This is a genomic window from Prevotella sp. P3-92 (assembly GCF_002251205.1).
Taxonomy (GTDB): Bacteria; Bacteroidota; Bacteroidia; order Bacteroidales; family Bacteroidaceae; genus Prevotella.
In genome coordinates, this window is record NZ_NPJE01000039.1 from 1 (window position 1) to 57,671 (window position 57,671).

48 protein-coding genes and 2 pseudogenes (1 of these 50 running past the window's edge) are annotated in these 57,671 nt (G+C 44.4%); 22 read left to right on the forward strand and 28 right to left on the reverse strand.

Annotation, left to right across the window (positions count from 1 at the left end; genetic code table 11):
* Positions 1–306: 306 nt before the first annotated feature.
* Positions 307–792: pseudogene (locus CIK93_RS05680) on the forward strand (restriction endonuclease subunit R); the annotation flags it as partial.
* Positions 793–870: 78 nt separating this feature from the next.
* Here CIK93_RS05680 and CIK93_RS05685 read toward each other — a convergent pair.
* The 9 genes from CIK93_RS05685 to CIK93_RS05725 form a co-directional block, all read right to left on the reverse strand.
* Positions 871–2,172 carry a UvrD-helicase domain-containing protein gene (locus CIK93_RS05685; protein ID WP_094446821.1) on the reverse strand — a complete coding sequence of 434 codons (1,302 nt, stop codon included), beginning with the start codon at positions 2,170–2,172 and terminating at the stop codon, positions 871–873.
* Between the two features lie 104 nt (positions 2,173–2,276).
* Entirely contained in the window at positions 2,277–3,338 is a 1,062-nt protein-coding gene (locus tag CIK93_RS05690; protein ID WP_094446822.1) for a YhcG family protein, read from the reverse strand.
* A gap of 4 nt (positions 3,339–3,342) precedes the next feature.
* Entirely contained in the window at positions 3,343–3,543 is a 201-nt protein-coding gene (locus CIK93_RS05695) for a helix-turn-helix transcriptional regulator (protein WP_094446823.1), read from the reverse strand.
* A gap of 420 nt (positions 3,544–3,963) precedes the next feature.
* On the reverse strand, positions 3,964–4,947 hold the full coding sequence (locus CIK93_RS05700) for a WYL domain-containing protein (RefSeq protein WP_094446824.1): 984 nt from the start codon (positions 4,945–4,947) through the stop codon (positions 3,964–3,966).
* 17 nt (positions 4,948–4,964) lie between these two features.
* A complete protein-coding gene (locus CIK93_RS05705; RefSeq protein ID WP_094446825.1) occupies positions 4,965–5,591 on the reverse strand; it encodes a hypothetical protein in 627 nt (208 codons plus the stop codon).
* A gap of 259 nt (positions 5,592–5,850) precedes the next feature.
* Entirely contained in the window at positions 5,851–6,441 is a 591-nt protein-coding gene (locus CIK93_RS05710; RefSeq protein WP_094390616.1) for a DUF4112 domain-containing protein, read from the reverse strand.
* Positions 6,442–6,446: 5 nt separating this feature from the next.
* Positions 6,447–8,621, reverse strand: coding sequence for a hypothetical protein (locus tag CIK93_RS05715; protein ID WP_094446826.1), 2,175 nt, complete (start codon positions 8,619–8,621; stop codon positions 6,447–6,449).
* Positions 8,622–9,113: 492 nt separating this feature from the next.
* The gene (locus CIK93_RS05720) at positions 9,114–9,335 is read right to left on the reverse strand and encodes a DUF6140 family protein (RefSeq protein WP_094446865.1); all 222 of its coding nucleotides are present in this window, start codon (positions 9,333–9,335) and stop codon (positions 9,114–9,116) included.
* 858 nt (positions 9,336–10,193) lie between these two features.
* Positions 10,194–11,345, reverse strand: coding sequence for an SGNH/GDSL hydrolase family protein (locus CIK93_RS05725; RefSeq protein WP_094446827.1), 1,152 nt, complete (start codon positions 11,343–11,345; stop codon positions 10,194–10,196).
* A gap of 1,248 nt (positions 11,346–12,593) precedes the next feature.
* Here CIK93_RS05725 and CIK93_RS05730 point away from each other — a divergent pair.
* From CIK93_RS05730 to CIK93_RS05780, 13 genes and pseudogenes are all read left to right on the forward strand, one after another.
* On the forward strand, positions 12,594–12,986 hold the full coding sequence (locus tag CIK93_RS05730) for a CidA/LrgA family protein (protein ID WP_094390613.1): 393 nt from the start codon (positions 12,594–12,596) through the stop codon (positions 12,984–12,986).
* Positions 12,979–13,674 (forward strand): LrgB family protein, encoded by a 696-nt coding sequence (locus CIK93_RS05735; protein WP_094446828.1) that lies wholly within the window; start codon positions 12,979–12,981, stop codon positions 13,672–13,674. The genes CIK93_RS05730 and CIK93_RS05735 overlap by 8 nt, the downstream gene beginning before the upstream one ends.
* 172 nt (positions 13,675–13,846) lie before the next feature.
* Positions 13,847–14,818, forward strand: a complete 972-nt coding sequence (locus CIK93_RS05740; RefSeq protein WP_094390611.1) for a Gfo/Idh/MocA family protein — start codon at positions 13,847–13,849, stop codon at positions 14,816–14,818.
* A 589-nt stretch (positions 14,819–15,407) separates the two neighbouring features.
* Entirely contained in the window at positions 15,408–15,542 is a 135-nt protein-coding gene (locus CIK93_RS14005) for a hypothetical protein (protein WP_256387576.1), read from the forward strand.
* A gap of 8 nt (positions 15,543–15,550) precedes the next feature.
* Positions 15,551–16,468: a hypothetical protein gene (locus tag CIK93_RS05745; protein WP_158215477.1), complete on the forward strand. Its 918-nt coding sequence runs from the start codon at positions 15,551–15,553 to the stop codon at positions 16,466–16,468.
* Between the two features lie 206 nt (positions 16,469–16,674).
* Positions 16,675–17,037, forward strand: a complete 363-nt coding sequence (locus CIK93_RS13880) for a hypothetical protein (RefSeq protein ID WP_254046746.1) — start codon at positions 16,675–16,677, stop codon at positions 17,035–17,037.
* 357 nt (positions 17,038–17,394) lie between these two features.
* Positions 17,395–18,300 carry an Abi family protein gene (locus CIK93_RS05755; RefSeq protein WP_094446831.1) on the forward strand — a complete coding sequence of 302 codons (906 nt, stop codon included), beginning with the start codon at positions 17,395–17,397 and terminating at the stop codon, positions 18,298–18,300.
* A 628-nt stretch (positions 18,301–18,928) separates the two neighbouring features.
* Entirely contained in the window at positions 18,929–19,063 is a 135-nt protein-coding gene (locus CIK93_RS14010) for a hypothetical protein (protein ID WP_256387577.1), read from the forward strand.
* Positions 19,064–19,071: 8 nt separating this feature from the next.
* Positions 19,072–20,646 carry a hypothetical protein gene (locus CIK93_RS05760; RefSeq protein ID WP_158215478.1) on the forward strand — a complete coding sequence of 525 codons (1,575 nt, stop codon included), beginning with the start codon at positions 19,072–19,074 and terminating at the stop codon, positions 20,644–20,646.
* A 495-nt stretch (positions 20,647–21,141) separates the two neighbouring features.
* The gene (locus tag CIK93_RS14015) at positions 21,142–21,273 is read left to right on the forward strand and encodes a hypothetical protein (protein WP_256387359.1); all 132 of its coding nucleotides are present in this window, start codon (positions 21,142–21,144) and stop codon (positions 21,271–21,273) included.
* Positions 21,274–21,278: 5 nt separating this feature from the next.
* Positions 21,279–22,898, forward strand: a complete 1,620-nt coding sequence (locus CIK93_RS05765) for a fimbrillin family protein (RefSeq protein ID WP_158215479.1) — start codon at positions 21,279–21,281, stop codon at positions 22,896–22,898.
* Positions 22,899–22,914: 16 nt separating this feature from the next.
* Positions 22,915–24,477: a hypothetical protein gene (locus CIK93_RS05770; protein ID WP_158215480.1), complete on the forward strand. Its 1,563-nt coding sequence runs from the start codon at positions 22,915–22,917 to the stop codon at positions 24,475–24,477.
* Between the two features lie 450 nt (positions 24,478–24,927).
* Positions 24,928–25,149 (forward strand): annotated as a pseudogene (locus tag CIK93_RS05780) (cell filamentation protein Fic); the annotation flags it as partial.
* A gap of 252 nt (positions 25,150–25,401) precedes the next feature.
* Here the strand turns inward: CIK93_RS05780 and CIK93_RS05785 are convergent.
* The 10 genes from CIK93_RS05785 to CIK93_RS05830 all read right to left on the reverse strand — a co-directional run bounded on the left by CIK93_RS05785 (position 25,402) and on the right by CIK93_RS05830 (position 37,307).
* Complete coding sequence (locus CIK93_RS05785; protein ID WP_094446836.1) at positions 25,402–26,286, reverse strand: Rpn family recombination-promoting nuclease/putative transposase; 885 nt, start codon at positions 26,284–26,286, stop codon at positions 25,402–25,404.
* 163 nt (positions 26,287–26,449) lie between these two features.
* Positions 26,450–28,075, reverse strand: a complete 1,626-nt coding sequence (locus CIK93_RS05790) for an ABC transporter ATP-binding protein (RefSeq protein WP_094446837.1) — start codon at positions 28,073–28,075, stop codon at positions 26,450–26,452.
* On the reverse strand, positions 28,072–28,338 hold the full coding sequence (locus CIK93_RS05795; protein ID WP_094446838.1) for a PqqD family protein: 267 nt from the start codon (positions 28,336–28,338) through the stop codon (positions 28,072–28,074). Before CIK93_RS05795 ends, CIK93_RS05790 begins: the two co-directional genes overlap by 4 nt.
* A gap of 5 nt (positions 28,339–28,343) precedes the next feature.
* Positions 28,344–28,820 (reverse strand): S24/S26 family peptidase, encoded by a 477-nt coding sequence (locus tag CIK93_RS05800; RefSeq protein ID WP_254046748.1) that lies wholly within the window; start codon positions 28,818–28,820, stop codon positions 28,344–28,346.
* Positions 28,760–29,605, reverse strand: coding sequence for a hypothetical protein (locus tag CIK93_RS05805; protein ID WP_094446840.1), 846 nt, complete (start codon positions 29,603–29,605; stop codon positions 28,760–28,762). The genes CIK93_RS05800 and CIK93_RS05805 overlap by 61 nt, the downstream gene beginning before the upstream one ends.
* Complete coding sequence (locus CIK93_RS05810; RefSeq protein ID WP_094446841.1) at positions 29,602–30,711, reverse strand: nucleotidyltransferase family protein; 1,110 nt, start codon at positions 30,709–30,711, stop codon at positions 29,602–29,604. Before CIK93_RS05810 ends, CIK93_RS05805 begins: the two co-directional genes overlap by 4 nt.
* Positions 30,712–30,960: 249 nt before the next feature.
* Positions 30,961–33,090 carry a pectinesterase family protein gene (locus CIK93_RS05815; protein ID WP_094446842.1) on the reverse strand — a complete coding sequence of 710 codons (2,130 nt, stop codon included), beginning with the start codon at positions 33,088–33,090 and terminating at the stop codon, positions 30,961–30,963.
* A gap of 355 nt (positions 33,091–33,445) precedes the next feature.
* Positions 33,446–34,420, reverse strand: coding sequence for a PCMD domain-containing protein (locus CIK93_RS05820; protein WP_094446843.1), 975 nt, complete (start codon positions 34,418–34,420; stop codon positions 33,446–33,448).
* On the reverse strand, positions 34,417–36,102 hold the full coding sequence (locus tag CIK93_RS05825) for a phosphoethanolamine transferase (RefSeq protein ID WP_094390598.1): 1,686 nt from the start codon (positions 36,100–36,102) through the stop codon (positions 34,417–34,419). Before CIK93_RS05825 ends, CIK93_RS05820 begins: the two co-directional genes overlap by 4 nt.
* Positions 36,102–37,307 (reverse strand): BamA/TamA family outer membrane protein, encoded by a 1,206-nt coding sequence (locus CIK93_RS05830; RefSeq protein WP_094446844.1) that lies wholly within the window; start codon positions 37,305–37,307, stop codon positions 36,102–36,104. The genes CIK93_RS05825 and CIK93_RS05830 overlap by 1 nt, the downstream gene beginning before the upstream one ends.
* A gap of 769 nt (positions 37,308–38,076) precedes the next feature.
* On the opposite strand from CIK93_RS05830, the gene dcm reads away from it, so the two are divergent.
* Together dcm and CIK93_RS05840 are read left to right on the forward strand one after the other, a co-directional pair.
* The gene (gene dcm, locus CIK93_RS05835; RefSeq protein ID WP_254046749.1) at positions 38,077–39,855 is read left to right on the forward strand and encodes a DNA (cytosine-5-)-methyltransferase; all 1,779 of its coding nucleotides are present in this window, start codon (positions 38,077–38,079) and stop codon (positions 39,853–39,855) included.
* 4 nt (positions 39,856–39,859) lie between these two features.
* The gene (locus tag CIK93_RS05840; protein WP_094446845.1) at positions 39,860–40,564 is read left to right on the forward strand and encodes an NgoBV family restriction endonuclease; all 705 of its coding nucleotides are present in this window, start codon (positions 39,860–39,862) and stop codon (positions 40,562–40,564) included.
* Between the two features lie 121 nt (positions 40,565–40,685).
* On the opposite strand, the gene CIK93_RS05845 is transcribed toward CIK93_RS05840, so the two are convergent.
* The 4 genes from CIK93_RS05845 to CIK93_RS05860 all read right to left on the reverse strand — a co-directional run bounded on the left by CIK93_RS05845 (position 40,686) and on the right by CIK93_RS05860 (position 45,842).
* Positions 40,686–40,946 (reverse strand): hypothetical protein, encoded by a 261-nt coding sequence (locus tag CIK93_RS05845; RefSeq protein WP_094449204.1) that lies wholly within the window; start codon positions 40,944–40,946, stop codon positions 40,686–40,688.
* 240 nt (positions 40,947–41,186) lie between these two features.
* Positions 41,187–41,906: a copper homeostasis protein CutC gene (locus tag CIK93_RS05850; protein ID WP_158214984.1), complete on the reverse strand. Its 720-nt coding sequence runs from the start codon at positions 41,904–41,906 to the stop codon at positions 41,187–41,189.
* 45 nt (positions 41,907–41,951) lie between these two features.
* Positions 41,952–43,943, reverse strand: coding sequence for a transglutaminase family protein (locus CIK93_RS05855; protein WP_094446847.1), 1,992 nt, complete (start codon positions 43,941–43,943; stop codon positions 41,952–41,954).
* 21 nt (positions 43,944–43,964) lie between these two features.
* On the reverse strand, positions 43,965–45,842 hold the full coding sequence (locus tag CIK93_RS05860; RefSeq protein WP_254046750.1) for a glycoside hydrolase family 2 protein: 1,878 nt from the start codon (positions 45,840–45,842) through the stop codon (positions 43,965–43,967).
* Between the two features lie 400 nt (positions 45,843–46,242).
* On the opposite strand from CIK93_RS05860, the gene CIK93_RS05865 reads away from it, so the two are divergent.
* Positions 46,243–47,232, forward strand: a complete 990-nt coding sequence (locus tag CIK93_RS05865) for an alpha/beta hydrolase (protein WP_094446849.1) — start codon at positions 46,243–46,245, stop codon at positions 47,230–47,232.
* Here the strand turns inward: CIK93_RS05865 and CIK93_RS05870 are convergent.
* Positions 47,175–48,524 carry an ATP-binding protein gene (locus tag CIK93_RS05870; protein ID WP_094446850.1) on the reverse strand — a complete coding sequence of 450 codons (1,350 nt, stop codon included), beginning with the start codon at positions 48,522–48,524 and terminating at the stop codon, positions 47,175–47,177. The two genes, CIK93_RS05865 and CIK93_RS05870, sit on opposite strands and share 58 nt — an antisense overlap.
* Positions 48,525–49,051: 527 nt before the next feature.
* Between CIK93_RS05870 and CIK93_RS14020 the strand changes: the two genes are divergently transcribed.
* The 3 genes from CIK93_RS14020 (at position 49,052) to CIK93_RS05880 (ending at position 51,833) form a co-directional block, all read left to right on the forward strand.
* Positions 49,052–49,174, forward strand: coding sequence for a hypothetical protein (locus tag CIK93_RS14020; protein WP_256387578.1), 123 nt, complete (start codon positions 49,052–49,054; stop codon positions 49,172–49,174).
* A 63-nt stretch (positions 49,175–49,237) separates the two neighbouring features.
* Positions 49,238–49,699: a DUF6078 family protein gene (locus tag CIK93_RS05875; protein WP_094446851.1), complete on the forward strand. Its 462-nt coding sequence runs from the start codon at positions 49,238–49,240 to the stop codon at positions 49,697–49,699.
* 319 nt (positions 49,700–50,018) lie between these two features.
* A complete protein-coding gene (locus tag CIK93_RS05880; RefSeq protein WP_094446852.1) occupies positions 50,019–51,833 on the forward strand; it encodes a VapE domain-containing protein in 1,815 nt (604 codons plus the stop codon).
* Between the two features lie 195 nt (positions 51,834–52,028).
* Here the strand turns inward: CIK93_RS05880 and CIK93_RS05885 are convergent, their stop codons facing one another.
* The 4 genes from CIK93_RS05885 to CIK93_RS05900 all read right to left on the reverse strand — a co-directional run bounded on the left by CIK93_RS05885 (position 52,029) and on the right by CIK93_RS05900 (position 55,050).
* Entirely contained in the window at positions 52,029–52,856 is an 828-nt protein-coding gene (locus tag CIK93_RS05885) for a Fic family protein (RefSeq protein ID WP_094435593.1), read from the reverse strand.
* 137 nt (positions 52,857–52,993) lie between these two features.
* Positions 52,994–53,683 carry a polysaccharide deacetylase family protein gene (locus CIK93_RS05890; protein WP_216820466.1) on the reverse strand — a complete coding sequence of 230 codons (690 nt, stop codon included), beginning with the start codon at positions 53,681–53,683 and terminating at the stop codon, positions 52,994–52,996.
* 105 nt (positions 53,684–53,788) lie between these two features.
* Positions 53,789–54,667 (reverse strand): helix-hairpin-helix domain-containing protein, encoded by an 879-nt coding sequence (locus CIK93_RS05895; RefSeq protein ID WP_094446853.1) that lies wholly within the window; start codon positions 54,665–54,667, stop codon positions 53,789–53,791.
* Between the two features lie 8 nt (positions 54,668–54,675).
* The gene (locus tag CIK93_RS05900; protein ID WP_094390588.1) at positions 54,676–55,050 is read right to left on the reverse strand and encodes a RidA family protein; all 375 of its coding nucleotides are present in this window, start codon (positions 55,048–55,050) and stop codon (positions 54,676–54,678) included.
* Between the two features lie 417 nt (positions 55,051–55,467).
* On the opposite strand from CIK93_RS05900, the gene CIK93_RS05905 reads away from it, so the two are divergent.
* Both CIK93_RS05905 and CIK93_RS05910 read left to right on the forward strand, forming a co-directional pair.
* Positions 55,468–56,919, forward strand: a complete 1,452-nt coding sequence (locus tag CIK93_RS05905) for a cellulase family glycosylhydrolase (protein WP_094446854.1) — start codon at positions 55,468–55,470, stop codon at positions 56,917–56,919.
* Positions 56,920–57,056: 137 nt separating this feature from the next.
* Positions 57,057–57,671: the beginning of a TonB-dependent receptor gene (locus CIK93_RS05910; RefSeq protein WP_254046751.1), read on the forward strand. It continues 2,496 nt past the right edge of the window; only the first 615 of its 3,111 coding nucleotides appear in the window; the start codon lies at positions 57,057–57,059; the stop codon falls past the right edge of the window.

Sequence of the window (57,671 nt, forward strand, 5' to 3'; positions counted from 1 at the left end):
CAACTTCATTGTCAATACTCTTGGAGCTTTGGCAGCATATTGCTTCTTTCCTAAGAAACCTACAATTGCCGTTCAAAGGACTATTGATAGACAATTGACCTTATTCTAATTCGTCGAACTCACGTTATAATAGGGATTGTCGCTACATTTTATTGCATGAATAATATTGGGGGCAAGAATTATTCCAGCCTTTTTTGAGATAAAAGCGACCTGCGGACCGCTTGGCAAATGATCACAAACCTCTGTCATATCCATTTCAGGTGGAATCTTCTTCAACCATTCTTGCAATTGTTGTATGTTCTCTAAGAATGCAAGGCGCTTGCCGTTATCCAGTGCATCAAGTATGAGAAGCTGAACGATAAGTTCTCTACCGACATCTTCACCGAGAACATGCTGCGTGGCAAGTTGGGCATCAACGCCATCGAATCGACCAAGTCGCTCTATGACCTCGTGGTGCTCGACAGCATGGGTACGGAGAAGAACTTTGCAGAATCGCTGGAGCACGAAGATGACGTAGTGGTCTATACTAAGTTGCCTCGTGGCTTCTATATCAACACGCCAATGGGGAAGTACAATCCCGACTGGGCAGTAGCCTTCAAGGAAGGCAGTGTCAAGCACGTCTATTTCGTGGCAGAGTCCAAAGGCAATGACCTCCAGGGCTCTCAGCTCCGTGGCTCGGAGGAAAGCAAGATAGAATGTGCCCGTCGCCACTTCAAGGCCATCAGCGACAATGGCTACATCTACGACGTTGCCAAGGACTATAGGTCGCTATATGATATTGTGACAAAGTAGTTTGCTTATTTTCGGACAAATAATCTCGGGCGGAAACATGCAAAATAATGCAGTTCCCGCCCGAGATGTTTATACACGTTAATCAGTAAACATTAATTCTCCTTGTAGGTTAATACAACGTATATCTATATCCACCCCAGTCAAAGTTCTCCTAATAACTTCATCGGATGTAGACTTAGGTATTGCCAATGCTAAGAATTGCGTAGCTCTAGAACAAGCCACATAAATCATTCTCTGCCCCTCACTCATTACCCTAATTGGATCCTGCGGAAAATCATTCAATGAAATGTTCTGCCCCCTACTGTCTGATGACAGGAACAGCAGTACTGCATCCAAAGTTGCACCCTTCACAGCATGTATTGTGTCTATACTCTTATGGTAATCGCTGCCTTTATCCTTTGACTGATGGAATCGTTCAACTGGCACATCTGCCATTTCCCTCATCCGATAGCCCGTCTTTCGCTGATAAGGGACAAAAGACGGATTATTATCCAGAGCCCAATACTCTTTTAGCAATGCGCATATCTGCTCAGTCCATTCTTTAAAGCTCAATGAGAACGAAGGTATCTGTTTCAAAAAGCCAAATATCCTTGCATTCCATTCTATATCATGTTCAATCTCATAGATAAACTTTCGCCTTTCTTCCGGATTGTCTCCAACTATTAGTCCTGAAAGCACCATACGTACTTTACGGAAAGCACAATCCATATCTTCTGCCTCAAAAGCGAATACCGCGTCTATTAGCATATAAGGCTCTTCAGACTTCCAGTATCTAAAGTCAACATCCTTCACCCCTGCCAATTTCTTGCATTTATTCACTCCTCGGGCCAGAATAATCCTGTTGGATAACCCATTTGCCTCACAAACTTGATAGAAATCCTGAATTATATCCCTCACATTGCCATCATCGTACTTGTAAACGATTATTGGAATACCTTTATCCTCAACACCATGTGAAGTAATTGCGGGGACATCACTAGATTTCAGCTTGCTATACAGGTCGATAATCCTTTGGTTCGACCTCCTGCATTCCGACATGGGCAGTACATTCCAGCCTTCTTCTGCCATCAAAGCCTGTAGTAACTCCGGCTTGGCACTATTGAAGCCATAGATTGACTGGCAAATATCACCCACGAACTCCAGGTTTCTCAGACCTGCCGCTTTCAGTAGTTTGAAGAACTCAAAATGCAATTCTGAATTGTCTTGCGCCTCATCAACAATAATGTATGGAAATCTTGTAACAAGTGCTTTTGCGATATTCTGATGATGTTCCAAAATATTGCAAGCCATCCACAAAGCATCACTACTGGTGATAAACCCTTTTCCCAACCTATACGTAAAGACAGCTTCACAGTAGGCAGCCTCTCTGTCATTTGTCACTTCGTTGTGATTCCAAAAGAATCCGTTCTTACTACGAGAAACTTTTGCAGGCGTCTTTCTGTTTTTCTATGTTTGTATTATACTGTTTTCTTGTTGTGTCATCATCATCTTAGGCAGGAATCCTCCTCAGTTTCAGCACGAAGAGGAAACTCTTTACCAAATGCCTCCACCTCTTCAGCTACGACTTTCTTCAATTCTTCCTGTGGAACAATCAACTGATAGTCTGCCACACCTATGGGTTTGCCCATCTCTTCCAATGCCAATTCGACTTCTACACGATCTTTTTCAGCACATAATATGATGCCAATAGAACGATTCTCGTCTGTCCTACGTTCCAAACGGTCAAGTAATGACAAGTAATAATTCATTTTACCAGCATATTCTGGCCTGAATTCCCCAATCTTCAAATCAATGGCAACAAGGCAATGCAGTCCACGATGGAAGAAAAGCATGTCAACTTTGCTTCGCTTTCCGTTGTATTCAAGTACGTGTTGGTTACCAATATAAGTGAATCCTTTCCCAAGTTCCAAAAGGAATTGCTTTACCTTCTCAACCAGTCTGGTTTCAAGTTCTGTTTCTAAAATGGGGTCTTTTACACCAAGGAACCCCAAATTGTAACCGCTTCTGAATACCTCATTGGCAAACATCGCCTGTGTAGCAGGTAATGTCTGTTCGAAGTTGTTATCAGATGATTCTTTCTTTTTCTTGTGCATCTGCAAAGAGATGGCACTGAATAGAAGTTCGCGATTCCAACCTTTAGACGTAATCTCCTGTGCGTAATACAATATGGTATTATCGTCGTCTCCGAACTTGCGCATCAAAGTTAAAGTATGTCCCCATGGTAAAACTGCGACAGCCTGTCGCAGTTTTGGCTCACTATCACAGAATCGTTCATAAAATTTCTTCATGTCCCACAGGTTTCTTGGAGAAACACCCATCTGTGGATAGCGTTGCTTCAAATCAAAAGACAAGCGATTTACCACGCCACTACCATGTTTACTTTCAAGCTTCTTATCGTGAAGCAATTTTCCTATTTCCCAATGAGCAGTACCTATGGCAGAACACACCGTTGTTGCCACCATTGATCTAGTCTTGTCAATAACTGCGACAGCCTGTCGCAGAATTGCATCATACTCTGATTCTTGAATTTGTACAATATCTGTCATAGCTTTAATCTTTACCTGTTATGAGCTCTCGCTTGTCAATATCAAGCAGTGTTGCTATCTTGTCTAATGTGTATAGGTCAGGTTGTGATACGTTGGTGCACCATTTGCTGACTGTAGCGGGATTTTTACCAAGTTTCTCTGCAAGCCATTTCGCCGTCCGTTTCTTTTCGACGAGTACAACTTTGATGCGATTCAAATCTTTCATTTACAAATATCTTTAATTTGAACGCAAAGATACACAAAATAATCGACAGCAAAAGAACTTTTACACAAAAATGACATTTATGAATGTGTTATTTGAGATTATTATGAGTTTTTGTGCCTAGTAGGCAATAAAAGAGCGGATATAGCCAGAGTTATTCCTTGCATGAATAACTTCTGCATAAAATATGCACACCATCTCTATTTTTTGTTCTTAAAATAGTTAAATTGTGTAACAAAAGTCATTCATACACAGTTTTTTCTTTTGTGCTTTTAAGTAGCCCCCCTTTTTTAGGGAAAGATTGATTCATAAAATAATAAATCCCGGCAAGAGATAGCATGCAGCTATTCTCTTGCCGGGATTTTTAGTAATATAGCTTAGCCCCTTGAATTTTCCATTTTCCAAGAGAGACATATTAAGCCCTTATTCCTCCCCATTCAGGCATTCGCCCGTCTCATAACTCTTCGTCATATCTTTTAAAATACCAATCATCTCCTGCCTCAGACTCTCGGGTTCCTGTACGATGATATTTCTGCCATGCCACAACAGTTCCTGAAGGAAATCACGGCTGGGACGAAGGGTGAGGGTATATTCCCGATACATTCCATCTTTCGACTCCTTTACTTTCTGCTGACTCTCGTGCAGCGGAACCTCCTCGATGTAGTTGTATTCCGGATAGAAGGCACGGATACGGATTTTCTCCACGGGCACATTTTCCATCCGATAGATGCCAAAGCAATCTTCATAATAATTCTCTGGAGTCAGGAACTTCTTCATCTTTGCCGGCAACGGATGCTTCTCGCAAATAAGCTTCAGAAAACTGATGCGGTCGAAAGGAAGACAGCGAACGAGTTTTCTCACATCTACCTCTGCACTTGAATTGGCTTTCCCTTCGGACGCCGAACGTTGTTTCTTAACCCCCACAACGTACCACCGTCGTTTGAAGTATCTCACGAAAGCCGGTTGTAGCACGATATCACTCTCTGCTCCGAAACCCGAAACATATTTAAACTTCAGCAGATATTGCTTATCTATCGCAGAAAGAATATCATCCAGATATTCCGTGTTGTATGGCGGCGTATCGAGCATCACCTTATTGTGATACTTCAGCATATCACCTAACGAAGCCAGCCGTAGGGAACTCAGCATCCATTCCGTTACATCATCGTCATCCACGGGATCACGCTTCAGATAATACCGATAGCCGTCGCTCTTGTTACATTCCACAGTAATGCCAAACTGCGACTGGATATTTTCACGATAACGATGAAAGGTACGCTTGTCCAGCACATTGTTATCCTGATTAGCATGGGCTTCCTTCCATTCATCAGCAATCTCCTCAAAGGTAAGATGCGCACTATCCAAGAGGCCTATCAGCCAACTATAGAATTTCACACGATTGTCCATAGCACGTTCTTTGCTTATTACTCCAAAAATCTTTGTATTACCTTGTACCAATAGTCCCAGGAATAGCCTACGGAAGGATGATTCACCGCCATCACTTTCACCTGCTTGCCATTACTCAGAAGATAAGCACCTGTAGCAACAGGATAACCATCCACTACGATGTCGTCACCATCGTGCCAGCGCACATTAGGAAGATTGTTCCAAAGCCTCTTGCCCCATACGATGATGTACTCAGGCTGATACTTTTCGATGACCTCAAAGAATTCCTTGCCTGCCTGTTGATATTGTTCGGCAGTACCAGCCTCGCGAGGACCACCCATCGCCACTTGCAGATAGTTGAAGAATACCACCGAGTTCCAAATTTTCAGCCTCATCGCTTGATTGGTCTCCTCTCCCACTAACGAACGCTCAAACTTCAAGAAAGTCCGCATCCAGTTCTGTCGTTCCTTATTCTCATTGAGATAATCATCAAGCACGTGCTGCGTAAAGTCCATACACTCCCGATGCAGACGGCAGTCGCCACAATCCACACATTCCTCTTCACAATAATGACTCTCGCCCAATATCATGATTCGCTTGCCAAAGATGCCTCCGTTGGCATAATCCTTGCCAACGAAAGGCTGAAAGAAAATGTTACTATTCATAAGCTATTTGTCAGTTTTATTCCTCTCATCGATGCTTTTCCATATCTTTCGATAAAAAGTCTTTTTCAAGCCAAACAATCCGCCAAGTGGAAAAGCTATATTATAACTTGATGGATAAGTGTGCATACTGTCACACTTTGGGCATTTTACAGGAGCGGTATATACTGTACACCGCCACTCACAGTCCCATCCCATGAATTTGTTTCCACAATTATCACAGGTAAACTTTGTCATTCCTCTAAACATAAGCAATCCTTTTTTAGAACAATGAAACAATCCAATCATAAACCCAAGTGCTCAAACTGATGGCCCATGAGATAATCAGATAAATCAACCAGCAAAGCACAGCGATAACCACAGCCGTCCAGAATGCCTTCTCGTTCACCTTATTGATAATCTCCTTGTCATCCTCGATATAGCCAGTAATCAGCTTCAAGTTTTCAACATACGAGCGCTTGAACACATCCAATATATCGCCAATATAGAAAGGTATGGCTCCTATCAGCACATCCTTCAGGATATTATAGATGACAGCCAATGTCAGCGGAATCGACTTAACCACGCAAAGACTGTAATAGATAAATGGGAACGCAAACACGCTCGACAATACATCACCGATACCGGCAGGAAGGAAGAAACCAAGGATAGGATCCAAAAACCACTTGTCCATATACTTCGCCGTACCTACCATCAGACGATATGATGGCATATTCATCATCTTCTCACGCTTTGCTGCTTTTTTATCAGCCCTCGCCTGTTCTTTGGCAAGAGCCGCCTTTCGCTTTTGGTCTTCCTTAGCGAAATCCATGCCCAAATCAGCCTGAGCTTGCTGTCTTCTTGAACTTTCCATACGCCTTATAATTCTATTTGTTTCTTACCATTTATAAATTCCGTGAACTCCTGTTCCGAAAGAGAAAAACCGCTCAAGTCGCTCATCAACTCCATAGCTTGCTGACGTTTCTCCTCACTACCAGCCAGATTGATACGCTTGAACACCTCACGAAGATAAGCACTCTTGTTGTCTATCTTAGCCATTTCACGCTTAAAATCATCTGCTTGTTTCTTCAACTCCTTATCATAAGCTACAGAAGCCAGCTTTCCGTTGAGTTGCTGCGCTTTGAGCTTAGCGAAACTATCAAACAGAGCGATACCTTTCTGTAAGGATTGTTCCATAGCACCAGTTAACTGCGCCAAGTCTTCCTCGCTATACTCTGCAGGTTTGTTCTGTTGTGCGGTCTTACCCTCTATCTTCTTAGGGTCTTTCGTGTATGCTTCAACTCCGTCAAGCAGATTCTTAGCCATATCCTTGTCGGCATGGAGATTGTCTGCCAACATTCCTGTAAACAGAGAAAGGTTCTGTTCCACATCAGCAGGAAGCTTGGCGGCCTCCCTATAATCGGGTATTTCGACCGTGTGCACCAACTTCTCATCTATCTTGCTCTCCATGATTTCACGTCCGAGTTTCAACATGGCAACCATATCACGAAGATGTTTCAGCATCTTCAACTTCAATTCATCAGAGCAAACTATCTTGCTTCTGATCTCCTTAGAAACCTTATCCAGTTCACTGGAGAGTTTGGCATACTCATTTTTGATGCGGGTTTGTTCCTCACGATGCGATTCCAATTCCTCCTTATCCAACTTCAAATCTACCTGATAGCTCTCGTATTCTCTCACAAGAGGGAAGCATACCGCATTCCATTCGGCGAAGTCACGATAGTAGTTCTTGTTGGCCATACCTAAGGTAATCCAGTTGACGAGGAAGAAAGGCTTGGAAGGCTCCTTCGCCTTCGCTTCCATATAGCTTGCCTGCTTCGACTCCAAGGTAGCGGTGATGTCATTAATCAGCGAGGTATAGACATCGATGTTCTGGAGATGATCGTTCATTTCTATGTCCAGCGCCTTCATCTGCTGAAGCAGACTTCTTCGTTGCTCCTCCAATGGACGAATAGTCTCATCCGCATACAAAGCATCAAGAGTCGCCTTCAAGTCAGAAGCCAACAGTTTTTCTCCATAGCGCAAGAACACATTCGCCTTCGGGATTACCACATCATTGAGCGTTTTGCAGATCACCAACAATCGTCCCATATCAGCCTTGATGCGAGTGGCATCATGCTTCACGCTCATCTGGAAAACTGACAAATCTGATTTCAATCGATTAGCGCGTTCACTTGCTCCCATATAGTGTCCGAGCATGGTCAATCCTGCCATCGCCAAGCCCAATGACTTGTTGCCGTTCGACAAAGACTTATAAGCCTGCAAAGAACCCTGCAAAGAAGTGCGGAAACTATCAGAAATCTCACCAATCAGAGCTGCACATTTTTCCGTGAGCTTATTATATTCCAGCTCCACATACTTAAGCATCTCGTCCACATCCAGCCACTCTATTCGCTTGAAGTCGAACAAGTCTGGTGAAACCATCTTGATGGAGTCGCCATAGATATCAATAAGTTTTAGGGCATAATCACGATAAACCGTCCCGATATCACTACGCAAGGAAGTAAAATCTTCGATGTTTCCACGAACGCTATCCTCAGCATAGTGATAAGCCTCCACCATCTTGGTATATTTATCAAACATGGTAGACGCCTTACTTCTTACATCTTTCACGCCATTCGTGCCCATGACAATATCAGCCATCTTCGACGTTCCCTTAGCAAGAACCAAGTTAAGGTTCAATTCAACTTGCTCTTTCAACTGCTCCAAAGCTGATGAAGACAACGCCAGTTCCGTCTCAGCTATCTTCAAAGCCTCCTCCTTGTTGCCCTGTTCCAGACTGTCATTCAACTTGTATTCAGCCACAAGGGTTGTACGTGAATTATTGGAAACAAAAGCAATGGCGATATTGCCATAATCATGGAAATATCTGTAGGCATCAAATACCAGCTTACTCACTTCCGAGGAATCGGAAGCTATACCATACTTCTTCAGTTCAGAAGCTAAATCTGCACGAAGATACGTCTCATTCTCCTTGCAGAGCTCATCAGCAATCGTCTTGATTGCCTGATATACTTTTTGATTATCAGCCATACTATTCATCGTATTTATATTAATTTATTCTTTATCACAACCTACGATTATTCTTTTTCATTGTTACATTACCTTATATAGTTATACATTCGATTTCGGCTGCAAAATAACTATATAGGTGTGTCAAATGGTGACAGAGGTTCCAATATTATTGTTTCTATTTAAAACTTTCTGTGGTACTGACTATTTGCTATTATACTTGTTATTAACAAAAGACAGAATTAATATTGCCTTAGAATATCTTTAACTCATAAAAGCATAGAGATCCATATATTTATGCACCTCTATGCTTACCAGAAAAAGAATAGTAATTCTTAGCTTAAAAAACTAGCCTACTTCTTCTTGCTGTCAGCCAAAGTTTTTAAAATTACCCCTCCAATAGTGGCAACAAAACCTGCAACATTAACAACACTTTTTGCAATTTTCTCGGCTTTTTCTGCTTTCTTACCCATAATAGTTATATTTATTGTTATACAATGTTTGTTCTTTCATTTAGTCCAACTTTATAAATTCGAAATCATTCGGATTGCAGCATGCTTTCTTGTAGTCGAAAGCATAGATGCGCATGTAGGCTTCTTGCACCTCCTTGGCTCCATTATAAAAAGGGGTGGCGGTGTGCTGCATGGTTGTTACTGTCACTACCATATCGGGAGTGAGGACGGTACCGTTAGAGCGTTTGAGGCGCTTAGGCTTTACTTGAAATACCTTGCTCATAAGCATTCAGTTTTAGGTTCATTATATATAACTGTTCCTGCTTTTGCCGAAACAGCGAATCATTTACTTTTAGGGGCAAAGATAAGGAAAATCTGCGAACCAAACAAGTCCATAATGGTCCATAAGTAAAAAAAAGAAAGGTGCGAACCCCTACTTTCTTCACTTCCTTGTAAGTTAGGCTCTGGTAAAACCTGTAGAAAAGAAAATGTGAAAGAGGAATCCACACCTATGACGGCGTAAACTCGCTCAAACAGATTCGCGTTCTTTCTACGTTTCAATTTACCAGATTTCAACTTACAGAACTGAATAGTTTGCTCGTGTCCACAAGATTATCTTGTTTCTCTGCATCGTAGCGACTTCAAGCGAGGACTTTCACCTGCCCTGTCACTAACCAATGGCAAATGTATTAAAAATCTGATGAGCCACCAAATTTTTAACAAGAAATCTTATGGATTCCTCTTATATTTCACATCTCAGGGACTCCACTCCCTCCTTCTTCCTGCATCCATACCTTATTATAGATAGAATGATTGTCAATTCTGTGGCAAAAGTACAATCAGGATGCGTCAAAAACTGACATAGGAGGAGAAAAAATGAAGAGGGAAGATTAAATTGAAGATGAAATACAATATGCATACTGCCCAGAAAGGAATATGACCTAGACATTGATTTTTACATCTGCACTCCGTAAGAGTGACATACACTATTTACAAAGTTATAGTCACTCTTTTGTTGTTATTATCAGTTTTGTTGATAAGAGGGCTATGTCCAGATAGAATACTAAATTCAGTTCACAATAAAAATAAAAAATCATCTGCGAGATTCGTGTGACTGCATCAGTACACGTTTTTTGCCATTTTACAATAGCTCCTCAGGCACACAGTCTGCCATAGCAGCGTAAGCAGTTTCGCTTGGATGCAGATGGTCTCCAGAATCGAAGCCAGGAGCGAAAGATGCAGGATTACTGCGGTCGCGGACAGCTAAATCGAAATCTACACAACCGTCAAAGAGGTCGGAAGTGCGAAGCCAATCATTAAATCGAGTCCTCATCTCATCACGCTTCTCATTGTAAGTGCGCCATCCGAAGATAGGAAGTAGCGTTCCACTCCATACTTTCAGTCCCAGTTTGCGAGCATATTTCACATAGATGTCCTCCATGCCACATTCCAATTCTTCGCAAGTAGGCATATCGCTCCAAGGTCGGAATGGATTAACCTCCACACCGACAGGGTGTATGATGTCATTGATACCGTGCTGAATGATTACTGCACTGGCACCTGCTACATTCATCTCAATAGGAAAACGCGTCTCACCTTTCAGTCCGTAAGCCTGATATGTGATGCAGTCATACTGTCGGAGGATTCTTGTTCCGCTTACAGCACGACGTATGATAGCCACATTATGGAAACCATTTTCCCATGCACGGATAGCAAGCCAGTCGGGCCAGCTCTGTGCCGTGATGGAATCACCGAAGCAAACGAGAGCATGATTTTTCTCTTCCGTCAGCACATCTATCGTATTGAGGAAATAAAACCAGTTGGTATTACGCGTCAAGTCGATAGGAAGTTCCTTCTCTGAGGCGAAATCTCCATAGGAATACTTCCCCTTGGAGAGCGGTCCGGTAATTAGAGTGCCTGCATTCATCTGTGTGAAGCCTGCGAAATACATGCTCACATCGACCGTCTCTCCAGCCTCGATGTCGAAAGCTATTTCATCGCTCTCCACCTCTTTTCCTGGTTTTATTACCACCGAAGCATTTCCTTCGAATGTTATAGGTACAGCACCGTAGTTCTCATTTTGCTTTGCTACGTATGCTTTAGTCATTGCAACGTCTTCCGTACCCGTAAGATTTGAGAAACGGAAGCGCATCTTAGATCCTGAGAAAACAACTCTTACGGGGTATCTCAGGGTGATATCTTTGGCGTAAACACACTCTTTTCTGTCTGTGATGGACGTGGCATTACCCCAGCATGCCACCCATTTGGTATATTTATCTTTTTGTTGAGTCATAAATGTTTATGTAAAATCAGGATGCAAAACTACTCATTTTTTCTAAGACAGCAAAGTTTATATTACGCAAAATGCCTGTTAAAGGTCTGTAATCATGTCTAAACAAACAAGAAATTGATTTAGGGCAACTTTCAACTAAGTGATCAAGCTCCAGTTCTATACAAGCCGTGAAGACGCAGGAGGGTAAAATCACCAACAATCAAGTGAAATGCACAGAGATTGTGTGGAGCAAATACTCAGATGCAAACTTCACCCCCGACTTCAACATGCAGTAGGTGCATTGTTGAGCCATCTGGCGTCAGGCCAGTTTGGGGATTCCTCGTCGCCAAACTAATCGTTTGTCGTCGAGTTTTCGATAGTTTCTCGTTGCTTTCTCGTCCCAGTCTCGTTGCTCTTTCGTTCGTTTTTTGCTTGTTCCTCGTTCGGTCCTCGTTCGGTCTTCGATAGACTAACGAATAAGCAACGAGAGACGAACGAGAGACGAACGAGGAACTAACGAGAAGTGATCGAGAACCGAACGAGAAACTATCGAGAACATGTCGGGTGTCAATCAAAAAGCCGTGGTTCTTCTGTTGCGACCAGTTTGGATTGTTGAGTGTAATGTCTGTAAACATAATTGTGTTATTTTTAGTTGTGCGATATTTGGTTTGGTGCTAAGGTGCCTTCTTGTTTTGAAAATCATCCTCAGGTAGGGCTGCAAAGATACAACATCACAAAACCTAGATGTCCATCTTTGTCACTCTTTGTCACTCTTTTAGTTAATTTTTAATTTAGTTTAACTAAAATATAGATATATTCACATAAATTACACACCTTAAGAATAACTCCATGATTTTAAGAAGAGATAAAAAGTCTTATAAATGAAGTCGAGTATTCCAAGGATAATAGGATGTGATATGATAGAAAATTAAATGTATTATGTAAATAAAACGTCCGATGTAAAATAGGAGTATAACCCCATACTTGTAGAGAGTGACGTTATCTCGGCCGGCGATTGGCGTTCTCTCGGCCGGCGATTGGCGTTCTCTCGGCCGGCGATTGACGTTCTCTACAAAGGAGATCGACATTATTGTCTTTGCTTTCATTTGATGCCAATAATCTGTCCTTGTCATTTTACACCAGCAGATGGTCAGGAGATGGTTTGAAAATTAGTGGGGATGGATGTGTGTCATATCAGAAATTTTTTATACCTTTGCACTCGATTACAGTTTTAGAATGTTTTAGGATAACTTTTCGCTAAGTAAATTTATGGTTAGACAATGCTTCATCCTCTTTGGATGTATGGCTTTGGGTGAGTTGATAACTACGCTCACTGGAGTGAAACTACCTTCCAGCATCATCGGTATGCTGTTGCTCACGCTGCTGTTGAAGGTAAAAGTGATTAAACTGGAATGGGTAAGAGGGCTTACCGACTTTCTCATTGCCAATCTGGGATTCTTCTTTGTGCCACCTGGCGTCGCGCTGATGTTACACTTCGATCTGATTAGGGCTGAGCTTGTGCCCATCATCGGAGCAACACTGGTAAGCACAGCTTTGGTACTACTCGTTACGGGACACACACATCAGATGGTGGCCAAGGGCGAGAAGAAGATAACTAACGTGATCAAGGACAAAATGGAGGAAAGGAGCAAACATGATTGAACAGATAGTAACCAACCAGTATTTTCTTCTGGCGCTGACTTTCGGCATCTACCAAGGTGCAAAAATGCTGCAACACTGCACGCAATCCATCCTGCTCAACCCGATACTCATAACGATCGGTTTAGTAATTGTGTTTCTCAAAGTCTGCGACATTCCTTATGACACCTATCACGAAAGCGCCAAGATGATAGACTTCTGGCTCAAACCCGCAGTGGTGGCACTTGGTGTGCCGCTGTATCTGCAACTCTCGCAGATCAAAAAGCAGATTGTGCCAATACTGGCCTCGCAGATGATGGGATGTGTAGTCGGTATTATCAGTGTAGTAGTGACCGCACGAATGCTTGGTGCCTCACGTGAAGTAGTGGCATCGCTCGCCAGTAAGTCGGTGACCACGCCGATAGCGATGGAGGTGACTCAGGCGTTGGGCGGAATACCATCGCTCACGGCAGCCATCGTCGTGATAACCGGTCTGATAGGCGGTGTGGTGGGATTTAAACTCATGGCGGTAGGACATATATACAATCCTATGGCTAAGGGACTGTCTATGGGTGCGGCATCGCATGCTGTGGGCACCTCGGTAGCTATGGAACGCGACGAGTTTGTGGGGGCTTATGCCAGCCTTGGCCTCACGCTCAATGGCATACTGACCGCCATACTGACACCCACCATCGTTGAATTGATGAGCTGATACTGTCTTGCGAGATTCATGGCTTGGTTTGTGCATGACACCAATCTGTCATTAGGGGGAATTATGCTTTTTTAGAAAGAAAAAAGATAGTATTACGAAAAGATTGAGTATATTTGCATGAGAAATGAGGTGGGGGAAACTCCCCATTTGGATTAAAACTTTAAAAGTTACTATGCGATTAGGAATCATTGGAGCAGGGTGGATAGCTCAAAAGATGGCAGAGGCACTTGCCAACAAACCACATGGATGTGAGTGTTATGCTGTGGCTTCACGCTCACTGGAAAAGGCTGAAGCTTTTGCCAAACAGTTCTATATAAATAAGGTGTATGGATCTTACGAAGAACTGGTCAGCGATCCTGCGGTGGATATCGTTTATATCGCCACCCCTCACTCTCATCATTATCCTCATGCCCGTTTGGCTCTTGAACACGGAAAACCCTGTTTGGTGGAGAAAGCCTTTACTGCCAATGCCCGCGAGGCAGAACAGCTGTTGGCTTTGGCTCATGAGAAGGGACTCTTCATTACTGAGGCGATATGGACCCGTTATATGCCATTGTCGCATCGGGTGAAGGAGATTATGGATTCTGGCGTGATAGGTGAACCGCGTGTTCTGACAGCCACCTTATGTTATATGATGGAACAGAAAGAGCGTATCGTGCGCCCTGAACTGTGTGGCGGTGCGTTGCTCGACCTCGGAGTCTATTGCTTGAATTTTGCACGTATGTATTTCGGTACAGATATTTGTCGCATGGTAAGCAATGTGCATAAGAGTGACACAGGAGTTGACATGCACGAGAGTATCTCGCTCTCATACCGTGATGGTCGTATGGCCAATCTCCAGTCGGGAGCTCTGTGTCTGAACGACCGCCAAGGCATTATCAGTGGCACGGAGGGTTACATTCGTGTGGATAATATCAACTGTCCTGAACTGATAGAGGTTTATCGCAACTATCAACTGGTCGCCTCTTACCATAAACCAGCAGACATGGTTAATGGCTATGAGTATCAAGTCATCGAATGTCAACGCTGTTTGGAGGCAGGACTCCTTGAATCGCCTATGATGCCTCACGCAGAAACACTTGCCATTATGCGACAGATGGACGCGCTGAGGAAAGAGTGGGGCGTGCATTACCCGATGGACTGATGGATGATGTGTATGGCAGATAGACAATGCCTGACGCTGCGATAGAACTGACCGAATGATAAATGGGGTATAACCCCTATGAAAAAGTATATAAAGTTGTTAAACGATAAAAAGTTGCCGAAAAGTTTGGCAGTTTCATTTTTATTTATCAATTTTGCACCGACATTTGCAAGTTGCCCAACTCGCTTGGGCTTCTGAGCCAATAGAGTTTGGCTCCGCATTTGTCTCTATATTTATGGGAAAGCGTCTTCATGCGCTTTGTTTCTGATAGCTTGAAATCTGGACAATTTCAATCACAGTCGGAACTTAGCAACGGTAGATGCTCATGTAGTGTTTATACATGATTCTATGCGCGAAAAGCGGACTATGCCAATGGTCTGCCATTATGTGTTATAGAAGATTATATAAACTCCACTGCGTGGGTTCTGCGTTGCCTGTTCAACTGTGATGGGTAGTCCAGAACCTCAAGCTATGGAACAGGCAAGTGTCAGGTTCCACGCTCTTTCATTTATAGGTTCACCTTATCCATATTATAACAACCAGCCGACTCCGAGAACCTATAGGCAACAGCGAATCAAGAAACAAAAAAATGGAAAAGAAAGAAAAGAAATTCTATCAATCTCCTACTATGACAGTTTATGAAATCAGCAGGACGCAGATTTTGGCGGGAAGTACTAATGGAGAAACAGAAAAACTTGGTGAAGAAGATTATACATGGGATTAACAAAAATAATGAAAATGAAGAAATATATTCAATCTATGATGGCTTTTGCAGCCATCGTGTCCTTTGCGTCATGTTCGTCGGAGGACAACAACACTACAATTGAAAATGAGAGTGCGGTAAAGGTAATGACCTTTACTGCAACGCAAGAAGGTAATGAGGCAAGCACTAGGGCTATACTAAGCGGTACCAATATTCACTGGGAATCAAAAGACAAAATAAGTCTTCTTTATAGTAGCGAAAATAAACAGTTTACGCTAACTGATGGTGCTGGAAGTACATCGGGCAAGTTTTCAGGTGAGGCACTTGAGTCGGGTCCTTATACAGCCGTTTATCCATATCAGTCAACTGCATCTCTTTCGGGCAATGATGTTACAAACGTAACCCTTCCTGCCACTCAAACCGCTACCGCCAACAGTTTCGACAAGGTAGCTGCATTAATGATGGCAAAGAGCGACAACACAACTTTGGAATTCAAAAATGCCGTTGGTTATGTGAAGGTGATTCCAAAGTTTGCTTGCAGCAAGATTGTGTTGAAGGCAGCTGGAGCATCTGAATATCTTGCAGGAAAGTGTACACTTTTATACGATACTAATAGCAATAAACCGTCGATAGCATTTACCTCAGAACAATCAACATCCATTACACTATCGGGAACCATTACTGCGAACACGGCTTATTACATAGCTGTTCCTGCCGTAACACTCTCCGCAGGTTGGAGCATTTCGTTCACTGACACCACCGGTGATGTTTACACTCGTACTGGCAGTAAAGAAATTGAGTTTAAGAGAAATACTATCATTAATCTCGGTGAGTTTTCAAGAACTGACAATAACTTGAAATTGACGTTAACACAGAATGGTAACGTGTCAGCGGACAAACAGGTTGATATGGGAGTGTTTACGATTGATAAAAAAAATATAGATTAATATTCGCCAAATCCAACCTAACAACCACAGGTCTTGCCGCAAATGAATCTGACTACGGCGATTACTTTGCTTGGGGAGCTAAGGAGCCTTGGTATTTATCAATTTCAGGAGACACTTTTACTTGGAAACCTGACCATAGTAGCGGATATGCAAGTGGAACAGCCCCAGCCTTCTCCCCCGAATATACGTCTGAAAAAGATTTTGAAATGTCAGATGACCCTGCTCGCAAGATTCTCGGTAGTGACTGGCAGATACCGACCAAAGCGATATGGGAGGCTTTGAATACATCAAGTTATAAGTGGACTTGGACAACCAAAAAGAATAAAAATGGTATGGAGGTAAAAAACAACTCCACAATTAACTCAATCTTCTTGCCTGCAGCTGGCTACGTCCGTGCGAAAAATTTCAGTGAACGCGGCTCTGGCGCCCGCTACTGGTCAGGAACAGCCTACTCGAGCTTAAACGCATATCGCCTGTCCTTCTCTGACAGTAAACTCAATGTGAAACACGACCTCGCTCGCCAATACGGTTGTTCGGTGCGCCCGGTGCGCTTGGTTGCAGTGGATTGAAACTTCAGCAATTAAGGGTCATGGAAGGGTCATGGGGACAGGTACATTGGTTCACTCTTAAGGGTCGATGAACCTGTCCCCGATGATTCCCGAAATTACATCCAATCCTCCGAACCGCCCAATATGGTTTGTAGATGACCCACTTTGGTTTGTAAACGCCTCATTTTGCACGTCCCAACACCCAACAACTGTTAAAAATCACCTCCAATTCCGTACATTTCTTCCAAAAGCCTTGCACAATCCAAATAAACGCCTTACCTTTGCAGCAACAGTTCCTGCCACGCCTCTTCCTTGAATGCGTACCACGGCAGGACTTCGTGTTTTTATAGAGTATATGTAACATCAAACAATGGCAGTATGCAGTACACCAAACAGGCTATTGACTTTTCAGACCAACTTAGTCTGTTAAAACAACGAGGGCTGATAATTGATGATGAAGACAAGGCTTTACGCTGTCTTCGCTCTATAAGTTATTTTAGATTGACAAATTATCTTGTTCCAATGGAGTCAGACTCTGACACACACGCCTTCAGACCAAACAGTCATCTGCATACGGCAATCGCTTTATACAACTTTGACCGAAAGTTGCGCTCGTTGGTTTTTACTTCAATTCAAGATATAGAGGTGGCTCTTCGTACTCGGATTATTCATTATTTCTCATTAGTTCATGGACCTTTCTGGTTTATGAGAAATGATCTCTTCATTAACGATAGTATTCATCAGACGTGCATCAACAACATTGCCTCCGAGGTGAACCGTTCCAAGGAAGAGTTTATTTCGGAGTATCGACGTAACTATACATCACCTGAGTTCCCTCCTGCTTGGAAGACCTTGGAGGTCGTATCGTTCGGAACATTATCGAAGCTCTTCTGCAACTTCAAGAATGTAAAGGTGAAGAAGCAAGTGGCAAGAGATTTCAATTTGCCCCAATACACGTATTTGGAGAGCTGGATAAAATGCGCTGTTGTGCTACGAAATGCATGCGCACATCATGCAAGAATATGGAACAAACGTTTTCCGACTATGCCTACTATGCCACAGAGATTGCCTGAGTCATGGGTGTCAACAAATAGTTTTCGTCCAAACAAGCTGTATCATCAGTTGTGTTATCTCGCATATATGGAGCAAAGCATCGTGCCCAATTCCGATTTTACAGAAGCATTGGTTAAACTGGTAAAAGATAACCCCGAGATACAAACTCGTTCGATGGGCTTCCCATTAGGCAACTGGCAGGACGAACCACTGTGGAGCACTCGATGCTAAAGACGGATGAACAAATAAAATTTCAATCAATTAGGGTCAGGGGACAGGTTTGAAGTGAACCCACAAAGTTGGACGGGTTAATCACTGTGAACCTGTCCCGATGATTCTGTGAACACCCTTCAAACCAAGCAAAAAAGTTGTTAAACGATAAAAAGTTGCCGAAAAGTTTGGCAGTTTCATTTTTATTTATCAATTTTGCACCGACATTTGCAAGTTGCCCAACTCGCTTGGGCTTCTGAGCCAATAGAGTTTGGCTCCGCATTTGTTTCTATTTATGGGAAAGCGTCTTCATGCGCTTTGTTTCTGACTTCTCGAAATCTGGAAAATTTCAATCACAGTCGGAACTTAGCAACGGTAGATGCTCATGTAGTGTTTATACATGATTCTATGCGCGAAAAGCGGACTATTTAAATGGTCTGCCATTATGTGTTATAGAAGATTATATAAACTCCACTGCGTGGGTTCTGCGTTGCCTGTTCAACTGTGATGGGTATTCCAGAACCTCGAGAAGTGGAACAGGCAAGTGTCAGGTTCCACGCTCTTTCATTTATAGGTTAACCTTATCCATATTATAACAACCAGCCGACTCCGAGAACCTATAGGCAACCGAGAATCAAAAAACAAAAAAATGGAAAAAAAAGAAAAGAAAATCTATCAATCTCCTACTATGACGGTTTATGAAATCAGCAGGACACAGATTTTGGCGGGAAGTGCTGATGGAGGAACAGAAACACTTGGTGAAGAAGATTATACATGGGATTAACAAAAATAATGAAAATGAAGAAATATATTCAATCTATGATGGCTTTTGCAGCCATCGTGTCCTTTGCGTCATGTTCGTCGGAGGACAACAACACTACAATTGAAAATGAGAGTGCGACAAAGGTAATGACCTTTACTGCAACGCAAGAAGGTAATGAGGCAAGCACTAGGGCTATACTAAGCGGTACCAATATTCACTGGGAATCAGAAGACAAAATAAGCATCTTCGATGGGACGAATAATAATCAGTTTACGCTAACTGGCGGTGATGGAAGTACATCGGGCAAGTTTTCAGGTGAGGCAGAACAATCAAATTCTTATACAGCCGTTTATCCGTATCAAGAAAATGCCTCTCTTTCGGGCGATGATGTTACAAACGTAACCCTTCCTGCCACTCAAAACGCTACCGCCAACAGTTTCGACAAGGAAGCAGCCTTGATGATTACAGAGAGCGGCGATGGAAAAACGTTGAATTTTAAGAATGTCGTAGGCTATGTGAAGGTGAAACCAAATTTTGATTGCAAAAGAATAGATTTAAAAGCTTTTGACAACTCTGCGGTATTGGCAGGAACTGGCACAGTCTCTTATAACGGCGGAGAACCAAAACTCGATCTTTCCAATGCGAAAACAAAGGATTATGCCATCACACTTCAAGGAGAAATCAAGGCAGGCAATTACTACTATATTGCAGTACCCCCAGTTACACTTAAGGCTGGTTGGTCTATAAAATTCACAGCGTCTGATGGTACAGTATATTCCCGCAAGGGAACAAAAGATATCACTTTCACTCGCAACAAGGTGACCAACCTTGGTGAGTTTGATATCAATGAAACAAATTGGTATGAGCCAAGAGGAAAAATAGATGAAAATAGGGAGGTTGATTTGGGATTTACAATAAAGATTGGCACAAAGAATTATAAAGTTATTTTTGCCAATGCCAACCTCTCAACAGGCACAGGTACAGGTCTTGCCTATTATGAATACGACTACGGCGATTATTTTGCTTGGGGAGCAACTAAGCCTTGGTATGTTTCTTATCACATTAATGCTCCTGGTGGAACACCGATAGTAGGAGAAGGCCCTAATTGGGACAAATCAGGTGGATACATTAAAGCCAATGCCCCATATTACAATGGCTCTTATACCAAATACACGGCTGGAAAAACCCTTGAAGCAGCTGACGATGCCGCAAACAAGATTCTCGGTGGTGACTGGCAGATACCAACTACAGAGATTTGGCAGGCATTGTACGATGCCAATACAAAAATGGTGAATTGGGAGTTTTATGGAAATAAGGTTTCGGAAACAATAGTCCAAGGAATGAAGATAAGCAAGAAAGACGATTCTAATACTTATATCTTCTTGCCTGCGGGTGGCCAAGCTGGCCAAGGCGAGAATATGGGGACTTCGTTTTACAATGTCGGCTCGAAAGGCAACTACTGGTCAGGCACAGCAGCCGACCCGAACACTGGCGCGTATTGCCTGAACTTAAATTTTATTTTTAAAAGTGTCGATTCGAAGGGCAACTTCGGTCGCTACTACGGTTACTTGGTGCGTCCAGTGCGCTTGGTTGCAGTGGATTGAAACTTCAGCAATAGCGCATGGCGATGGGATTTATATATCCCTCCGCCTCCTAAACCCCGAAGGGGTGACATAGCCCAGCACAGGGCGTGAGCCCTGTGTATATGAATCACCCCATTCCCCCTCCCTCCTCGCGCCGTCGTCGCGCGAGGAGGGTAGGATGGGAAACCAAGCAAAAAAGTTGTTAAACAATAAAAAGTTGCCGAAAAGTTTGGCAGTTTCATCACTAATTTTGCACCGACATTTGCAAGTTGCCCAACTCGCTTGGGCTTCTGAGCCAATAGAGTTTGGCTCCGCATTTGTTTCTATTTATGGGAAAGCGTCTTCATGCGCTTTGTTTCTGACTTCTCGAAATCAGGTAAACCAGAACCTCGAGAAGTGGAACAGGCAAGTGTCAGGTTCCACGCTTTTTCATTAATAGGTTCACCTTATATTAATTAATCATTAACCAGCCGAATCCGAGAACCTATAGGCTACAGCGAATCAAGAAACACAAAAATGGAAAAAAAAGAAAAGAAAATCTATCAATCTCCTATTATGACGGTTTATGAAATCAGCAGGACACAGATTTTGGCGGGAAGTACTAATGGAGAAACAGAATCACTTGGTGAAGAAGAGTATACATGGTAAAAAGAATGAAAATGAAGAAATATATTCAATCTATGATGGCTTTTGCAGCCATCGTGTCCTTTGCATCATGTTCGTCGGAGGACAACAACACTACAATTGAAAATGAGAGTGCGGTAAAGGTAATGACCTTTACTGCAACGCAAGAAGGTAATGAGGCAAGCACTAGGGCTATACTAAGCGGTACCAATATTCACTGGGAATCAGAAGACGAAATAAGCATCTTCGATGGGACGAATAATAATCAGTTTACGCTAACTGACGGTGCTGGAAGGACATTTGGTAAGTTTTCAGGTAAGGCAGGACAATCAAATTCTTATACAGCCGTTTATCCATATCAGCCAAATGCTTCTCTTTCGGGCAATGATGTTACAAACGTTACTCTTCCTGCCATTCAATATGCCAGAGACAACAGTTTCGACAAGGAAGCAGCCTTGATGATTGCAGAGGGCGGCGATGGAAACACGTTGAATTTTAAGAATGTCGTAGGTTATGTGAAGGTGAAACCAAGGTTTGCTTGCAGCAAGATTGTGTTGCAGGCAGCTCGAGCATCTGAATATCTTGCAGGAATGTGTACTCTTTTATACGATACTAATAGCAATAAACCGTCGATAGCATTTACCCCAGAACAATCAACTTCCATTGTTACACTATCGGGAAACATTACTGCGAACACGGCTTATTACATAGCTGTTCCTGCCGTAACACTCTCCGCAGGTTGGAGCATTTCGTTCACTGACAACACCGGTGATGTTTACACTCGTACTGGCAGTAAAGAAATTGAGTTTAAGAGAAATACTATCATTAATCTCGGTGAGTTTTCAAGAACAGATAATAAGTTGAAATTGACGTTATCAAAAAATGGTGAAGTGCCAGCGGACAAACAGGTTGATATGGGAGTGTTTACAATTGGTGATAAGAATTATCGATTAATATTCGCCACATCCAACCTAACAAAAGGTGGTCTTGCCGAAAATGAATATGATTTTGGTGATTATTTTGCTTGGGGAGCTACTGAGCCTTGGTGTACGCAATATTCTCGTACTGGCACAGGATATAACGTTCAAGTTTCACTAACGACTTGGGGGAACACCAAAAATGCCACAGTTTACGATTGGACAACTGTTCCATTTAGAGATGATAATAACTGGTCTTGCAACCAATACATTAATAATGGCGAAAAACTTGCTATGGAGCACGATGCCGCTCGTCAGATACTTGAAGGTGACTGGCAGATACCAACAAAAGAGATTTGGGATAAATTGTTTGAGTCTTCAAAGTACGAATGGACTAAGACTAAAAAAGCAGAATACAATGGCTACCAAGTGAAAAGCAAAAAAAGTGAAACAGGAACTATCTTCTTGCCTGTAGCTGGCGAAGTCAATAATTCTTGGCTCAGCGGTGCCGGTACTTCCGGCTTCTACTGGTCAGGCACAGCCAACTCGAACAAGGCCGCATATTCCCTGTACTTATATTTATATTACAAGGAGGGCAATAAGGATATCTCCCCAAAATATCGCTACTACGGTTATTCGGTGCGCCCGGTGCGCTTGGTTGTGGAATCTTTGGCGGATCCTGTTGCTACTACAGAGAGATATGATTATGAAAACGATTTTAGTTGGGAATAATTATTATATTAGAACAATGAAGAAATATATTCTACCTTTTATGTCCATTGCCATGCTGATGGCAATGGCAAGTTGCTCATCGTCAGACGATGAAGTGGCAGAAATCAAAGAAGAAAGCAAGTTAGTTCCAATGACTTTCACTGCCACACAGGAATCAAATGTTGGTACTCGTACGGCTCTTGATGCTGGCACTGGTGTCGATTGGGAGACAGGTGATAAGATTAGTGTATTTGATGGTCAAGGTAACCGGACGTTTACATTAACAGAAGATGTTGAAGACGGAAAATTTTCAGGTACAGCTTCGTCACAAGCAACATCTTTCACTGCTGTTTATCCATACACAGAAGGAGCTAAACTTGAAAAAGATGGTAGTGTAAGTGGTATAACTCTTCCTGCAGAACAAACTCCAACTATTTGGAGTTTCGACCCAAAGGCAGCATTGATGATGGCTGTATCGACGAAAGACAAAAAGTATAATTTGGATTTCAAGAATGCCGTAAGTCTTATAAAGTTACAGATAGAGTTTCCTTGCAAGAAGATAGTGCTGACTGCAAACGAGGATATTGCAGGTACAGGAACTCTAACTTATAATAATGGTGAACCTTCAATCTCTTTTACGTCAAACCAATCGAAGACCATTACTTTGAAACCTGCTACAGGAGAATATTTTAAAAAAGGTGATCAGTATTTTATTGTAGTTCCTCCTATAACCTTGACAAAAGGTTTCAGCATTAGTTTCCATGCCTCTGATGAATATTGTGTTTACACTCGAACAAGCACCAAAAGCAATACGTTTCATCGTAGTAAGTTTAAACACATCGGCAAATTTGAGACAACAGGCATATTTGATACAACAGGTAAAAAATTGGGGGAATGGACATATAATTCGCGTGGCATAGTAGATAAAAGTCAAGAGCTTGATATGGGAGAGTTTGACATTAATGGAAAAAAATATAGATTAATATTCGCCAAATCCAACCTCACAAAAGATGGTCTTGCCACAAATGAATATGATTATGGTGATTACTTTGCTTGGGGAGCTACTGAGCCTTGGTATTCTTCAGCGACACAAACGTGGAAAAATGACAAACCAGGTGGATACATTATAGCCAATGCCCCATATTACGATATTTCAACAAGGAAATATACCAAATACACCACCGCTGGACAAACCCTTGAAGATGCAGACGATGCCGCTCGTCAGATACTTAAAGGTGACTGGCAGATACCAACAAAAGAGATTTGGGAGGCTTTGGACTATGCCAAAAATAATCAGGTCTATTGGGGACCCGAGGGAAATAGGACCTTTACCCAAGTTCAAGGAAAAGGAATCAACGGAATTCAGATAATCAGGAATGACAGATCTGGTAAGTATCTCTTCTTGCCTGCAGCTGGCTACGTCTATAGTACTGATTTCAAGGACGTCGGCTCTATAGGCTACTACTGGTCAGCCACAGCCTACACGAACGATCGCTCGTATAACCTGTATTGCGATGGCAGTCATGTATATCATCATTACAATCACTTTCACTATAATGGTTTACCGGTGCGCCCGGTGCGCTTGGTTGCAGTGGATTGAAACTTCAGCAATTAAGGGTCATGGAAGGGTCATGGGGACAGGTACATTGGTTCACTCTTTAGGGTCGATGAACCTGTCCCCGATGATTCTTTTAACCCCTCTCAATATAACGTGATAGACTCCGCTATCTGAATGCTTTCTTGCTGTACGTGCCATTTCTCAATTGTATATAGATGGTTCAAGTACCTGTCCCCGATGATTCCCGAAATTACATCCAATCCTCCGAACCGCCCAATATGGTTTGTAGATGACCCTCTTTGGTTTGCAGATACCTCATTTTGTATTTCCAACACCCAACAACTGTTAAAAATCACCTCCAATTCCGTACATTTCTTCCAAAAGCCTTGCACAATCCAAATAAATGCTTTACCTTTGCACCACAAGAACCCGCCAAGCCTCTCTACGATGCTTAAATCGGCGGGTCGTTTTATTTTTATACCAATAAGGGTCATGGGGACAGGTACAACCAAGGTGAACGTACGGTTTTCTGATGAAGACGTATGGCTCACGCAGGCACAGCTTGCGGAGATATATGATACTACGCAAGAGAATATATCAATGCACATTAAAAACATATACAAAGACGCTGAATTACAGGAAGATCGAACTTATAAGGATTTCTTATTAGTTCGCCAAGAGGGCAAACGTAGCGTTCAACGCAACATTGCACATTTACAGAACAGGAACTGAAAAGACTGAACCTGTTGGTGTCCCAATTCCTTGACTACGCTGAATTTCAGGCATTCCCTCCGAAGAATCCACCCGTCTGCCCGTCACCTACGCCAAGGCTCTTATATCCGAAGATCTGGGGTTAGAGGGCATGTCGTGATATAGGATAATTATCTATTTCAATAACATTTGAAGGCTGCAAGCGGCATAGTAAATGCCATTTGCAGCCTTCATTGTGTTTGGGGGCACTTTACACTACAAGTCCCTCACTTCATCTATTGTCAAACCCGTTATATCGGATATCATCTCTAATGCCAAACCGTAGGTTTTCATCTTGCGGGCATTTGCAATTTTCTCTTCCTTCTGACCTTCCTCGCGTCCTTCCATACGTCCTTCCATACGTCCTTCCATACGTCCTTCCATGCGTCCTTCCATACGCACTCCCTCAAACACGCTAATGGTGTCGCGGTATTTTTTCAGAGCCTCGTCGTATTGCAGGCGCTCGGCACGGGTCATGGCGCTCACATCGGCTATGCTCTCGAGCTTCTTGAAAACGGCACTCTGAGCCGCCCAGGGTAATCTGTTTAATGTTTCCATATTCTTTAACAAATAAATCCAACGTTCTACTTGATTCTCACATTCTTCGGCTTCCTTCTTGAACAACGGAAGCTGGAGGTATATCATACGCAACTTGTCGGAGAACTGCTCCTTCGTATCCTTCTCGGCAAGAACGACATCCGTGCGGAACTGCTTCTTGAAATCCAAGGGGCTGAAGTTAAGGAACGCCACAAGATAAACAGAGTCTATCTCATAGTTCCATGACGAACCGCGCTCACCTTGTCGGGCTATCGACTCCGACACGTAGTATATGCTCCTGTTCTTGAAGAATGGCTGCGACTTGTTTTGCATCTCTACTATTATCTTCTCGCCCTCGTCGGTCTCGCAATATATGTCGTAAATCAGCGACCTGTCTTCCTCAAACAGTGCTGGTTGCTCCTTGTCGAGGAATGTAAGGTTGACGATGTGCTTCTCTCCCTCAAAAAGGCTATTGAGGAAGTCGAGCAGCAGCGGTTTCGACAGCTCTTGTCCGAAGATTCTCTTGAAACCGACATCGGTGAAAGGATTAATGTATTTTGCCATATCTCACTATTTTTGTTAGCAAAGATAGTGATTTTTATTGAAATGGCAATAAAAAGAATGAAAATGTTACAAATAATTAACGGATAGGAGAACCAAACAGAGGCATGGGGCAAGGGTCATGGGTTCACTTCAAACCTGTCCCTGATGATTCCGACCTGATGATTCAAATCTCAAGGCGTTCATCACATAGTGCCGCCACTTTCTTTCTGTGGGTGATAAGTAGGATGGTGGTGGATGGACGGGCGGCGAAAAGGCGACTGAACAATTCTCGCTCCGTGTCCTCGTCGAGAGCCGAACTGATCTCGTCGAGCAAAAAGACGGCACCGGGTCGGAGAAGTCCGCGTGCTATGGCTATGCGTTGCGCCTGACCCTCACTCAATCCTCCGCCATGTTCCGACAATACCGTGTCGATACCTTGCGGCAAGTCGAAGACGAAGTCGGCACACGATGTGTGAAGTGCAGTATGCAGTTCCTCGTCGGATGCATCCGGTTTTGCCATCAGCAGGTTATTGCGTATCGTGCCACTTATCAGAGTGTTTCCCTGTGGCACAAACACCACATTCTTCCTCATGCTCTTGTCGGCAGCATGAGTGAATCCATTCCCGTAGAATGTCACCTCTCCACTGTCGGGTTGTATGAAATTGAGTATGAGTCGGAAGAGCGTTGTCTTTCCTGCACCTGTTGTTCCGAGTATTGCGGTCTTGGTGCCAGGACGGAAGTCATGCGAGAAATTACTCATCACCTCCCTGTCGCCCTTGGCATATCGGAATGTCACGTTGTCCATGCGTATGCCAAGCAATGTGCGGGTAGTGATGTCTTCGCCGGCGCATGGTTGTTTCTCCTCGCCATGTTCCATCTCCTTCAGCCGGTCGATACTGGCAGTGCTGTATATGATTGACGGAAATGCGCCGAGCAATGACAGGATAGGTTGTTGTATCTGTCCTACGAGTTGAAGGAAGGATGTCATCACTCCGAAGGTGATTGCCCCCGTGCGCAGTCCGTAGGCTCCCCACACAAAGGCGAGCATATATCCCAAGCCGAATGTGCAACCAAGTGCAAACCGGCTGAACACCATAAACCGTGAACGACGGATATAGTTGACAGTCTGCCTGTCCTGCAGTTCTTCCACCCTGTCCTGCATCCATCTCTCGCCCTGTAATGCCCTCAGCACAACATTCAATTCCACACTCTCCTGTATCCTCGCCATTATTCTGCTCTCATCCTCGCGTATCGAGAGAGTGATGCGTTTCAGTCGGTGGGAGATATACTTGCCGATGATTATTGCGAGTGGAGTGATGAGAATGAGCGCCCATGCCAGTCGGCTGTCAAACCATCTCATCAGGAGGAACGCTCCAACCAGCTGTATAGTCATCACCACCACCTGCGGCAGTTGCACAGCCAATGTCTCGCTCACTGCGTCTATGTCCTTGGCCATCCTCGAGGTGACGTCCCCCGAGTGTATATCATTGGCCTCAAACAATCGTCGGTTGAAGAGTTGCGAGAAGATAGCGAGACGCAGTTCCGCCACCTTCTTGATAAATGCCTTATTGGCAAGGTATTGGTTTAGTTGGCGTATGCTCACCCCCGCCACTACGGCAGCAGCTATCAGCAATGCCTGCACAGCCATCTCGCTCATGGTGCCCCTCATGGCTACGTCGTCGATGAGCTTCTTGCTCAGCCATACCACGCACAGTGCAAGCCCTGTCTGCAGCAGTCCTGCCATTATGCGCACAAGGATATTCAGTCTTATGCCGCGCGAGTTGTCTATAAACCACCTTGCATACTTCATCTATCCACCACTCCGGTCTTTATCCATTCTTCCAAGATGGCCTCTACGTCATGTCGTGCCACCTCTTGTTCCACGTCGTATTCCTTGCACAATGCCAGTGTCAAGGAGTCGATGTCCGAATCCTCGTCGAGCTGTTCCCAAAGGTATGCCGCAGTGTCGTTGAGACTTATCAACCTGCCGAAATCCACGGCTCCAAGTCCTTCGCCCACCAGCACTTTCTCTCCGCATACTTCGCGGAGCACCATACCGTCTTTCTTCTTCATATCTTCTAAATGTTTAATTTCAATATATATCGTCTTAAGGGCAATAGCGCCCACCATATTTCGGATGCCGTCTTGCGCCAACGGGTGTATAGATAATGACGCTTTTGATTACTGTCCACCACATGAGTGGCAATAGCCTTGACGTCGCCTATGGAGCAGTGTTCTCGTCCGACAAGATTTCCGTCGCCCATCAGCGTCACACTCTCGCCCTCAATTCTCTCTATGCGGTGGAGCACATATCTCCTGTTCTCCACCCATGCCAATGCCACGATGCCGCGCTTGAGCCCTGCAGGAGGAGCGAGTATGACACTCTCCTTGCCGCCGATGATAAACGGCAGCATGCTGCGCCCCGAAACAGGCAGAGTCACACTATATCCTTCGTTCATCAGTGCCACAGCCTCGTCAATTATCTTGTTGTCGTTCATATCGTTGAGCTTGTCATTTTCGCTGCCGCCTCGTCGGGCAGACAGTCCATGTGCCACATCCTTGCCGTTGCAGTCAGTGAGTTGAGCGCACGATGCAGTCCGTCGGCGATGTTCTTCTCCCACCTCTTTCCCGACACACTTGATGCCATGGTGGCGTATGCCTCGATGGGCGACATCCGTCGGATGGCGTTATGAGGTGCCTGACGTAGCCTCACTATTGCACCCAAGGGATAATGCTCGTTGACATAACACGGAGTCTTTCCGCTCCATGGCGATCCATACACCTCCGCTTCCCCGTCAGCCTCTATCCTCACCACGGGATTATCGTCGTTTAGCAGTCGGCTGCCTTCTATATATCTGAGCCACAAGCGGGTGTGAGTGCTCTTGCCCGTTCCGCTCGGTCCGAGGAACATATACGCCTTTCCCCCGCGACATACCACTGACGCATGAAACAGCAATGTGTCCATTTCCGCCGTGGCAAGGGCAAATGCAATCATCATCGCGTTGTCGATAGCCAACTTGGGCAGTTCTCCAGTATATACCGTCGCCCTGCGATAGTCGCTGCCACATTCCATCCAGCCGGCCATCTTCCCGTGCGAGCGGAACACAAACAACGGATTTCCTCCCGAATGTCCGCATGCTATCTCGTCGCCCTCTTCCTCCTGTCGCCATTCCTCTGTCCAAGTCTCGGGTAGGGGAGCATTCTCGCGTATCACGACACTTATCAGCGGCTCCGACGGAGTCACCTCAAACGGACGGCAGTTGTCGAGCCATGCGAAGATGTCGTCCCCGGCAGTCAATGCCATCACATGTCGTGCCACACTATAATATCTTGTTGTCATTCTTCGTGAACATATCTTAGTGATAAACTTCTGTACTTAATCCTCTTGGGTATTGTGCGTATGATATAGATCACAAACTTGACATTAATCCACAGACATTCCTGGAATGAGAATCCCATCAGCCTTATCGGTATCAGTATGCCACTGATTACGGTTTGCCAGTATCCCTTTCGGCGGTTTTCGTGATACCACCCAAAGTTTCCGCTCTTAAATGCCTCGTCGAGCATACATCTGCCACGCCTTTCATCCTTCGGGCATATCATCCTGTCGCTCTCCATTGAGAACAGTTCGCTCATCATCCACATCACCGCTCCTGCCGTTTTCCGCAGTCCGAACCTTGACAGTTGGGAGGCTACAAATCGCCTGTCTTCCTCAGATGAAATCTTCATCAGCATATAGTAATCCACGATATGCCTCAGTCCGATGCCTCCCGAGAGGAAATGCCTTTGTATATGCGCCATCTGCATGATCAGGGCGAATCTGCAGGTGGGCACGTCAAAGCCTTCGGGACAACTCTCCGACAGCAGGATTTCCTTTTCGAGAAACCGTTGCAGTCGGCGGTTGGTGATGGGGTTGTAATTACCCGACGACGGTCGGAAGTGCACCTCCACCGCGATACCGCTTGCGTTTTTATTCAGGTGCACATGATGATACGACACGGTGTCCTTTGTGTCCAGAACGCCCTCGTCGCCCAGCAGTTTCAAGACGCTGTCCCTGCCGCCTTCCACCCATATATCGATGTCTCCGGGTTGCCGTTCGTCGGGGTGAGGATACAGTCGTGCGTTGGCTTGTCCTTTCAGTATTGCCGTCTTCCGTCCTCTTTCGCCAAACCATCGCGTTAGCCTTGCAGCCTCTGCGTTCATCTTAGCGTTGAATCTGCGTATAGCTTCGGCTTTCAGGGTCCATTCCATCAGTAGCGGTTTGGGTATGCCAACGTCGCCACTCATCCGATTTACCACACAATATATCACCCCAGTGAGCGTTTGTTGGCATATCTGTATATAAACCTCCTTCCACTCCCTTTCCGAGAGTGTCATTGGCTCATAAGGTTCGCAGCCCACAGCCATTCTCATCAGCCGTATCAATGTCCACTTTGTGTCATTCATTTCTCATCTGCATATAATTGACTGCAAAAATACAACTTTTATATGAAATCAGCAGAATAAATCCACGGAAATTTTGCATATTGAGATTTATTTGTTACTTGCAGTAGGTACAAACGCCATCGGATATTTTGACCGATATAGGTGGCGCCCAACTCCATAGGGCGCCATGCGGAAATACTAAAAATTTAGTTTTTTAAAATATTCGACCACTCGACCACCACTATAACATAATGCGCTAGTGTCTGTGGCTTACAAGGTGACGGTCACTGTTGCCGAAGGGGCACTCAGTCCGCCCATAGGGTTGGCTGCGCGCACGCTGTAGATTCCAGCTTGCTTTGCAGTATAGGTGGGTTGTTCGGTGAAATCGATCACGTTGCCATCTTTACAGATTGCCCACAACCATGTGCCGTAACTCTTGCTCCATGTCAGTACACCGGCGTTGACGCGGATGTCAACAGGAATAGCAGCCTGTTTGGTATCATCGGTAGGTTGCCAGTCGCCAAACATACGGTTCATGTTGCTGTAGGTATCAGCTTCTTTTTCTGTCAGTGTGGGATTGTTTTCATGGCTATTGGCAAAGATGGTCTTGCGTCCAGCGGTTTCGATGGTCACTCCGTTGCAGTCTCTTGAGTTCCATTCTGCAAAGCGTGCAGGCCATCCGTCATGCATCTCGTTCCATCCCAGGGTGGTAGGTTTCACATTCATTCGTGTATCGATAAACACGGCAACAGGTGTTGCCTTGCCCCATGGGCGCCCCAAGGTGTAGGTGCCATCGACGTCGTTGCCTGATGCGCTGATGGTGCAGTTTTTGAACACCCAACCTACGTTTCTCGGTTTTGACGGTACTGCAGTATATCCACCGGCAATCTGTAGCAGTTCCAACTGGTTGAAATAGGCATCTCCTTTACCGCAGAGATAGTCGGTACGTCCACGCACCTGACCGCCCTCAAAGTAGTAGAGTCCCTGTTCGTTGCTACTGGTCCATGTGTCTTGGTAGCCATAGAGCAGGGTGTTCTTATAGATGGTGTTGGTGGCACAGTCATAGACAGCGAGGTTGCGTCCGAGTCTGTCGTCGATGCCACTCTTGATGGTGATGTCTTGGAAATAGGTGCCAACGGCAGCTTCGGTCAGTTGGAAAACAGGACTATAGCGTATGGTTTCGTATTTGTGGGCTGTGCCAAACGGACCTTTGAAGAGCATGCTCGAATCGTTGGAGATGTCTTGTGTGATGATGGTGGCGTCGCGGTCTTCACCAATCAGCGAGAGGTTGGCAGCGGTGATATAGGTGATAGGGTCGGGCAGATCGCCTTCCCACAATACGGTAGTGCGGTCTTTTCCCGTATGCTTATAGTGCTTCATTGCTCCTGTCGGCATTTTGTAAGTGCCTTTTTTTACCAAGATGCGGTAACGCGTCTGTTGGTCTTTGCGGCTGTTGGCAACAGCAATAGCATGGCAGAGTTCGGCAGTTGTTGACACCACAGCATCATAGGCATGTTTGGTTTCTGTAGGAATCGTGATGTGTTTAGCCAAAATACCCTGCTCTTTCAGCAGTTGTGCGCAGAGTTGTGCAGCAGCCATAGCACCTTTTTTGTTATAGTGCGTCTTGTCGGTGGTAGTACCTTTGTCGAAGAGTGCCGCGTAGCATGCGTCAAAACTGCCGTATTGCTCGTAGAGGTTTTTGGTGGCTGTGGTCATATCCACAAAACTGATATGTTCCTCTTTAGCCAACTGTCTCATGTGGTAGGGATAGTCCATATCATGGTTGTCGCTATCAATGTGTTGCTGGGTCATGATAGTATCTTGGTGCAAAGCATCAAACTTATCGCCCAAATCGTGTTGTCCGGCACGTGTTATCTTGTGGTCAGCACCGAAATAACATCTGCATACGGGTGAGATAAGCACAGGAGTTGCACCTTTTGCCTTTACCTCTCTGATGATTTTTCTCAACCATTCTTTATAGGTGGAGTGGGGGATGGTGCCTCGTTTGTCCTTTCTTACAGTAGCCAACTGTGCATCGTTTCCCTGTGCAGCATAGAAGGTCTGAAGTTCTTGGTTGTCCATGCCGTTGAACTTCTCATCGTTGTGTCCAAACTGTATGAGCACATAGTCGCCAGAGCCCACGCTATCCTTGGCATTCTGCCATAACTCGTTATATCCGGCACGCGAGTCTCTTCCGCCTTTTGCATAGTTGAGGCTCACCCATCCATGGGTAAGGAAATTGCCGAAATACATACCCCATCCACGCATTTTTGTCGTGTTGACGTCGTAGGGGGCCATAGTGGAGTCGCCCAGTGTGAATACTTTCTTGGCAGCCTGAATGTTGCATCCCAAGAGGATGGCGATGATGCAGACTGCCACCCTTGTCAGTTGTTGTTTCATGTTGTTGATTTGTCTTTTTACTGAACTTTCGCATGTGGGGAAGTTAAGGGAAGTTAGGGAAGTTAGAGAGAAGTTAAGGGACAAATGTCCTACGTCTTACGGCAAAAGGCTATTGTCTCTTAACTTCCCGAACGACCGTAGGGAGTGATAACTTCCATTTTATGGCACCTTTTCTCGCCATGACAGAATTAAAGCGAGCTTTATTCTGCTCATTTGGCTTAACGAAAACGTTCTTTAACTTCAATCAATTCCATCAGTTGCGAAACTTGAATCTTTTTAGTATTTTTTCTATTGCAAAGGTACGATAAAGTGAGCAGAATACAAAAAGAAAATTATTTTTTTTCTTTCTGTATTCTTAATACTCCACTCTTACGTTGTCCACCCAAAGGGTGTTGTCCACCGAACCGATATAGGCACCACCGTGGCTGGAGTCAAACTGCAGAATCATGTGGGTAGGTACTTCGTTGGCAGTAGCCCATCCTATTTCCTTCACAGGCATCATCTTGCCTTTTGAGTTTTTCGCCCATTTTATGTCATTTCCTGTTAATAGTCCCATATAGGGTTTGTAGAAATGCTGTCGGGTGATGTCACCGTAGTGGATGGGAAAAGATGCATTCTCCACCCATCCGTTGGTAGTTTTGGCAAAGCGCACCACCATAGTGCCTACACGTTTAGCCCAGATGTTGCCTTTGGCATCCTCCCATCGCTTTTGTAGCAAACAGACGCAGTCTGCCATGTCGATGCCTGCCACGGTTTTCACTTTGCTGAATCCCGTTTCCTTGATGCGGTTGGGGTGTCCCGATAGTTGCACCCGATAGTCGAACACCAGTGCTTTGGGTTTTCCGGTGAATTTCATACCCGCATCGAGTTTTGCCATAGGGTTTGATGTCGAAGTTATGGGTTCGAGGGTTTCGCCGAGGAAGATGCTTCCAGCAGCTAATACTTTGATGTTGACTATGCCCAACACCTTACACGTCTCGATGTGTGTCACCAGTTTGGCACAAAAGCCATGTCCCGGATGACTGTCTCTATAGACCGATACATTGGTTTTGGTAATGCCCGACACCTTCGCCATCACGTTTGACGTACCCCAAGGCGAACCGCCCCAGTTGGTGTATGGTGCATTCTGTTTCCACGTTTTGGCAGGCGCTATCTCGTAGAGGGTTTTGGTGTTTCCACCAATGATAGCACTCTCTTTCACATGGCGTGTCACCCATTGGTTCATATCACCATATTTAATAGGTTGAATGTTCTGGCCGTTAGCATCTGTCGTAGCGGTCAAAGTCAGCGCCAATATGGCGCCCGCTTTTATGAGTATGGCCTTTGTCATTTTATGATGTGTTTAAGTTTCAAGAGTCTTATATCCGTTTCCTGCATACATTCCTCGTAGGTTCTTGGCGTGTTGTGGTCGTCGAGGAAGAAGCGTTTCTGTTGGGGCATAAACCGCCGGCTTGCCAGCGACAGCGTATCGTTGCGGTAGGTTGTTGCCACGTGGCCCAAGGTCAGCAGCGTGTGAAACACACAGTTGCTGGATGCTGGCAACTGGCTGTTGCGATGCAGCGCATCAGCCTCGTTGGGAAACTGTTTGGTGTAAACCTCAGAAGTCCATATCACCATTGGCACATGCAGTTGGTAGAATGACGGATAGGGTGAGGCATGGAGGAATAGTTTGCGGCTATCGTCGAAGATGTCTTCTCCGTGGTCTGAGGTAAAGAGCATGGCAGTAGCGCCTCCTCGCTGTTGAGCCAATCTGATGATACGGTGTAATAGCCAGTCGGTGAAACGTATGGAATTGTCGTAGGCGTTTACCATCATCTGTCGGTATTGTGGTTTTGCTCCATTGTAAGAATCGGGCAGAAAGTGTGCCATCAACTTCGGATAGCGGTCGGTATAGTCGAAGTGTGAACCATAAGTATGTACCACGACAAAGAGTTTGTGATAGTCTTTCGCCAGTTGTTTTCGGAGTGGAGTCAGCACATCGCTATCTGTTGTCATGGCTTTACTGCCTCCATTGGCTGTATCGTGCAGGAAGATGCAGTCATCAGCCTGTTCGCCGAGGAAGTCAATAAACGAGTGGTTGCGCTGTTGGTTGGAGATGTATGCGGTGTGCCATCCTGCTTCTCGGAAAGCCTGCATGATGCCTTTGGTACGAAACAGGATATTGAAATCCTCTGCCGATGCCAACGACAGCAGTATCGGCACACTCTTATGGGTCGTGTTGCTTTGACTCATATAGTTGGAAAACACCGTCAGTCCTTGCTGTTTTGTCAGCAATGGGTTGGTGGGGCGGTGGTAGCCATAGAGTTGCCAGTTGTCGGATCTGCTTGTTTCACCCACCACACAGACAATCGTTTGGCGTGTAGTATCTGTCGGGTCTATCGTACTCTTGGCATTGAAAGTGAAATGGTCAGAAGTCTTATGGTATTCTGCCGATGCCTTCTCTCGACCGAATGCTAAGGTGCAATTGTAGCAGGCATTCAGTGGGAAAATGCTGTTGGTAGGTATAAAGTCTGTGGAGATTGTCACCGTTGTGGTCAGTAGAATAGCCGCCACAGCCATGATGAATCCACTCTTTCTCCAGTGTTTCACGAATGTATGGTCTAAATCCCTTTTCTTCGTCCATAGCGTGATGGCGAGGATGATAGTAGGTACATAGATGATGACCACCCAACCGATGGCAGGCAAAAGTTGTGAGAGAAGTTCGCCCACCTCGTCTCCATTGGTAGTGACGAGGTTGAGCCACATATCCACAGCAATAGGACCACGACCATAAAGATAGGTCAGTACCAGTTGGAAGGCACCCAGGAATAGGATGGGAAAGAGGAGTATGACCGTGCGACCTATACGTCGTCCCACGGTTAGTGCCAGTATATAGAAGGCTATTGGTGCGATGATATTCACCATGTTGCCCCACAGTCCAAGTCCTTCGGTATAGATCTGTATGATGTTGGGTAGGATGAGTACTGTGAGGAAGAAGTAAAACAGTTTGTTGATAGTCTTTTGTTTCATCATCAGAATGCCTCGTTGATATTGAATATGAATCCTGTGCCGTTACGACTGAAGCCATAGTCCAGTCGCACGTTGACTCCCTTCTTGAACTGCCAGCGGTAGCCTATACCTGCATTGGGTAAGATGCGGTTCAGGCGCATCTCACTGTAACGAGGGAATACCTCTGCGGCACCCAACCATACGACGATGCCGTTGCGATGCCATACATGTTGTCGCAGTTCTATCTGTGCGTCTATCACGTTTTTGTCGCGATAGCGTCCTTCGTAGTAGCCACGCATTCTTCTGCCTGATCCTACTTCAGAGAGCGATGACCAAGGCACCTCACCTGTTGTCTGTCGGGTGTGTATTTCTGCTGCTATGATGGCGCCACGCCATGCTTTGCGGTAGGTGGCAAGTTGCAGTTCTGCCGAATAGTAGGTGTGCTTATTGCCCAACATAGTGGGCGATGTCATGAGGTCGAGTTGTAAGAACCAACCTTTGGAGGCGTTGAGGATAAAGTCTCGAGAGTCTAAAGTATAGCTCAATCCCACACCGATGTCGTTGACCGTCTTGGGTTGACCTTCAAGCAGTTGTGGTGCGCGGTCTTTCAGTTTATAGGCATGCACCATTTGGTAGCGCACGATAGGACCTACATACGAATATCGGTTCAGGCGTGCCAACAGTCGTGTCATCACTTCCAGTTTGTCGTGACTGTATTTGCTTTTGTTGTCATCGTTGTCGCTCTGTGGATAACTCAATCCCCAGAGATACGACGGGAAGGTATAGGCATATAAGGTATAGTCCAGTCGGAAGTGGCGTTTGGGGAAGAAGTGGTTGCCGGAAAGTCCCACCATCATAAAGGCTTTGGTAGTGATGTCGCCGTAGAGTGAAGCGTTGGACCGTTCCAACAGTGAGTCGCTGCGGTCGGCGCTATAGGTGGCAGAAGCTACAATGCCAAGTCCCAGTCCTGTCTCGTTATTGTAGTGTGGTCCGCCGATGATGCCGAAGTCAATCTTCTTGTTAGGGTCTGGTTTGTCGCTCTCTGCCAGATATTGCATCAGTTTGCCCACCAGTCCTTTCTTCCGTATTGTGTTGCTGTCGTTTTGTAGGACGGTGGCAGCGTCAGTATCTGTGTTTTGTGCTGTCGTTTGCATTGTAGTCATCGCCATGCAGAGCGTCAACAGGAAAACAAATAGCTGTTGGAAACTATGTCTTTTTGTTCTTTTCATCAGTATGTCTTATATCATTTTGCCGTATTGCAGATCCTTTGTGCAATCGGCAGAAAGCTGACTGCAAATATAGCGTTTTCTTTTCATATCTGTCACAATCCTCTGCTTTTCTTTTCTAAAAACATCCTTTTAGAACAAGAATAGCGTAAAGTCGAATGATGTTTCGCCATTACGCGTACCAAACTCTAATGACCGATTAGGATTAGACAAATAGTGGCAGACCCTGTTGGCCTGCCACTATAATAGTATGATGATGAAGGATTGTGGTTACCATGCAGAACCCACAGAGATGTTGCAAATATAGTGTATATATTTGATAAACAACCATAAAGTCATGATAAATTCTATAGATGGCCCAATATTAATATGTGCTGATATAGAAATGATGTTGTTATTGACATATTCCTGTGATATTTGCTTTCTTGCCATTTGTTGGGGCTTTGATGCTATTAGAATTTTCCCCGTGACGTGATTTTATCAAGTTAATGTTTATCAAAATATGATGAACTCTCGTTTTTTTTAGTTATCTTTGCAACAAAATATAATTCTTAATATGGCGGAATATTCAATAAATTGAACAAGAATTTCTTTGCCGAACATAACAAAACGAATCGTTGTTAAGCTTAACAAATGGGCAAATCTGAGATTATAACAAGTAGATGGAAGCATAATAAATCACTACCATCTTTAGAGCAACTTTTATAAGTTGCCTTGCTTTTATCATAAGCCTTATAGACTTAATAAATGATATAAAACAGCTGGACAGAAAATGTTTAGGTATATAGAGAATAAAGACCGAACTTTCCTTTTGGGAGCATACCGAGGTGAAAAATCTCAGTTAGACTGGATATTGGGAGAAAAGACTCAACGATATGAGAAACTATACAATATTCGTTTCAACAAGGATTTGTTTTCTCAAAGAAATGGTGGAACTCTTTCGAAAGTTCTGCCTGATTTTGTTTTAATATACAACACTCAAAACCCACAAGAGGGATATCATCTGTTTCCTTGTGTAAATTCTTCTATTAAGGAACAAGTGGAAATGGAACAGTTGCATTATCCCACTCCTAATGGCTCATATTTAGTCTTTTCCTTGGGAGACGAATTGCTTGCAGAACCTTTGGATATTAACAAACTTCTAAAGAATACTTTTCCCAAAGGTGACAAAGAAATAACTTTTGTTCCTAAATTGCTCTCAGGAAAAGATATTTCAGCTGTAGTAGATGAGTCTCTAAAACAGCCCAAAATTGTAGTTTGCAACCAGCACAATGTTTTGCGCTTTATTGATTTGTTTGCTGGCATAGGTGGTATTCGCTGTGGACTTGAATTGGCTGCAAAAGAAAAAGGACTAAAACCTGTTTGTGTCTTTACATCGGAAATCAAGCCCTACGCTGTAAAGGTTTTGCAAGAAAATCATCCAGGAGAAACAATTACAGGCGACATTACAAAGGTTGATACAAAGAATATTCCAGACTTTGATATTCTTTGTGCAGGTTTTCCATGTCAAGCCTTTAGTTCCGCAGGAAAGAGACAAGGTTTTGCAGATACACGAGGGACAATGTTCTTTGAAGTGGAACGCATATTAAAAGATAAACGACCGAAAGGCTTTATACTTGAAAATGTAGAAGGACTTGTGAATCATGATGGAGGTAAAACTTTGCAAGTAATAGTTAATAGCTTGGCAGCATTGGACTATAAGTTTGATTTCCGAGTTCTTAACTCAAAATATTTTGGAGTTCCACAAGAACGCAAAAGAATATATATTGTTGGTAGCATCAATGCAGTGCCAAATCTTGATAAATTTCCATTAAAGGAAAGTAAGTTAGGCGATATACTTGAAACAGGACTACCAACTGCAGATACTCCTTTTACAAGAACATTGCTTAAACACTTTACAATAGAACAGTTATATGGTAAATCAATAAAGGACAAAAGAGGTGGAAGTTCCAATATTCACAGCTGGGATTTGGAAATAAAAGGTTCGGTCTCGCCAGAGCAAAAACGACTTCTTGATACCATATTAACAGAACGCCGTAAAAAGAAATGGGCAGATATTATTGGTATTGACTGGATGGATGGAATGCCGTTGACGTTGGAGCAGATCCAGACTTTCTATAATTCTCCGAATCTTGAAGAAATGCTGGAATATCTAACACAAAAAGGATACTTGAAATTTGAGCATCCTAAAAAACTTATTCGTGAAACAAATGTGAATGGCGTTACAACGACTCATCGTGAATATGATATGGCTAAGCCAAAAGGCTATAATATTGTAGCAGGAAAATTGAGCTTTGAAATAAACAAGGTAATGTCACCAGCCGAAATCGCCCCAACACTTGTTGCTATGGATATGCAGAAACTTTATGTTGGAGATAATGGTGGATTGAGACGATTATCGCTCAGAGAAGGATTGCGACTTTGTGGATATCCAGATAATATAAAATTCAACGTAAGTGAGAAAGATGGCTTTGACTTATTGGGAAATACTGTTGTAGTACCAGTTATTAAGGCTGTTGCTGAACGATTATTGGAAACACTAAAATTATAATAAAATGGACGCATCAGAAAAACTATATAAAGCACTTGTTGAGGACTTTGGAATGGAGGGTGCAACAGGTTCTGTGAGATTCAACCTTCGTGATTTCGGAATAATGGTTGAACAAAACAATATTGTTGGTAATATTATTGAAGAATGGCTCGATAAATGGATGACAAGCAAAGGTATAGTGCATATTCACAATCATAAGCAAGCGTCCCCCGACTTTTGGCTGAATCCAGATGATTTGGAATCAGATTGGTTGGAGATAAAGTCTTTCACAGGAAGTCCAAACTTTGATATTGCTGCATTTCGTAGTTTTATCAACCTTGTGATTGAGAAGCCTTGGAAACTCCATTCTAAACATTTGCTCATTAAATATAAGATGGAGAATGGGGTGGTGGAAATAGAGCAAATTTGGTTGAAAAACCTTTGGGAAATATGTAGCTCAAGCGGGACATGGCCTATCAAAGTGCAGTACAAAAATAAGGTGATTGTAAATATCCGACCTGCCACTTGGTATTCAGAACGTACAGACTTTAAGCCATTCGAAAGTCTTGAAGATTTTTTAGCGGCAATGGAAGAGACTATCTATCAGTATCCAGATACAAGAGTAACAATAGCCTTACATTGGAAAGATAGGCTTATAGAGAGTTACGAAAGACACTACGGCAAGCGTCTCTCAATTCCAAGATGGAACGATATTGTAGATAAATATTAAATACAAAGATAACTCTGTTTCCTTGGTGCTTTAGTCTTCAAAGAGTGCAATACTCTTGAATCCGTTTTGCTTCATCTTTTGGATGTATTTTAGATTCTTGCCCATTAACTTATTGACAGCATTACCGCACTGACTCGTATAACTCCGAGGCTTCCTCCCATAATGCTTCATCCTTGCAAGTGGTAAACTGAGCAAGCGATTGCTTGATGCCCTCACGCAACTCTTCGAGATGGGTAGGGGATAGTTCCTGTGCAGCTTTGGATGATACAATGTAATGGGCTAACGACTCCAACAACTCGAAAGATGTGGAGTAACTGCCGGCATCGTATGCCTGCTTGGCAATGCGGAGGGTCTCACAGTGGGAAATGTATTGTTCTGACATAGTCTTTAGTTGTTGAATGTTACAGACATCAAAGGTAGTCATTCTCCTTTAATCTACCAATGATACTTTCGTAAACTTAAGAAAAATTAGGAAACAACGCAAGAGGGTAAATGCAAGCGTAATATCGGCTAAAGAAAAAAAACTGGCTTCCGATGGAGTAATCGGAAACCAGAAACAGAGAGATTCGGTATGTGAGATTCCCTCCTATTTATTATCAGGATGATGGGTAGTGATGAGCGGTTAGCCTTGCTCAGCCATAAATGCCATCACCTTTTTAACCTTTTCTACATCTGTGGCACGTCCTGTGCGCAGTGAACCATGAATCTCTGTAGCTCCTGTGGCTTGCAGGATGATGGGTGCACTCACTTCTGTAACACCTGAACCACATAGAATGTTGAACGGATGACCATATTTCACAGACAGTTCTTTGGCTTTCTCTACGAGTTGACGGAGTAGGGGAATACCTTCTTCCGCTGTGGGCTGCTGACCCGATGTGAGCATACGAACGCATCCCATGGCAGCAATCTGTTCGATAGCCTCCATCGGGTTACGGCATCTGTCGAAAGCACGATGGAAGGTCACTTCGCAAGAGAAGGTGCCGTCTGGTTGGCGCACCATGTCCATCCATTTGCGACAAGCCTCCAAGTCGATGTCGCCCTCTTTGGTGAGTGCTCCAATCACTATACCGTCAGCTTTTTCGTCGATGATAGCCATGCGTATGTCTTCTGCCATCTGTTCCACTTCGTCATCGGTATAGACGAAATCACCGCCACGTGAACGAATCAATACCTGCACACTCAAACCGCCTTCATGACAGCATTTTACCGCCTGACGGGTCAGTTCGCGATCGGGAGTCAGTCCGCCTACTTCCAAATTGCGACACAGTTCTATACGATTGCCACCGCCAAGGACAGCAGCCTCTACGCTCTCGATGTTTTCACAGCAAAGTTCTAATATCATATTTTTATTGAATGAATAGTGAATGCTCATGAATAGACCCCAGCGTTATTGTGCACTCTGATGGGAAGTGGCATTTGAGTTGATTTCGCTGTCGTCGAGTTGTAAGTCGCCCTTCACACTGTGTTGACTGGTGCGGAAGAGTACGTTCACCTTCTTGGTCTCTCCTGCCTTCAACGAGAACATGGTGCTATGGGTAAGCACATCGCCGCCTTTCAGTCGAGTGCCCGTGGTGAGTAGATAGTCGCCTTCAGGCAACATCAATCCTTCGCGGAATTTGCCTGTTACGGTTGGGTCATCGTCTGCATAGTCGAGTGGTGTGGGTCGTCCGTTGACCATTTTCGAAATGGTGTAGCCATGGTAGTACATGATGTCTTTCGGCACATCCAGTTGTAGTGTGCCCATTGCAACCTGTTCCACTTTCTCTTCTTTGTTAGCAAGTCTGAGCCATCCGCTTGTTGCTGTAGCGTTGTTGTCAGCCACCATTGCTTTGCCCAGTGGGTCGAGTTCCGCTTTCATGCCCAATGCCCGTGCGCCTGCAACGGTAAAGAGTTCGCGGCTTCGGTCGTTGCATCGTCTGCTGTTATAGATACCCACCACTGAGGTATAGAGCTGTTTTGGATTTTTGCTGTTATCTACAGCAATGTTTTGTTCCACCCAGTTGATCCATTCCTTAGCGGTCATCTTCGGCAGTTGTTTTTGCAGGAAAGCCACAAAGGGACGGAGGTGTTCGGTAGAGATGCGCACACCGCCACATTTTAGAGCCTCTTCGTTCATGAGGCAGGCATCGTGTAACACATCAATCGTCACGTCGCTTAGATCTTTCTCGTTGAGGCCTTTCAGCACGAGAGCCGTATGGGGGTGGTTCTCCTTGATGAATCGTTCTATTACCTTCCAGTTGCTACGCGCTTTGCGAAGCGTCTCGTCTTGTCCTTTGTAGAAAGTATGTTGCTGATAGGCAGCGCGTATGCTGTCTTCGCGCATCAGTCGTCTTCCATTTGCGCTTACTGTATCTACAATGCTGCGGTCAGGTTCTTGAAGTACAGTTGTCGGCACATGCCAGTCGTATTGCTCAGTCCATTCGCATCCTGTTTTGCGATTGGGGGTAATGGTCATGGTTGTGGTGTAGGCATCAGCCTTCATAGCTCCGTATCTATTGCCAGCGCTCACCCATACCTGCAGATCGCCGTATCCGGTTTGAAACGCAGCGCATCCTTCTACATCTGTTTTTGCAGTATGCAAGGGATAAAACTCCGAATAGTTGTAGAGCCTGAAATCTACGGTGGCATTCTTGATGGGCGTTCCGTTCTCGTCCACCACTTTCACGTTGAGAGTCTTGACTGGAGCGTATGTTGTGGTGGTAGAGATGCTGTTGCCTTCATAGTCGAATGCCCTTACCAGCATGGCCCGACTTGCAGCCCAGTTGAACCATCCTTTGTCGAGCGTGGCTTCAGGTTCGCATGCTCCCAAGAATCGCCATTTACCGTCAATCCACACCTCAACCCATGCATGGTTGTCGTCGGTGTGTGCCCATCGTGGGCAATATACTTGTCGTGCAGGGATGCCCACGCTACGCATGGCAGACACAGTGAAGGTGCTCTCTTCGCCACAGCGCCCTATGCTGTTGCGCATGGTAGCCAGTGGTGCAGCGGTTCTGCCGTCGCTTGGTCGGTAGCTTACTTTCTCGTGACACCAGTGGTTGACTTCGAGTGCCGCCTCCTCCATAGTCATTCCTTTCAGTCGTGGCATCAGTTCTTTATAAATAGTGGCACGTGCTTCATCGAGTGCTTCGTTGTTGACACGCACGGGCAGTACGAAGTTTTGAAATTCCCATAGGGGTACGGTGTGTCCCCAGGGCATGGTTTTTCTGGCTTTCAGTGCGAGTCGCACTTGGTTGCGCCAATAAGATTTGGGGTAATCCACGCTGTCGGGTGTGGGCATGTGCCGATAGAGGAAGTCAAGGCATTCGTTTTCAGTTTGTGCCATTGCGTTAGTTCCCAATGTCATCAGTGCCACTGTAGTAATCAGTAGGTGTTTCATCGTTTTCGTTGTGAAGTGATATTAGTCAATGGTGTCAGACAATACCCATGTACATGTGTCTTTACTGTGTTTGTTTTTTACTTCGATAGTGTTTACACCAGTGTCCAGTGTAACATCCTTCCATTGTAACACATTAACGTTGTCAGGAAATGCCTGTCCGTAAGACTTTCCATTGATATACAAACTGGCAGGGCCGCTATTGCTAAATGCCTGTATAGTAGTGGTTTTACAGCTTCTTAGTGTATTTCTCTTTCCTGCGATGTACACAAATTGATCGTCTTTGTTCCAGTTGGCTTTGTAGAAATAATAAGCGTCCTTCTTTGTGCGCCTGTCGTAAGTTACCAGTCCCTTGTCGTTGCGACCAGGAATGGTGCCTTCTCTACGACCAGCAGAAGCAAAGTCGAACATACACCAAATAAAGTTGCACCAGAGGTATGGGCGTTTCTGTAGTTCAGTCCAATTCCTGATGTGGTAATAGGTTTGCCAGTTTTCAGGATGCCATTGTCCTAATGGGTCTGGGTGAATTAATGAATCTGTTTGTTGGAATACGCATGCGCCTGCTCCATATTCGCTGATACCCATTTTCCTTTCTGGGTGTTTGCGGTGCTCGTTGTCAGCCCAGTTGCCAATTTCTCCCATTTTGTCGTCATACCATCCGAAATATTTGTTGAATGCAATCAAATCGGGTGTGCCGTTGAAATCATCATCTTGATTGCTTGCCCCCATTGTTGGGCGTGAAGGGTCTAATTGATGTGCCAAGTCATGGAGGTCTTTTGCCATTTTAGAAGGGCGGTCTAACCATCCAGAGTTGATTTCGTTGAAGAGTCCCCAAAACAAGATACATGGGTGATTGTAGTTTTGTAGTATCAGTTCTTTTAACTGCTGACGTAGGTTCTCGTCATAGTTGGGGTTTGTGACATATACATTGACGAAAGGAATTTCAGCCCATGCTACCAATCCGCGACGATCCATTTGTTGGTGTAGGTATTTGGATTGGGGGTAATGACAGAGTCTGATAGCATTGCATCCCATCTCCTGAACGATATCCAAGTCCTCGTCATGGTTGTACTGATGGAGTGCTGTGGCAATTTCTGCCCTGTCTTGATGCATGTTAACCCCATTGAGTCGATATGGCTTTCCATTCAGAAAGAATCCTTTATCTGCATCTGCGTGATAATAGCGGAATCCTATTGCCTCCTGCCTCCTGTCTATTTCTCGTCCATTCTTTCGCAATATGACAACAGCCTGATACAGAAACGGATCTTTCACTCCATTCCACAAGTGAGGATTGTCTATTGTAGTGGTCATTACCACCTTGTTCCCTTCCGATATTTCGTTGCAGACCAAGCGACGAAGTTGTTTCCCCCTGTCGTATAACTGAAATTCCACTTCGCAACCATCCAGTGATGTTTCTTTTGAAGAAAGTAGAGTTTCTATCTTCAATGCGGCTTTCTTTTCTGTTACCTCTGTTTGAGTGAAAAACACGCCAGAACTTGCATAATAGTCAGGTGCAATACAAACATCATCGGTCACTATCAGTTCTACACCACGGTATAGACCGCCAAAGATATTGAAGTCACCACATATAGGTGCAATATCCATAGTTGGCGCATTATTGACACGAATCTCCAATGTACTCTCCTTTCCTGGTTTGATAAAGTCGGTCAACTCAGCCACAAATGCCGTATATCCGCCTTTGTGTTGTGTTACAAAATGATGATCCACAAAGACATCAGCCACTGTTTGTGCAGCACCGACTTTCAGAAATATGCGTTTCCCTTGGTATTGGATAGGGAGTTGCAGTTTACGGGTGTAGTTACACAGTCCGCGATAGTAATCGGTGTTGCCAAACATTCCGTCCTCTGCATTCCATGTATGTGGCAGGTTTACTTTTGTCATTCCAGAAGAAGCTTGAAAGCCACGGTTGAAAAACCATCCATCGTTTAATGGTATATTGACAGAAGCTGATATAGATACAGTGAAAGTTGTTCCAATTAGAAGCAATAGGAATAATACTTTTTTCATGTTAGTGTGGTATGTTATTGTTGGGAATAGTAATAGTCTTATGCAAAGTTACACTATTTGTCTGTGAATACCAAGCATTCGTGTTTGTTTCTTTATCGGTTAGGTGTTTTTGGTTATTGATGGTAAGAAACGAATAATTCCGATGACAAGAGATGGTGGAAAGACTCTTGCGGTTGTGAAGATATTATAAAATATGAGTGGGGATGATACAGGTTTGCATGAAATGTTGTATCTTCGCCAATGAAAAAGCAAAGATAATAAAGATTGTAACGCAATGATAAAGAGAAAGAAAAGACGCTTCCAAGCCTCGGTTGCCATTGTTTTGATACTGGTGGCATTGATACTGGCAGGAGCCAGCAGTTATATGATCGACTATTCGTTGGGCTATCCACAACAAGAGCGTAACAGTGCTGAACATTGGCAAGACCGCATCAAAGACGAATGTCCGTGGACGACACACTGGATGGACTCTGTCTATCAGAACCACTGTGTGAAAGATACCTTTGTCACGATGCCATCGGGCTATCGTGCCCATGCCATCTACCTCTATGCGCCGAAACACACCAACCGCACGGCAGTGGTGGTGCATGGCTATAAGGTGAGGGCAGAGGGTATGCTCCATATTGCCTATCTCTACAATCATGATATGGGATTCAATGTGCTATTGCCCGACCTCTATGCCCACGGCGAAAGTGAGGGCGACCATATACAGATGGGGTGGAACGACCGTTGGGATGTGTTGCGATGGTCGGAAGTGGCTGATGGCATCTTTGCTGACGGGCAGTCAACGCGTCAGGTGATTCATGGCATTTCGATGGGTGCCGCTACGGTGATGGCACTATCTGGAGAGCAAACACCCGATAGAGTGGAGTGTTTCGTGGAAGACTGTGGCTACAGCTCGGTGAAGGATGAGTTTGCTGCACAGCTGAAAGACCAGTTTGGACTGCCCGCCTTTCCGTTGATGACTACCACGTCGTGGCTCTGCGAGGCACGTTATGGCTGGTCGTTTGACGAAGCCCGACAGATCGACCAGGTGCGCAAGAGTGTGAAACCGATGCTCTTTATCCACGGCGACTGCGATGACTTCGTGCCTTATCGCATGCTGAAACCCCTTTACGAGGCAAAGACACACGGTCGCAAAGCCATCTATGTGGCAACAGGGTCAGACCATGCGCACGCCTATCGTGACCATCATCAGGAATATACTCAGCGTGTGAGGGCGTTTGTGCTCAGCAATCTTTTGAGCAAGAAGGTGAGAAAGTAGGGAAACGTATAGAATTTCCCATTGAATCCTATGTTCTTGTTGCAGAGTTTGATGCCGTAACGGATGTCGGGATATTTTCCATCTTGCGCTGTCAGTTTTGACAGTGATTTAGTGGCATTGTCAGTGGCTTTAACCTCTACGGGGATGAGTGATTTGGCATCGCGGATAAAGAAGTCCATCTCAATAGTGGATTTCTCATTGCGATAGAAATACAGGTTGTATCCTTGTTTGACAAGCATATCGCTCACGATGTTTTCATAAATAGCACCTTTGTATGTGCCATAGTTTTTGTTTGTCCTTAGGTCTTCTTGTGATTCTTCGTCGAGTGATGCAACCAACAATCCTGTGTCTTTATAATAGAGTTTATAGGTTTTGGGATCATAATTGCCTTTTAGTGGAAGGGTAAGTTGTGACAAACAATAGCATACATTGATGATACCGGCATTGCGCAACCATTCAATGGTTCCCACATATTCTCTGTTTCTCGCTCCACGGGCAATTTTACTTATTTGGAATTTCTTATTGTCTTGTCCAAGGAATACGGTGATGTGGTCATAGACATTCTTGATTCTGCCTTTGTCGAGTCCGTGTGCATATTTGGTAATGTCTTCTTCGTAGTCGAGCAGAAGTTGTTGCTGCATTTTGAGTGTACCACTGAAGTTTTTGTTAGAGACAAACTGGTTGACCACAGCAGGCATGCCGCCAATGGTCATGTATTCACGGAATATCTTCTCCAGCATATCCATCTCTATACGAGTAAGTGGAGTGACGGTAGTCATTTTGTCGTATAGACTATTTATAAAAGAGGAGTCATAACCTTTTGCCCACAAAAACTCTTCGAAATCCATTGAATGCATGGTGTAATCTTCCTTGTATCCTACACTATTTGATTCTATTTCCTGATAGTTGATGCCCATCAGTGAGCCAGAGCAGATAACATCATATCTGCCGTCTATCTTAAAGGCTTTCAGACTGGTGGCGCAGGCTGGGCAGTCTTGCATTTCATCAAAGAAAATGAGCGTGTTTGTAGGTTCAATCTTCAGAGAAGGATCGATAAGTGTTAGATTTCTGATGATGTCATCCACCTCGTAACCTTCTTCGAATATTGCTTTGTATTTGGGTTGCAATACGAAGTTGATGGCTACCACATTTTTGTAGTTGCTATGGGCAAATTGCAAGATAGAAGCTGTCTTTCCCACTTGTCGTGCACCTTTGACGATAAGAGGAAGTCTGTTCTCGTTTTTCTTCCATTCTTTTAGAATGCTGTCAATCTTTCTTTGCAAAAGCTTCATAATCAATACTTTTTGGTTCTATTTTGTTTGCAAAGATACTTGTTTTTCACAAAATTCCCAAGCGTTTTGGCTATAAAATCACAAAATTCCATGTTTTTTTTGGTGTATTTCTCACAAAATTCCATGGTTTTTAGGATGTAAAATCACAAAATTCCGTGGTTTTTAGGCTACAAAATCACAAAATTCCGTGGTTTTTAGGCTACAAAATCACAAAATTCCTAAGCATGTTTCTGCCATACAGCCTGATGCGTAATAGCTGCTTGTTTTCTTAGTATGCTGCAAAAGCTATATATTTGGAGAAAAAAAGCAAAGGATGCGTTTCCTATGTATTTAGGTATTTCGCGCGTATGCGCACACGCGATGTCGCACTTTTGTTACCACTCGACCACCAGACTGGGCTAAAACATTGAAGGAGAATGAAATGCCCTGTGTGGTCGAATCGTGGAAACTGTGATTTTCGACCACACATCGACCACCAAAATCAGATTTAGGGAGAGATCCTCGACGTCCTGTTTTGTTTGAAAAAAATGATGGATTTGGACGATGGCGAAAAAGCAAAGCCGAAAAAAAATATTGGAAAACTCTTGCATTCGCTTATCAAATTTATTATCTTTGTAGGTGGAAAAACACACCACGCCCTATCAGCCTAACGGGCATGAACCAGATAAAGAGAAATACATTTTTAAATTTAATAACTTAATAATTAACAGCTTATGAAAACACAACCTATCGAAACACAGACTGTCAAACGATTGATTACTGACCAATGGGCTTTTTGTTTCAATACCCAATGCCCGCTTGCCTCACAATGTTTTCGACAAATCTCTATGCAGTACAAAGATGCTGATTTCCACCAAGGACTTGCCATCTATCCCGATGCTGTCAATCATGGAGATTGTCATTATTTCGTGCGCTTGAAAATGGTGAAAACAGCATGGGGAATGAACAATATGTTGAAGCAAGTGGAGTATGGTAAAATTGGCGAAGTGCGTCAACAGTTGATCAATTATTTGGGCAGTATTTCCACCTTCTACCGTTATAACCGAGGAGAAAAACATCTGTCTTCCGAACAACAGCAAGCGATTGCTGGTATGCTTAAAGACAAAGGGTGTTCTTATGTGACATTCGACCATTATGAAGATGAATACATGCTGACAGATCAGCCTATTGAATAAGTGTCAACCATGCAGGCGTATAAGTCTTTGCCCAACGTTTGATATGAGTCGTTTCCAACGTTGAAAAAACATCTTTCCAACGTTGAAAGAACATCTTTCTAACGTTTGACAATACTTTTATCCAACGTTTGACAATACCTTTATCCAACGTTTGATAATACTTTTATCCAACGTTTGATAATACCTTTATCCAACGTTTGATAATACTTTTGTCAGGTATGTGGCAAAGGACTGAAAATATTGGAAAGCCATGAAAGATACGGGTGCCTGTATGGGGAAATAAACATAAGTTATTGAACAACAAATAAATATAAATACTATGAAATTCACAATTACAAGACGAAACACAAAAAACAGACAGACCTTGAGAACCGTTGACATCGTGAAATGGATGGAGCAAATTGCACATGATGATGCGCAACAGACTGTGGGAAAATTTCGAGAAGAGGTTGCCGACAGTATTTTGGGCTACGACTTTCATCATGCCATCCCCACTTGGCGCCATGTGTTCCCTGCTGCTGAATTTACAAAAGACAGCAACGGCAACCTTGTGATGACCCGTAACAATGGTATTCTTATGCTGTATTTTGATGACATTATAGGGAAAGAATCACTCGAAAAAGCCAAGACAAATGCCGCTTTTCTGCCCTCTACCTACCTTGTGGTGACCGCTGCAGATGCTAAGGGCATCGTGGTGTTGGTGCGCTATGCCGATGAAAATGGCATGTTGCCTACTGATGAAGAAGTGGCAAAACACCTCTACCGTCAGGCAGCAGCACGCATCCGACCGCTCTATCTCTCACAGATTGAAGGAAAAGGGGCGAAGGAAGTATCTACTTTGTATGATAATTTCCTCAACACTCTCGATGCCCATCCATATTACAATCCTCAGGCGATACCGCTTCGCGTGAATCGCTATGGGGTAGATTGTCAATCTGATATGTTGGATATGCCATCGCCTGTGAAAGTCGATGATGCAACGGAAAATCCGCTTTCGGAGATTAAGCGTATGATTGCCTATTTTGACAGTCACTACGACTTTCGCTATAATGATCTGATGAAATATACAGAGTATCTGAATCGGCAGAAAGCGTATTACGACTTCCAACCACTCGATGAACGCGTGAAAAAACGCATGGCGGTCGAACTCCTTCTGGCAGGAATCAAAGTCTCCTATAAAGATGTGAAAAATTATCTTGAGTCGGATATCATACGCAAATACAATCCTATGGACCATTATCTCTACCGACTGCATGGAAAATGGGACGGACAAGACCATATCGGAGCATTGGCACGAACCGTGCCAACCGCCAATCCACACTGGGAAAAATGGTTTCGCATCTGGTTTCTCGCCATGGTCAACCAATGGCGAGGACAGTATAACCGACGGTATGGCAACAGTATGGTGCCTCTGCTCATTTCGCCACAGGGTTACCATAAGAGTACGTTTTGTCGCAGTTTGCTACCGCCCGAACTGCAATGGGGCTATAATGACAATCTTTTACTCAACGAGAAACGTCAGGTGTTGCAGGCTATGTCGCAGTTTCTGCTGATCAATCTCGACGAGTTCAACCAGATATCGCCCAAGGTGCAACAGGGTTTTCTGAAAAACCTCATCCAGTTGTCTAATATCAAGATCAAACGCGCTTATGGCACTCATGTTGAGGAATTTCCGCGTCTCGCCTCGTTTATTGCCACCAGCAATATGGACGATATCTTGGCAGATCCGTCAGGCAATCGCCGTTTTATGGCTATCGAGTTGACTGCTCCTATACGTGTGGATTGTCGTCCCAACCACGAACAACTTTATGCACAGGCAGTTGAGGCAATAGAAAATGGTGAGAAAACATGGTTTGACGAGGAACAAACGAGACTTGTCATGGAAAACAACGAGCGGTTTACCACCATCATCCCTGTTGAACAGTGTTTCGCAGCATGTTTCTCACCGGCAGCCAATGAGATGGAGGGTGAGTATCTGTCAGTAGCAAAAATCTATGCCGAACTGAAAACTCGGTTCGGCAGTGGCTTGAGTGTGGCGAATATACAAACACTTGGTCGTCACTTGAAGCAGATTGCTGGTTTCAAAAGACGCAGAACCAAATACAGCACTGACTATCTTGTGAAACGCCTGTGAGGAACTAATCAATCTATGGTGTTCGATGGGTGTTCGATAAATGCGTTATAAACACCATCGAACACCATATAGTTTGTTGTATGTCAATGTATTAGCAAAATGTGGTGTTCGGTGTTCAAATATTTCTTGAAAACTAAATTTATGTACGCCGGTGAACGCTTTGACCACGCGAAACATCTTTGCTGATAGCAACGGTTAGAAGAGAAATGTGCTGAATAGATTGGTGTTGATCTCTTTCTGTTTCAGTTCGTTGCGCATTCTTTCCGTTGCCATCTTGAAGAAGAAAAGTATAAGGTGCTCATCTGTGGCTTCGGTGCGAATCATACGTAGTGCAGAGATATACTCTTGTCGCTGTTCTGCTGGGATGATCAGTAGTGGATGGCCTAAACGTAGCAAGATGTAGTTGCTGATGAGGCGACCTGTTCGTCCGTTGCCATCGCGGAAGGGGTGGAGGTATTCGTAGAAACCATGAAAGCGTGCAGCAATGACCATAGGGTGTGGTATTGCTATCGACGATGTTGCAGCAGACTGTGAAGTCTGCGCAGCAAGAATAGCTTTTTCGGTAGAAGCGAGAAGTTCGGGAACCTTTGCCACAAGTTTTTCGTGACTGCCAAAGACAGTGTCGCCTGCTGCCATATCTGTTGTGGTATATTCACCAGGTGTAGCATCTGGTGACTTATAGGATAGGGTGTGGCAAGTCACTCGCCTATTGGTTTCTTTCAGAAGTTCCTCGTTGAGTGGTGTTTGGATATGCTGGACGATGTATTCGAATGCATCGAAATGGTCAAGCATTTCGAATGCTTCAAGCAAACTCTTGCCTGCTGGAATCATGCCCAGTCCTTTTTCTTTCAGTTCGCGTGTGTCATCTACAGAGAATGTGTTGCCTTCTATGGCACATGAATGGGTAGAGTAGAGTATCTCATTGTAATTGAGGTATTCTGCTCTGTCCATCTTGTTGACGACAATGTTTTGATATTGTTGTCGCAACTTCTCGTATTCGGCTATTTCTTGTTCGAATGTCATCGATTTTGCACGTTATGTGGGCAAAATTAAAGATTTATCCTCAATTATGCAAATCTTTTCAACTCTTTTCGTCTATGGCGGCTTTCCACGAAGTGTAGAAACTACATAGATGGTGCGGTTAGAAGAGCAGTGTGGTACTACTGGATGCGATGCTCTGGATGCATAACATCGCTGTAAATCAGATTCTTCTGTGCTTTAATACCTTTTGCCTTGAAGAGTTCTCTGACTGTGACGAAGCGGAAACCTTTGGCTTGCAGTATGGGGATGAGCTGATCGACAGCAGCAACAGTCTGTTCGTTGCCCTTGAAATCGTGGAGCAAGAAGATGATACCGTCACGTGCACAAGCTGTCAGGCGCTCTACACGCTGTTCGGCAGTGACATGGTCGAGCCAGTCTTCACAACCTTCACCACAGATGAATCCCAAATCGACATTATCATACAGTGTCTGGTTGACATTGATATATGGTGGACGGAAGAACACAGGCGCCTCACCCACATATTTCTCAACCAAAGCCGAAGTTGTCTTGATTTCTTTGCGGATAGAGTCGGGCGTGAGTTGCGACATTGGACTGTGGGTAAGACTATGGTTCTCAATCTCGTGGCCCTCGTCGTGGGCACGTTTCATCACTACGGCACTCTCTTCGGTGATATTGTTGCCAATGACGAAGAAAGATGCCTTGACACCATGTTTCTTCAATACATCGAGCATGTGGACAGTAGTGGTGGTGTTGGGACCATCGTCAAAACTGAGGGCCACCAGTTTTTCCTGAGCGAGTAGAGTCATGGTCTGTATAGCCATAAACAATAGTAATGTTAGTTTTTTCATTTCTTTTATGTATAGGTTAGGCGGATGTTCCGCACTGGCAAAGGTACTATAAAAAAATGAATCGCACAATAGAATGTAGGAAAAACATATCCGTGCGGTGTGAAATCAAAACTCCACGTAGGGTTCCAAGCGTTTCAAATCATGTTCGCTGAATGCGGCAGAAAACTCTAAGTCTGCCAGCGAGTGGATCCGACCATAGAGCCGGCGATAGTCTATGATATCTTTAGCCTGATAAAAATTGATGTAGGGGTGACGCCGCAAAGCGGAGAATGACAACTCGTTGATTTTCAGTTTGGCAGGATTGGGCTTGCTGATGACGAAATACTGTTTGGCCTGTTTGGGAAAATTCTCAATCTCGTCGAGTTGGTTGACATCCACATAGCCACCAATCCATTTACCATGGCGAATAATCTCCTTGGCATAGAACGTGCCGATGCCAGGCACTTGACGTAGCGTTTCCTCGTTGGCAGTGTTGAGCACGATGCGTTGGGTGTTGGTAATCTTCTTAATCCATTTCGTAGTGTCGCGATGCTGGTAGAGCGAGTCACGTCGCATACGAGATGTGTCGCGTGGGTGACGGTCGTCGGCAAACAGTGATGCAGCCGACTGATAGTCTGCCGAGATGCGGATATAGGGTTCCAGTCGGCGGTAATCCTTGACGGTCAGTCCGTAAAGGCGAGCAAAATCGGCTTTAGTGCGATAGATGCCACCTTTCGACCTGTATTTATAAATGTTGCGCACCTGCCATGGGCGCAGTCCCAAACGGAGCAGTTGGGTAGAGTCGGCTGTGTTCGGATCGAACACAAACGACTCCACCCGCTGTCCTTGGGTGTGATAATAGCGATGCTTGGACTTTTCTGGAGCTTCTTTACGTGCGCGTACCGATTCTGTATGGTTGTCGTCGGTCAGCACAAAAAGGATTCCCATCATGGCGATACCCACGATGAGCAACGAGATAATGACCCGGCGGTCGCTATATACCATGGCAATGCTTATTTGGCAGCCAGAACCTCTACTTCGACCAAAGCCCCTTTGGGCAGACGGTCAACGGCAACAGCCGAACGGGCAGGGTAGGGCTGAGCAAAAAACTCGGCATAAACCTCGTTCATAGCAGCAAAATCGTCCATAGAGTCGAGATAGACAGTGGTTTTTACCACATGACTCAAATCGGTGCCTGCGGCTTCGAGTACATGTTTGGCATTGGTGAGGCACTGGCGAGTCTGTTCCTTAACACCGCCTTCTACAAAGTTGCCGGTGGCAGGATCTACAGGAATCTGTCCAGATGCGAATACGAAACCGTTTACTTCGATGGCCTGACTGTAAGGGCCGATGGCTGCTGGAGCCTGTTCTGAATGGATTTGTTTCATTGTCTTTTTCTTGTTTTAGCCCCCAAGGGTCGTTAGACCATTAGGAGATGTTTGGGTTAGATATTTGTTTCTGGTCCAAAATTACTGCTTTTTCCGCAATAAACCATCATTGGCGGTGTTTTTTTCTATGTTACATGTATTTTTATATGAAAGTGTTAAAACCTCTATAAAACGACAGAAAATGGCCCAAAACCATCCTTTATATGGGGAAAATGTGTTGTTTGGTACATGATGAAAAGGTTTTGATACATGATATAGGTTATATAAAGTTTATGTTACACACTGAAAACTACTCGTGCGAAATACTTCGTAACTTTGCAATCAAACTAAACAAACCATTTAGACTCCAATGCAGTCTGGGTTATGTAAAACAGGAAAAACCATGGTACATGGTTTCCTAAAACTAAAAAAGAAGCAATGCAACTATTCAACTATTCAAAATCAATTCGGCTGTGGCTGATACTCCTGCTTTTTGCAAATGTTGCAAGAGCAGGGGCACAGACCACAACCGAATTGCCTGCTCTGAAGGTTAGCGGCAAACAGTTGGTTGATCCCACTGGTAAGGCTATTCAGCTGCACGGTGTGATGGATACCCCCAACCGCTATTTCAACGGATGGCGATGGCAATCGTGGAAGCCCGGTTACGACACAGCCGACATTCCACCATGTCTGAATTTCTTTGAGAAAATCTTCACGGCTATTACCGACAAGTCGCAAGGATCTTATTGCAATGTGTTCCGTCTGCACATGGATCCTTGTTGGACCAATAGCGGAAATGCAACCAATGAGGCGGATATTTCTAAATTCTCGCTCGCTCGTTATAAGACTTTCCTCAATCAGCTTTATATACCTCTTATAAAGAAAGCGCTTGCCCACGGACTTTATGTCATTGTGCGTCCTCCAGGAGTTTGTCCGCAGAATATTAAGGTGGGTGATGGTTATCAGAATTATCTGAAGACCGTTTGGCAGGAATTTGCACAACATGAAGAGATTAAAGCGTTGGCAGGTAAAGTGTCTATCGAACTCGCCAACGAACCCGTCAATGTATATTCGGCTAATGGCGTAAAGTATGGTTATGACTATGGTAAAGGACAATTCCTCGCTCCCAATGCCTTGCACGATTTCTTCCAACCCGTAGTAGATGTTATTCGTCAAGCAGGATTCACCGGAATAATCTGGGTGCCGGGTGCAGGTTATCAGTCGAACTATGTGGGCTATAAGGAGTATCCTATCAGTGATAATAACTTTGGTTATGCCGTTCATGTCTATTCTGGATGGTATGGCAACATTACCGATAATAACTGCAATCCACAGACTTTCATTACCAATTTTCATAATGATGTGCCTGTAGTGGATTTCAAACCCGTCATGGTGACCGAGATTGATTGGTCGCCAGAAGATCCCGGACGCACATCGGAGGGACACTATAATGAGTGGAACCAATGGGTCGTTCCCAACTTTGGCAGTTGGGCAACTGGTTCGACGTCGAAATGGGGCGCAGCTTGGAAAGCCGTGCATGACCACTTCGGTAATATCGGTATGACACTCACCCATACCCATGACTATCTCGATATTGACGAATATCTCGCCAATGGCATTGTGCGACCAGCGTTCCAAAACGCGAAAAAATATAATCTCTTTGAGGAGTGCTGTGCCTATGCCTGTTTCCAATGGTATAAAGAGTGGTGGGAGAAACAACAAAACGCTTCGGGCATCGGTTCGGTGGCTTCTTCGCAAGAAGTGGCTCACACCTATTATTATAATATAAGAGGTGAACAGGTGGAAAAACCGCAAAAGGGTGTTTATATCATCAAACAAGTGTTAAAGGACGGAACTGTGCGCAATCGCAAGGTGTTATCGTCTGAATAAAGTATTTGTTACTCTGTGAAAAGTGAAAACTATAGTAAATACGTAACTTTGTACGCAGAAATAAGCTTGTGAATTCAGCAACCTAAAACAAAATATGAATCAAAAATGAAAAAAACATGTGTAAACAAGTGTTAACAATGAAGCGTTCGCTCTCTTTGATCGCGATGCTGATGCTCTTCACTTTGGGCGCATTTGCCCAGAAGGGAATCACGGTCAAGGGTACGATCGTGGATGGTTCTGGTGAAAGTCTCATCGGAGCTACAGTGAGAATTAAGGGAGATGCCAGTTCGGGTACGGTTTCCGACTTCGACGGTAATTTCTCTATCAACGTGCCTTCTGAGGCTTCCGTTCTGGAATTCTCATACGTCGGCATGGTTACCAAGAGCGTGAAGGTTGGTAAGCAGCGCAATCTGCGTATCGAACTTTCTGACGATAACGCTCTGCAAGAGGTAATTGTTGTTGGTTTCGGTCAACAGAAGAAAGAGTCTGTGGTCGGTGCCATTACGCAAACCACGGCGAAAGTGTTGGAGCGCACCGGTGGTGTTACCAGTTTGGGACAGGCCTTGGCGGGTAATCTGCCTGGTGTTGTTACCATGCAGACTACTGGTCAGCCTGGTGATGAAGATCCAACCATCACCATTCGTGGTGTGACGTCGTGGAACAACAGTGCACCTCTTATCCTTGTCGATGGTATCGAGCGCCCCATGTCGAGCGTTGATATCAACTCCGTTGCTACCATCTCCGTGTTGAAG

Bases quoted from the DNA above. Each gene is read 5' to 3' on its own strand.
- CIK93_RS05690 (WP_094446822.1), bottom strand. From the start codon at position 3,338: ATGACAGATATTGTACAAATTCAAGAATCAGAGTATGATGCAATTCTG.
- CIK93_RS05695 (WP_094446823.1), bottom strand. From the start codon at position 3,543: ATGAAAGATTTGAATCGCATCAAAGTTGTACTCGTCGAAAAGAAACGG.
- CIK93_RS05700 (WP_094446824.1), bottom strand. From the start codon at position 4,947: ATGGACAATCGTGTGAAATTCTATAGTTGGCTGATAGGCCTCTTGGAT.
- CIK93_RS05705 (WP_094446825.1), bottom strand. From the start codon at position 5,591: ATGAATAGTAACATTTTCTTTCAGCCTTTCGTTGGCAAGGATTATGCC.
- CIK93_RS05710 (WP_094390616.1), bottom strand. From the start codon at position 6,441: ATGGAAAGTTCAAGAAGACAGCAAGCTCAGGCTGATTTGGGCATGGAT.
- CIK93_RS05715 (WP_094446826.1), bottom strand. From the start codon at position 8,621: ATGGCTGATAATCAAAAAGTATATCAGGCAATCAAGACGATTGCTGAT.
- CIK93_RS05720 (WP_094446865.1), bottom strand. From the start codon at position 9,335: ATGAGCAAGGTATTTCAAGTAAAGCCTAAGCGCCTCAAACGCTCTAAC.
- CIK93_RS05725 (WP_094446827.1), bottom strand. From the start codon at position 11,345: ATGACTCAACAAAAAGATAAATATACCAAATGGGTGGCATGCTGGGGT.
- CIK93_RS05730 (WP_094390613.1), top strand. From the start codon at position 12,594: ATGGTTAGACAATGCTTCATCCTCTTTGGATGTATGGCTTTGGGTGAG.
- CIK93_RS05735 (WP_094446828.1), top strand. From the start codon at position 12,979: ATGATTGAACAGATAGTAACCAACCAGTATTTTCTTCTGGCGCTGACT.
- CIK93_RS05740 (WP_094390611.1), top strand. From the start codon at position 13,847: ATGCGATTAGGAATCATTGGAGCAGGGTGGATAGCTCAAAAGATGGCA.
- CIK93_RS14005 (WP_256387576.1), top strand. From the start codon at position 15,408: ATGGAAAAGAAAGAAAAGAAATTCTATCAATCTCCTACTATGACAGTT.
- CIK93_RS05745 (WP_158215477.1), top strand. From the start codon at position 15,551: ATGAAAATGAAGAAATATATTCAATCTATGATGGCTTTTGCAGCCATC.
- CIK93_RS13880 (WP_254046746.1), top strand. From the start codon at position 16,675: ATGTCAGATGACCCTGCTCGCAAGATTCTCGGTAGTGACTGGCAGATA.
- CIK93_RS05755 (WP_094446831.1), top strand. From the start codon at position 17,395: ATGCAGTACACCAAACAGGCTATTGACTTTTCAGACCAACTTAGTCTG.
- CIK93_RS14010 (WP_256387577.1), top strand. From the start codon at position 18,929: ATGGAAAAAAAAGAAAAGAAAATCTATCAATCTCCTACTATGACGGTT.
- CIK93_RS05760 (WP_158215478.1), top strand. From the start codon at position 19,072: ATGAAAATGAAGAAATATATTCAATCTATGATGGCTTTTGCAGCCATC.
- CIK93_RS14015 (WP_256387359.1), top strand. From the start codon at position 21,142: ATGGAAAAAAAAGAAAAGAAAATCTATCAATCTCCTATTATGACGGTT.
- CIK93_RS05765 (WP_158215479.1), top strand. From the start codon at position 21,279: ATGAAAATGAAGAAATATATTCAATCTATGATGGCTTTTGCAGCCATC.
- CIK93_RS05770 (WP_158215480.1), top strand. From the start codon at position 22,915: ATGAAGAAATATATTCTACCTTTTATGTCCATTGCCATGCTGATGGCA.
- CIK93_RS05785 (WP_094446836.1), bottom strand. From the start codon at position 26,286: ATGGCAAAATACATTAATCCTTTCACCGATGTCGGTTTCAAGAGAATC.
- CIK93_RS05790 (WP_094446837.1), bottom strand. From the start codon at position 28,075: ATGAAGTATGCAAGGTGGTTTATAGACAACTCGCGCGGCATAAGACTG.
- CIK93_RS05795 (WP_094446838.1), bottom strand. From the start codon at position 28,338: ATGAAGAAGAAAGACGGTATGGTGCTCCGCGAAGTATGCGGAGAGAAA.
- CIK93_RS05805 (WP_094446840.1), bottom strand. From the start codon at position 29,605: ATGACAACAAGATATTATAGTGTGGCACGACATGTGATGGCATTGACT.
- CIK93_RS05810 (WP_094446841.1), bottom strand. From the start codon at position 30,711: ATGAATGACACAAAGTGGACATTGATACGGCTGATGAGAATGGCTGTG.
- CIK93_RS05815 (WP_094446842.1), bottom strand. From the start codon at position 33,090: ATGAAACAACAACTGACAAGGGTGGCAGTCTGCATCATCGCCATCCTC.
- CIK93_RS05820 (WP_094446843.1), bottom strand. From the start codon at position 34,420: ATGACAAAGGCCATACTCATAAAAGCGGGCGCCATATTGGCGCTGACT.
- CIK93_RS05825 (WP_094390598.1), bottom strand. From the start codon at position 36,102: ATGATGAAACAAAAGACTATCAACAAACTGTTTTACTTCTTCCTCACA.
- CIK93_RS05830 (WP_094446844.1), bottom strand. From the start codon at position 37,307: ATGAAAAGAACAAAAAGACATAGTTTCCAACAGCTATTTGTTTTCCTG.
- dcm (WP_254046749.1), top strand. From the start codon at position 38,077: ATGTTTAGGTATATAGAGAATAAAGACCGAACTTTCCTTTTGGGAGCA.
- CIK93_RS05840 (WP_094446845.1), top strand. From the start codon at position 39,860: ATGGACGCATCAGAAAAACTATATAAAGCACTTGTTGAGGACTTTGGA.
- CIK93_RS05845 (WP_094449204.1), bottom strand. From the start codon at position 40,946: ATGTCAGAACAATACATTTCCCACTGTGAGACCCTCCGCATTGCCAAG.
- CIK93_RS05850 (WP_158214984.1), bottom strand. From the start codon at position 41,906: ATGATATTAGAACTTTGCTGTGAAAACATCGAGAGCGTAGAGGCTGCT.
- CIK93_RS05855 (WP_094446847.1), bottom strand. From the start codon at position 43,943: ATGAAACACCTACTGATTACTACAGTGGCACTGATGACATTGGGAACT.
- CIK93_RS05860 (WP_254046750.1), bottom strand. From the start codon at position 45,842: ATGACAAAAGTAAACCTGCCACATACATGGAATGCAGAGGACGGAATG.
- CIK93_RS05865 (WP_094446849.1), top strand. From the start codon at position 46,243: ATGATAAAGAGAAAGAAAAGACGCTTCCAAGCCTCGGTTGCCATTGTT.
- CIK93_RS05870 (WP_094446850.1), bottom strand. From the start codon at position 48,524: ATGAAGCTTTTGCAAAGAAAGATTGACAGCATTCTAAAAGAATGGAAG.
- CIK93_RS14020 (WP_256387578.1), top strand. From the start codon at position 49,052: ATGATGGATTTGGACGATGGCGAAAAAGCAAAGCCGAAAAAAAATATT.
- CIK93_RS05875 (WP_094446851.1), top strand. From the start codon at position 49,238: ATGAAAACACAACCTATCGAAACACAGACTGTCAAACGATTGATTACT.
- CIK93_RS05880 (WP_094446852.1), top strand. From the start codon at position 50,019: ATGAAATTCACAATTACAAGACGAAACACAAAAAACAGACAGACCTTG.
- CIK93_RS05885 (WP_094435593.1), bottom strand. From the start codon at position 52,856: ATGACATTCGAACAAGAAATAGCCGAATACGAGAAGTTGCGACAACAA.
- CIK93_RS05890 (WP_216820466.1), bottom strand. From the start codon at position 53,683: ATGAAAAAACTAACATTACTATTGTTTATGGCTATACAGACCATGACT.
- CIK93_RS05895 (WP_094446853.1), bottom strand. From the start codon at position 54,667: ATGGTATATAGCGACCGCCGGGTCATTATCTCGTTGCTCATCGTGGGT.
- CIK93_RS05900 (WP_094390588.1), bottom strand. From the start codon at position 55,050: ATGAAACAAATCCATTCAGAACAGGCTCCAGCAGCCATCGGCCCTTAC.
- CIK93_RS05905 (WP_094446854.1), top strand. From the start codon at position 55,468: ATGCAACTATTCAACTATTCAAAATCAATTCGGCTGTGGCTGATACTC.